The following is a 57,208-nucleotide window of genomic DNA, read 5'->3' on the forward strand; positions in this document are numbered from 1 at the left end:
GCAGGAGGCGCGGGCCGGGCAGGGTGCGTGGGGTGCGGACGGTGCGTGCGCAGGAGGCGCGGGTCGGGCTGGGTGCGCGGCGTGCGGACGGTGCGTGCGCAGGAGGCGCGGGCCGGGCTGGGTGCGCGGGGTGCGGACGGCAGGCGGTCGGCTTGCATCCCGCCACGAGGTAAACACGCCGCCACGCGATCTCGTGGCGGCGTGTGTACCTCGTGGCGGGGTGGGGCGGGCCACGACGCCAGGAAGTGGTCACCGCGCCAGGACTAGTCCTGGCGCGGTGACCACCTCCTGGCGTCGTACGCGGGCGGCGCGGCTGCCGGCCCGCCGCCTACCGCCAGCGGCGCAGCGCGACGCGCTGCACCACGTTCAGCACGGTGTCGCTCAGCGTCCCGAGCAGCGCCAGCAGCACGATGGCGAGGAAGATCCGGTCGACGCGTCCGTTCGACTGCGACTCGGTCAGCAGGAAGCCGAGGCCCATCGACGACGCGATCAGCTCGGCCGCGACCAAGAACAGCCACGCCTGCGCCAGCGCCAGCCGCAGCCCGGACACGAGCGACGGCAGCACGGCCGGCAGCTGCACCCGGGTGAAGAGCGACACCCGCCGCAGGCCGTAGGCGCGTCCGGCCTCGACGAGCTGCGGGTCGACGTGCCGCAGCGACCCCGCGACCGTGGTGAACACCGGGAAGGCCGCACCGATCGCGATCAACGTCACCTTGCTGTCCTCGCCGATGCCGAGGTACAGGATCAGCAACGGCACCCAGGCCAGCGACGGCACCGCACGCACCGCCGCGATCGACGGTGCGAGCAACGCCTCGCCCACCCGCGACAACCCGACGACGGCGCCGACGACCAGCCCGATCACCGATCCGACCACGAACCCGATCAGCACCCGCTGCACCGAGATGGCGACGTAGAGGCCGAGCTGACCCGTGGCGGCGAGGTCGACTCCTGCCCGCACCACGTCCGCGGGGGACGGCAGGCGGTACGAGGGCACTCCGCCGACGGTGGTGGCGAGCACCCAAGCGGCGAGCACGGCGGCCGGCACGAGCACCCCGAGCAGTGCCAGGCGGCGGGGAGGGGTCGCGCCCGGGGTGCCCGGGCGTCGCGGGGCGAGCGACCCGGACGAGGAGGCGCGGCGTCCGTTCTCGGCGACCCGCGCCTCCTGCGGTCCGGTCGAGGAGGTGCGGTGCGCGTCGGACGCGACCCGCGCCTCCTCGAGGGGGGTGCCGGTCACGGCGTCCGTGACGTCGCCGCGCCGGGCTCCGTCGACGACGGTGCCCGAGCCACGCGTCGCCTCGGAGCGGACGACCTGGCGGGCGTCCGCCTCCCGGCCGCTGAGGTTGTCGCTCACGAGGTGGACGCGGCCTTGGCGTAGCTGTCGTCGAAGAGCGAGTCGAGGGCGGCGTCGACGTCGTCCTGCGAGGGGACGTCTCCGGACTCGACGAGGATCGGGCCGACATTCTCGAGGACGGCCTGCTGGTCGGCTCCGGGCGCGGGGTCGATGTCGAGGTGGGTGCGGTCGATCACCGTGGTGGCGACGGCAGGGTCGATCGCGGCGGCCTTCGCCAGGATGGCGGCGGTCTCGTCCGGGTTCTCGAGCGCCCAGGCGCGGGCCTTCTCGTACGAGTCGACGACGACCTGCGCGACGTCGGGCGACGCCTCGAGGAACGACTCGGTGGCGTTGAGGAACCCGTAGCTGAGGAAGTCCACGTTGCGGTAGAGCAGCTTGGTGCCCGACTCGGCCTCGCTCGCGGCCATGATCGGGTCGAGCCCGGACCAGGCGTCGACGCTGCCGTTCTCGAGGGCGGCGCGTCCGTCGGCGTGCTGCAGGTTCTGGATCGTCACGTCCGAGGCGCTGAGCCCGGCCTGGTCGAGTGCCTGCAGCAGGAAGAAGTACGGGTCGGTGCCGCTGGTCGCGGCGATCGTCTTGCCCCGGAGGCCTTCGACGTCGGTGATGGTCGAGTCGCCGGGGATGACGAGGGCCGACCACTCGGGCTGCGAGTACACGTCGATCGTCTTGATGGGGGAGCCGTTCGAGCGGGCGAGCAGCGCGGCCGAGCCGGCCGTCGAGCCGACGTCGACCGCTCCGGCGCGCAGCAGCTCGTTGGCCTTGTTCGAGCCGGCCGACTGGGTCCAGTTGACGGTGACGCCGTCGCCGAGGGCGTCCTCGAGGTAGCCCTGGTCCTTCACGACGAGGCTGAGCGGGTTGTAGGTCGCGAAGTCGATGTCGAGGGTGTCGGTCGACCACTCGCCGTCGCTCGCGCCGGTGCCTGCCGCGTCGGCCGAGCCGGTGCCCGCGTCCTCACCCGCGACGCAGCCGGTGAGGAGGAGGGCGCTCGCCGCGGCGAGGGCGAGACCGCCGGCCCAGGAGGCGCGGGTGCGGGTGGTGGGGGAGGTGCGGAAGGTCATCGGTTCGTCTCCGTGCTGTCGGGGGCGGTGCGGTGGTCGGGTGCGGTCTTGGTGCCGGTGTGGTCGACGGTCTCGGTCGTAGCGCGTGCGGTCAGCGTGTTGGTGATCGAGTTGCCGGCGTGGACGCGGTGGACGCCGAGGTCGGCGAGCAGCTGGAGGCGCAGCTCGGCCAGGGCGGGGTCGTCGCGGTCGCGGGGTCGGTCGCCGGGCACGGTGACGATGCGCTGGATGCTGGGAGCGCCTCCTGCGGTGTCGGCGTGCGCCGCGCCTCCTGCGGTGGGGTCGGCCGCGCCCGTGGCGCCGGCGGGCGGTTGCTGCGAGAGGTCGGCGAGGACGACGATGCGGTCGGCGAGGTAGAGGGCTTCGTCGACGTCGTGGGTGACGAGGAGGACGGTGGTGGGTTCGGCCCGGTGGACGTCGAGCAGCAGGTCGTGCATGCGGAGGCGGGTGAGGGCGTCGAGGGCTCCGAACGGTTCGTCGAGCAGCAGCACCTTGGGGGCCCGGGCGAGGGCGCGGGCGAGGGAGGTGCGTTGAGCCATGCCTCCGGACACCTGGCGGGGGCGGAGGCCGGCCGAGCTGCCGAGTCCGACGAGGTCGAGCAGTTCGGTGATGCGGGCCCGGCCGGCGGCCTTGTCGGGTTTGCTGCCTCGCTCACCCTTCGGCAGGCCGAGTTCGACGTTCTGGCGGAGGGTGCGCCAGGGCAGGAGGCGCGGCTCCTGGAACGCGATGGCGCAGCGTTGGTCGGTGGGCCGGGTGGGGGAGTCGTCGATGTCGACGGTGCCGGAGTCGGGCTGATCGAGGCCGCCCACCTGGCGCAGCAGCGTCGACTTGCCGCAGCCGGAGGGGCCGACGATGGCGATGATCTCGCCGGCCGTCACGTCCAGGTCGAGGGCGTGGAGGACGGGGCGCTCGCCGAAGCGCCTCCCGACGCCGCGCAGACGGATCGGCAGGGCCGAGGAGGCGCGGATCGTCGAGGTGGGCATGTCACGACGGTAGGTGGGCGGGGTGCCTGCCGTCCCGTGCGCTGTAACGGGGCGAAACACTCCGTTCGGACCGCCCTGCCCTGGCTCGGTCTCAGGCACCCCCATTCATCGGCTATAGTTGTGGGGTTGCCTCGGTCGGGGCAACACCAAGACCCGGGTTGCAATTCGAACCCGGATCTCGGGCTGTGGCGCAGCTTGGTAGCGCACTTGACTGGGGGTCAAGGGGTCGCAGGTTCAAATCCTGTCAGCCCGACCAAAAGAGGTGCAGGGCCCATGGCTAACTTCCGGTTTCTATTTGGGCTGGCCGGAAACTGCGTGATTGTGTCGCTTGGCGGCGGAAATTTTTACTCCCTGCCTCAGTCTTAGGCTTGGGCGGGTGCACCACGTGTATGGACTCACGTCCCGTCCTCCTATGGCCGGACTGATCCGCATATGCCGAAACGACGCTGGGCTCCAATTCGGGCTAGTAATCTGTAGAGCTGCATGAATGACGCGAATTTACCCCTCGTGCCCAGACTGCTCAGCTCGGTACCCGATACCTACGCTTCTTGAGCCTTTATTGCGGCGTCGAGGCCAGGTCTCCCAGTTGATGACTGGTTATGCGACTTCACATCGTGTCGCAGCGGGTACTTCTTAATATCAGCGCGCGGCGGACTTACCCAGTCGAGAGCCCACGAGCAAATATGCGACTCTAAGTCGCACTGGTTTTGAATCCCGCGCGATCGAGTCCCAGCTCGTCATTGCACTCCGAAGGGCAGCAGTTCTTCTGGATCTCGCGTCGTGGACGCCATGGGGGGCTCCTGGCGCCCCATTTTATAGATCGCGGCGCTGAGCGTGGCTTGCGCTAAACCCGGAGGGGACAGCCCGGTCGAACTCGGGTTTGGGCCTACCTCGAAGTGACGGTTCAGGTGGCTAGGCTTTCCGATCATGAGCCGTGTCCCGCTAAGACCCTCCGACAAGCCAGGTAAATCCCGATCTATTAAGGTCTTAGACCTGTTCGCTGGTGCTGGGGGACTTAGTGCCGGTTTGCGGAACGCGTCAGCTCGGTATGAGACGGTCAGAGCCGTGGAGCTCGACCCTGCCGCAGCCGCTTCTTATGAGGCCAACCACGGTGAAGGGCTCGTCTACCAGGGCGCAATTCAGTCTTGGTTGGAAGAAGAACTCGTCCCGGAAGTTGACCTGGTGGTCGGCGGACCGCCTTGCCAAGGCTTTTCAACCCTCGGCAAGCAAGACGTCGAGGACGAACGCAACGACCTGTGGAGGCACTATGCCGAAACGGTCCGACGCGCCAATCCGCGATACTTTATAGTCGAAAACGTTGCTGCATTCGCCAAATCGTCTCAATTCACGGACTTTATTCATGAAACCGGACCAAACGGGGTGCTCAGTGAGTACAAATTCAAGTATCAGGTACTTAATGCGGCTGAATATGGTTCACCGCAGTCTCGCAAACGTACGGTGATACTCGGCTGGCGACGAGATCAGGTCGAGCCAAACTTCCCAATACCCTCACACGGTGCCAAAGCCGGAGCAGATCTTGTGACGGTGCGGCAAACCTTCAGGGATCACGGTGTTACCCCCAACCCCTCGCTTACGGACCTCCCCGCGCCAGGTCACCGAATGCGCCAGCGTTCCTCGATTCAAGGCCCTTTCGCATTACGAGACCTCCACTTGACTCGCAACTATTCTCAGCTTTCCCTGGATCGGTTCGAATGTATTCCCGTCGGAGGGAACCGATTTGATATTAAGGAGGACCTGCTGCCCCCGTGTTGGCGAAAACATACGTCTGGCTCGGGAGATGTGATGGGAAGGCTCCACTTGGATAAGCCAGCCGTCACCATTCGAACCGAATTTTTCAAACCCGAGAAGGGCCGCTACCTCCATCCGACGGAGAACAGGGCAATCACGCATCTCGAAGCAGGTCTTCTGCAGGGGTTCCCATCGTCGTATATGTTCTTCGGCAGTAAGACTTCGATCGCAAGGCAAATCGGCAATGCTGTGCCTTTGCAGCTGGGACGGGCGCTAGCCGTCGAAATGCTGCATCACCTTTAGCAAGTCGCCTGACAGAGAGAAAATAAGTTCAATGGGGAAATTTCGAACCAGCGCCAGGTCAGTCGACATGCTTGGTCGACAGCAGATTGCCGGTATACCCACGGCAGTCTCCGAGATCTTCAAGAACTCGTACGATGCTTATGCCCATGCAGTTCGAGGAGACGTTTTCTTTGATCAGCGGATTCTGGTCATTCGCGACGATGGCGTGGGAATGACGCCCGAGGATTTCGTATCGCGATGGCTCACGGTCGGCACAGACAGTAAAAGTCCAGGTTCATCCTTGCCTCCGGTTACACGGCCAGCCGGCATGCAGGTGCGCCGTCAGATGGGCGAGAAGGGTATCGGACGTCTGGCCATCGCGAGCACCGGACCGCAACTACTAGTAGCTAGTCGGTCTCTCGGCGCAATTGGGTCGAGCGAGGACTGTATCGTCTTCGCTCTTGTGCAGTGGACAATGTTCGAGATTCCGGGTTTAACTCTAGATGATGTCATCGTTCCAATTCGGCGGGTGGAAGCAGTGGGTGATCTCACTTCAGCTCTGCTGAAAAGCATGACTGATGAAGTTAGAGACGGGATTGAGAAACTTGCAACGCGCATCCCGTCGGCCTACCGCGAACGCATCTACGATGAGCTCGACCATTTGACCTTCGAGCCCCATCACTTCGTGACGATGAACGGACCCAGTTTATCTCGCGGATCAGGAACTGCATTCATAGTCGCCCCGGTTTCTCCCGATGTGGATAGCGTCATGGAACCAACCGAGCGAGACGACGAATTTGCAGTTAGTGAGTTCCAAAGGTTTCTCCTCGGATTTACAAATTCGATAAATATGTCGGCCGAAACCCCAGAGTTTAGTACAGAGTTTATTCGGCACTCCGCTCGTGGTATCGAAGATGTCATCGACCCGGGAACATATTTTTGGGAGGGAGAAGATTTTGACCTCACTGATCACCTAGTTGAGGGGAAGTTCGATGCCGATGGCTCATTCTCAGGCTCGCTGAGTATCTACGGAGCTGAACCAGTCGAGATAAGGGAGCCCTGGAAGGGGTCAAAGGGTCGGCCGACTGCGTGCGGGCCTTTTGGCATCAAGTTCGGTTACGTGCAGGGCCAAGCTTCAGAGTCTCGGCTTCAGCCGAGTGACTTTACCCAGATGACCCGTCGGCTGGAGAAGATCGGTGGACTGTATGTTTACCGCGATGGCATCCGAGTTCTCCCTTACGGCAATTCTGATAAGGACTACCTCGAAATTGAAAAGCGGCGCTCACTAAACGCTGCCACTTACTACTTCTCATACAGACGTATGTTCGGGGCTATTGATCTCAGTAGCGACCAGAATCGACTCCTTCAGGAGAAAGCTGGTAGAGAAGGCTTCCGCGAGAACCAGGCCTACAGAGATTTTCTCAATGTGCTACAAGGTTTTCTCATACAACTTGCAGCAAACAACTTCTCTAGCAAGGCCGCCACGGCCGAGGAGTGGCGCGCAGAACGCCAGAGAATCAAGGAACGATCGCCGGGTGTTCTAGAACGTGAGCGGAAGGAACGTGTAGCTCGGCAGAGGCTTCTCGCTACGGTCGAGGATCGACTTTCGTTCCTGGAACGCGGTCGACTCGAAGAGCAGCTTGAGCGGGTGAGAGATGAGATCAAGTCTTACAGCGTGGGTGCCGGCTCAGGGGCGTCCGACGATATAACTGAACTTGAGAGTCTTGTCCGCGATCAAGTCAAGGAGGTCCGCGATTTTTTGCTCGTCGCGAGGCCGCCCGAACTGGCGGTATCTCGGGATGAAGAAAGAACCTTATCTTCTTATGGTGTCCTGATGCAGGATGCCGCCGAGCGAATTCAGGCGTTCGCGACGGAAGTAGACGCCCTCCTCATGGACACTACTTCGACTCGCTCGAGAGGCAGCGACCGGGAGGAGCTAGCCCAAGGTCGAGTTCGTCGAGTTCAAGCGCTGGGCGAGCAGCTAGACCTCGAGATTCAAACCAGCGTGGAATCCGTCAAGGCCTCGGTCACAGCATTTGTGGACGCCATCTCGTCTGAACTTCGAGAACGCGAGGAACTGATGCGTAGGGATGTAGAACTACTACGTGGCGATTCCCAGTCTTTTTCATTCGCGGACGAGTCGACTGTGAGTGTGGAGCTAGAGGCTATCTACTATCGGCATCGGACTGCTCTCCAAGACCTCGAGTGGAGGGTGCAAGAGGCTCACCGCCAAAGCGACACTGCAATCGAGAACGTGAGCTTGAAAGAGCAGGTCATCGACCTACGTGAGCAGATTGACGCCAACGTTGAGATTCTGCAGCTTGGGCAGGCCGTTCAGGTCGTGAGTCATGAATTCGAGGCGAGTATTCGTTCCGTCCGTCAAGGACTGCAGTCTTTAGCTCCATGGGCTCGAAGCACACCCCGACTGAAACCTGTCGTCCGGGATCTCCGCGCATCGTTCGCTCATCTTGACGGATATCTGCGACTGTTCACTCCTTTGCAGCGCCGGCTATATCGAGAATCTATTGTCTTGACCGGCTCGGAGATACGCGGCTTCCTAAACGGCGTGTTCAATGAACGGCTCGCCCGGGAGGGCGTTCGTATCTCCTTTACTGATAGTTTCGATGCTTGGGCGGTGAGGGGTTTTCCTAGCACCTTTTATCCTGTCTTCGTCAATCTAATTGACAACGCCATTTATTGGGCGTCCACGGGCTCAAACCCCGATGCTCGAATTGTTGTGGATTCGGACGGAAAGAGCGCGAGCGTTTCAGATAATGGGCCGGGCGTTCCAGAACGCGACCGAGAATTCGTGTTTGAACGCGGATTTGGACGACGTCCGGGTGGTCGGGGAATTGGACTTAGTCTTGCCCGAGACTTATTAGCTCGAGATGGGTGGGACCTAGTTCTCGAAAATGATCTCGAAGGCACCACCTTCAGAATCACTGATGCCGGCGGGCTTCCTGATGTCGAGTAGAGGTCCGGCCGTGGGAGCAGCGGCGCAGTTCCTTCAGACAGTGGTGGTCGTTGACGACCGGGCATATGAGAATCTGGAGGGTTCTGTCGTCGAGGCGACTTTGGGGGACGAGGAGCCGGGCGGTCGCGCGCCCACCTTTCCCGGAGGTGACCTCGATGACACGGAGAACGATGACCTTGACGGGGACCTTGTGCTGGATCCGGAGGAGTTTGCGACTAGGACAATAGTCGATGGATTCGCGGACGTAGGGATCTCTTGTTCGGTTCTCGCGCCAAGCCCGGATGATGAGCCTCGCGATAACGACCGGTTGTTGACCTTGGCCTCTAGGAGCGACGTCGTTGTCCTCGATTGGACTATTCGTCCCTCCGTTGCCCGAACAGTAAGCAACCGTGAGAGTCAAGCCACAAATGCGACTAGCCTGAGTCTAATATTAGGAATTTTACAAGCTGATGCTGTGCTGGGCTCGCGTCTTCGACTAATTTGTGTATACACGGGTGAAAGCGACTTCGATAGAATGATGGGGGATGTTTCCGAAGGTATCGAAAAGACGTTCCCAGATGCCGCGATACAGATCAGTAATCGTAGAATTGACTTTGCAAATGCTCGAATAGTCTTTCTAAGCAAAGAGCGCCCGATTGCTATACATGGTCTTGACAGTGTCAATGCACATGACCTGCCAGTTCGCGTTGTCGACGAGTTCACAGACCTGGTGGCGACTGGGTTGCTGCCTGAATTAGCACTGAATTCTCTTTCCGCCGTACGAATGTACGCACACAGGTTGCTTGCTCGCTTTAGCCACGATTTAGATCCTGCGCTACTTTCACACCGCGCCCTGACATCGTCTGCTGATGCGCACCAATTTGCTTTGGCTCTCATCGGTGACGAGCTTGGGGCCCTTGCAGCTTCGGCGGGGGTGGGATCTGCCTTCGACATGGATCGCATCGAGCGGTACCTGGACGACAGAATGCAGGGGCGGTCTAACGCTCGTCAATGGATGGGCCTCGATAAGGGTCGTTTCAAGGAATACAGCATCGAGGACGCTAAAAGCGCACTGCTCAACGGGGTTGGTGTTGACCTGCTAATCGAGGGATCGCGGAACAAGAAGGTTGATAAGAAGGGAAGCTTGACCTCCTTCCTTTTCGACGATAACAAGGTTGATGCTTGGCAAGGTGCTCTGACCGTTGATTATTCCTTTGCCAAATTGTCGTCCATGGCGCGCGATCGCGCATATGAGGGTTCTCATAGCATTGCCCCCCAGCTCCAACTCGGAGCCATTTTGCGAGAGGGCAAATCTTTTGAGGAGGGGGAAAACTTTGTTGGGCCGAAGTATTCGCGGTATTGGATCTGTTTCCAGCCGCTCTGCGATGGAGTTCGTCTTCACGAAGCAACGGCATTTCCGTTTCTGCCGCTATCGAGTCTTAGAAAAAACCAGGTTAAGTTCGATCTCGTTGTCCACCATGAGGGGCATGACATACCGCTAGAAATTAGGCAGTCGAAGCTCGCTGCCATGGATCTCCCAAAGTTCTCGCCAACGAATAGTGGGTCTGTAGTAGCCGCGTGGACAGACCAGGACTGGGTCTTTGTGAGTCAAGATAATCGTCAATTTGCGTGGATGGGCAATGTGCGTTTGGATAAGGCGCATAAGTTGCTACACAGTATTGTGAATACGGCTGGTCGCATAGGTATCGACGAGTACGAATACTATCGTAGACAGATGTCTTAGTTGACGTTCGTGTCTGACACCTTCGAGTCTGATCCTGGCAGCAGGGCCTCTCCGCTTCTTATTACCGTTCCTGGTCGTTGATTTCATGCCTCTGTAGCCGAGGGGATTACGCGCTCGAGGGGCGCCTGTCGCGAGGTTCCCCTCCTGCAAACTCCTGACCGTGGATCGGCGACAGAGACGCCATCGCTGAACGTCATCATTGCGAGAGGCGAATGGTGAAGCTCGCTTGTATCTGGAAATAGGGAGGATGGGAGGGTGTTCGGCCGTATTGCTAACTGCGGCTCGCAAGCGAGGTTTGACGGGCAACATGTCACGCACGGCGCTGTCTTGCCTAGGGCGGGAGGGCATGCGGAGTCGTGTTACTTCGGCTGGGTTGCAGATCGTCCTAAAGTGGGAATCGTGAGCGACACTTACGTATGCTTGATGAGCCTGTAGGCAATGGCCTCCGAGATCGCGGTGTTCTTGATGTCGGCATCATCAATTCCATCTACAGGGGTGGGACCTAGATCGCGGCCAGGTTGTTGACGGTCTCGAATGCGAGCTCGATGACGCCATCTGAGGAGACGAGCACGAGGCCCACCTCGATCACGCGGTGACCGTGCTGCGGCGAGAACAGGGTGGTTTCGAAGTCGATGACGGCAAGGCCCTCGTACGCCATAGGTGCGGCTCAGTCGCTCTTTTGCCAGCGGCGGGCTCGTTCGGCCAGTTTTCTGGTGACGGACACCGACGCCGACTTCGCTCGGTCGAGGGTCTCGTCACCCAACCGCTTGGCCGCATCGACGCCGTCCTCGCCTCGGTCTAGGGCCTTGTCGCGCATCTCGACGACCGCCGTGGCCCAGCGCTTGGCTTCCTGCATGTCGTGCGAGTTCTCGATGCCGAGACCGTCCTGGAAACGGGTGATCTCGGAGCCCACGTTGTTGCTCGACCTCACGATGGCACCCGAGGCGATGGGATGCAGTAGAACCTTCGAAGTGGCGAGGCCCGCTGCGGTCTCGAGACGATCGACGAGGAGCTCGGTTCGTTGTGTGATGACCTCTAGGCGTTTGTTCCGAGCTGCCGTGAGGCCGAGTCGGTGACGATCGAGGTCGTCCGGGGACGCATCGAGGACGCGATCGAGTTCGAGCACGGAGAGGGCATCCTGCAGCTGGAAGCAGCGAGCCAGCACGGCGAACCACTCCTGCGCCTTCGACTCGACTTCTCGGGTGGCGTCCTCGAGATCGGAGATCTTCTTCTTCTCGAGTCCCTCGGCCAGGGCGTCGAGTTGACGGAGGGCGTAGACCTGCGTGCGAGCGATGGTCGTCGAGGTGGTGTGGACCTTCGACCACGTGATCTCGGACACGCGCCCTACCTCGCCGCGAACCGTCATGGCGTCGTCGATCACCAGATCGACGCCGACCATGTCGGCGAGAACCGCATCCTTCTGTGCACGGAGGACGTCATCGACCTTGGCGTCGATCTCTTCGAGATAGTCGCTGATCTCGTCCATCTGCTGCTGCATGGCGATCTGGGACATGAGGCCTGCGGCGCCGGCGAGCATGGCGGGGTTGGTCAAGGTTCCCACCCCACCGCGGCTGAACTCAATGAGGCCCTTGATTTGCCCATTCTCCGTCAGGACGCCCCGGCTCAGGCCTTTGCTGGTGCCCTTCATGACGTCGTACTTGTTCATGGCCGCAGCTGATTCCTTGGTCAACTTTACCCAGCGACCGGAGTTCTCGGCGATCTTCGCGCCGGCGTCGAGGACACCGGATGCGATGAGCGACGGCTTTATTCGACCTAGACCAAGGTCTCGTGACGACAGCCCCTCGGCGGCGAGGAACCGGTCGACGGCCTCCGGCGGTCCGACGATGGCGACGCCGTCTCCGTCGCTGATCAGCTCGATGTCGTCACTCATGGGGATACCTCCGGGGCGGGGACGTTCGCGCCCTCGGGTGGGCGGTCACGGGTCGGGTTTGAGTTGACAATAGTTCACGTGTGGCTTGCGCCAGGACCGGGCGTATTGCCATGGTCTGCCATGATCGGCGGATGACTGAGGCCACTGGTGATGCGAGCAGTGCTGGCTTGCCCGAGACGACAGACGCGATTGCCCTACCCGCCGCCTGGAACCGTTCAGAACTGGAACGACTTGGCTTCAGCGGTTTCGTGCCACTCGTCGGGATGGACCGGTCCCTCCTGCCGCGCCGGCACGGGGTGTACGTCGTGCTCTACGAAAGTGAAGAGCGTCCCGCCTTCCTAGCCTCGAACGTCATCACGAAACGGATGCCGTACGACCCCGTCCATCTCGAGGGGAAGTGGTTGATGGGCGCGTACGTCGTCTACATCGGGAAGGCCGAAGGTCGCGAAGGTCTTCACACCAGGGTCGGTGCCTTCAGCCGCCAAGCCGAGAACCACTCGGGTGGCCGCGCCTTGTGGCAACTCGACATCGCCGGCGACCTGTTGGTGGCGTGGTTGGAGACACCAGGCGAGTCGGCTCTGGCGGTCGAGAAGTCCTACCTGGAGGCTTTCAAGGCTGAGCACGGCAGCTACCCATTCGCCAACAGGCGGGGCTGACCACAGACCCTGAGGATTCAGCGTCACGCAGATGCCCACGTCTCCTGTTGTCAACGTGCGAGTTGTTCGCTGACTTCTTCGAAGGCGCGCTCTTGATGAGCGACGCGACGACGGCGCTCCTCAGGGTCAGGGTGGAAGAGTGCCTGCCTCCCCGGATGGATGGTGGCGTGAATCGAGAAGCGGTCCGCTAGATGGGGTTGGAGGGAGACGGTTCGCCGCCAGGCTTTCTCCGCATCCCGACCTTGGAGAAGGACGACCTCGACCTCCGGCGTGAGTTCAAGAAGTTCGACGAGAACGCCTGCCCCGGCCTTCGACTGCCGAGCACTGGGCGCCGCGTCGATGTACCAGGGGTAGGCATTCCGCGGCAGGACGGTCCTGACCGGAATGCCGTAGCGATCGAAGAGGTGAGCCATTCGCTCGGCAGTCGGGTCGTCGTTCTCGACACTGATGAAGCCCGAGCCGACCCCGAGCTGAGTGGCCGGGCCCGGATCGCGCAAGATGCTGATCACCCGAGCGTCGATGCCGCCGTGGTGAGGCGGGACGTAGGGCACCCAGCCACGTCCGTCGCGATCCCGGATGCTGTCCACGAAGGCGTTGATCGGGGCGATGTGGGGCGCCGTGAAGGCCCGTGCGGTCTGGTCAGCGTGGAACGCAGGATCGGCCATCTGTCGGGACATGTCGCGAACCTAGCAAGGCGACGTGCGTCACCGCGATGACCCGCGCCTCCTCGGGGTGGCTGCCTCTTCTGAAGTGACGGCAGCGAGGCTCAGGCCCGAGGCCGGTACGTCGTCGCGACGGCGCCGGAGGCGAGGGCGTGGCGGGCGGTCGGGGTGAGGCCGAGGGGACGAGGGAGGCCAGCGAGCAGGTAGGGGCCGTGGCCGGCGACCCAGGGGTGGACGGTGAACTCGTACTCGTCGACCAGGCCCCAGCCGACGACGTCGGTGGCGAAGGCGGAACCTCCGAGGCGGAGCGGGCCGCCGGGACGGCTCTTCAGCTCGAGCACCGCCTCACGCACGTCGCCGCCGAGCAGCCCGGCGTTCCAGTCGACGCCCTCGAGCGTCGCCAATGCCACGTACTTCGGGATCTCGTGGATGGTCCGGGCGAAGTGCTGCATCCAGTCGGGGAACGCGTCGGAGGCGGGCGGACGCCAGGACTGCTCCATCAGCTCGTAGGTGACCCGACCCAGCAGCAGACCGTCGGCCTGCGCGAGAGCCTCGGCGGCGAGCTGGTGGACCTCGGCATCCGGCCGGCCCTCACGGTGATCGATGCAGCCGTCGAGCGTGACGTTGACGGAGTACGTGAGCGTCCTCATGCCGGGGATGCTGGCTCTGCTGCGGAGGCGCCACCAGAGGTGCCCCCCAACCAGGGCACCGGCGGGCAGTCGACCCTGCGGATCGTGCAGAACTGAGGTATCCACGCCTATCATCAGGGGCATGGGGGTTCATTTCGACGACGCTGCCGCGTCCGCGCTGATCAGGGTCGCGCGGGCCGCAGACGACGCATTCACAGGGCAAGGGACGACTCGGCGCAGCGCCGCCGAGACGGCCATGGACGGCTTCAGCGGGGGCTACGCCGACCTCTTCCGCGTCGCGTGCGCGACCGAGTCCGAGGAGCGCGGCCGACTCGCCCACGCCATGGACGACCTCGCGCAGCAGGTCGAGAGAGCGAGACAGCAGGCCACCGCCGAGAACGCCCGCCGCGACAAACTGGCCTCGTGGCAGGCGCGCGACACCGAGCGCGACGACCGGAACCGCGCCTCCTTCTTGGGGGATCTCGTGGGCGACGTCGAGGAGTTCTTCGACCCCCGACCCACCACGCCTCCCGTCTCGCCCACGCCGATCTCGGTCGCGTTCTCGAGCACCCAGCGCACCCGGACGAGCAGCGGCAACGGGTCCGGCACCAGCAGCGCCACGACCGAGAACCTGCGGACGTTCGTCGTCCAGGCGAAGGCGTGCAACATCGTCCTGCGTCAGCAGCTCGGCCTCGTGTCCGATGCCTGGGCACGCTTCGTCGGCGGCAGCTCGTGGGTTCCGCTCGGGACCGTGTCGTTCGTCGACGGCGGGTCGCGATTGGCCGACGAGAACGACGAAGACGTCGCCTGGGTCGAGCACATCGCCACCGCCTTCGAGCAGGCCGGCAGCGGCACGCTCACCAACCGCTCGCTCGACCTCGCCGTCGCCGCCTTCCTCGAGGCCCAGGGCAACGACCCGGTCGACCTGCTCTCGCACATGGACCCCGAGGTCGCGGCCGCGTGGCTCGCCGCGAACCCGAGCGTCCTCGAGGGGCTCGTGACGTCGCCGCCCGCATGGGGCACGCCGTCCACGATCCTGCAGGCGATCGTCGCCGCCGAGCGCGCCATCGGGGCCGACCCCGTCCACTACGCCTCGGTGTTGCAGCAGCTCTACGTGACGCGGGCCGCCGAGAAGACCGGCATCGACCTGGCGACCTGGGACACCTCGCGGGGTGCCCCGGCCTTGATGGGTCAGGTGGCCGGATCGTACGAGTACTACGCCTCGCTGTACCTCGACAACCCCGACTTCACCTGGGCCGGCATGGCCAACCTCGTCGGGCCGGACTTCGCCGCCGGGTTCCTCGACCTGCACTCGTTCCGCGACCACATCGCGACGATCGCCCCGCTCCTGCCGCCGTCGATGCGGCCGCTCACCGACCAGGTGGCCCAGATGGGTGACGACGAGCTCGCCTTCTACGAGAAGACCTTCCTCGACATGCAGAAGAACATCTTCTACGACGCCTCGACGATGCACGAGGCATACCTCGCCGACGGCATGGCGGGCATCACCGAACTACAGGCCGCCGGGCTGCTCGAGGGGCCGAACCAAAGCGAGCAGCAGGCCGCCGTCTCGTCGCAGACCACCTTGCAGGCCTGGCAGGACATCGACACCGGCATCCGCACCGGCCGCACCGACCTCGTCGACTCGGGTAACGAGGCGCTGCTCTATCGTGAACAGCACGACACGATCCAGCGCAGCTACGACCAGATGCGCGACCACGAGCCGACCGGGGAGGCACTGACGACCATGCTCGGAATCGTCGGCGACGCGTCCATCCCCGACACCAAGACGCTCGGCCAGTACGAGGGCGGCTTCTCGGTTCCCCTCGACTACGTGCCGAGCCTCCCGGGGGTCCAAGGCCAGATCGAGACCTTCAACATCCCGACCACGAACATCTCGGAATTCGACGTGCGCTGGGACTACATCGAGAACGACACCCTGCCCGCCTGGCAGGAGCTCGCACACGGCGACCCCGAGCGGGCCCGCGAGCTCGTCGGCGGTTCCGTTCCCGACCGCATCGACGACCGACGTCTCGACCACCGCCTCGGCGGCCTGCTCGACGACCTGCACGACACGGAGTTCGTATGGCAGTGAGCCGCACCCGCCGCCTGGCCGTGACCCTGGTGGTCGCGACCACGGTCGGCCTGCTCGCCGGCTGCACACCCGCAGCCCAGCCGACCCCCAGCACCTCCAGCCGACCCGACGGAAGCGAGCCCGCCGTGAGCCACAACGGTCCGCAGCCCACAGCCATGACCACCGAGGACGGCGTCGAGGTCTGGGACCTCACCGTGCCGCCCAGCGCCGAGGCCTTCGGCATCGACACGAGCGACGGCTCGTCGTCACGGGTCCGGCCCGGCGCGTACAGCTCGTCGGGCGGCGGGGGACGCCCGGTGCGGTTCCTCCTGCCGGGGGGCAAGACGGTCGACGTGCGCGCCAACGAGGTGATCTTCCAGCTCAACGACTCGCCCGAGGGGGTCACCGATCCCACGTCCGGCGAGGTGCTGGTGCCCGCGGGGCGCAAGTTCTCGCTGCGCGTCGACGCGCCCGCCGCCGAAGGGGCCGAAGCAGGCGTGGCCGCCTACCAGGAGGCGCTGGCTGCGGTGGGACTGCCTGCCGACACCGTGGACGAGTTGCGACAGAAGATCGACACCGGTCCGACCGGCCGGCCGGGTGATGCCCCGCAATCGATGGGCGTCAGTGCGGACCTTCCCCGTCAGCAGGGCGTCGGGTTCGGGGTGAGCACGACGTTCCAGCCGGACTCGGACGACCTGGTGTTCTTGCTCGAGTACGACGCGGACTGGGACGTCGTCCCGATCCCGTGACGTGACCTCCGGTTGCTTCGATTTCGTCGTCTTCACGATCTCAGGACCATTCCGACTGCTCGACGACCTGCACGAGACGGAGCTCGCATGGCATCGACCCGAGGCCGCCGCCTGGCCGCCACCCTGGTGGTCGCGACCGTGGTCGGACTGCTCGCCGGGTGCACGCCCGCGGCCGAGCCTGCCCCTGGCACATCGAGTCGATCCGACGGACGCGAGCTGAGCGTGAGCCACCATGGTCCGCAGCCCACAGCCATGACGACCGAGGACGGGGTCGAGGTCTGGGACCTCACCGTGCCGCCGAGCGCCGAGGCGTTCGGCATCGACACGAGCGACGGTTCGACGTCGGGGGTGCAGGTGGGTGCGTACAGCTCGTCGGGCGGTGGGGGGCGCCCGGTGCGCTTCGTGTTGCCCGGGGGCACGTCCGTCGACGTCCGGGCGAACGAGGTCACCTTCCAGCTCAACGACTCGCCGGAGGGTGTCGACGATCCGACGACCGGCGAGGTGCTCGTGCCCGCCGGGCGGTCGTTCGGCTTGCGGGTGGACACGCCCGCCGTGGAGGGAGCCGACGCCGGTGTGGCCGGCTACCAGGAGGCGCTCGACGGTCTCGGACTGCCCTCGGACACCGTCGGCGAACTCGAACAGAAGATCGCGGCCGGTCCGACCGGCAGGCCGGGCGACGCCCCCGAGCGGACCGCCGTCAGCGCCTCCCTCCCACGCGAGCAGGGGATGCAGTTCGGGGTCGGGACGCGCTTCCGGCCGGACCAGGACATCACGGTGTTCCTGCTCGAGTACTACGCGAACTGGGACGTCGTCCCGATCCCGTGATCCGTTGCCCGTCACCCCGCGAGCCTCGCGAGTCGCCCATGCGGCCGGGGGTCGAGTGGTCGCGAATGGTCCTTCGGGCAGGGGTGGAGGACGATTCGCGACCACTCGACCACGCGTGATCGACGGGGAGAAGGTGACCCGCGCCTCCTAGGGGGCCGTCGAGCGGAAGCCCGCGAGGGGGCGCGACCAGGCGACCTCGCGGGCCAGCTGGCCCGTGGCGCGGAAGAGCTGCACCTGGTGCGTGTCGGGGAGGGCCGCGGCGAGGGCGTCGCGGTCGGCGGGGGTGAAGCCGAGCTTCTGCCAGAACGGTCCGGAGCGGCGGGAGAAGAGCCAGGCGTGGCGGGCTCCGTGCGTGGCGGCGTCGATGAGGGCGTGGCGGGCGAGACGGGAGCCCGCGCCGCGCGTGCGAGCGGCGGGGGCGACGGCGACGCTGCGGATCAGGGCGTGGGCGCCGTCGGCGCTCAGCTCGTAGCCGGTGCTGCCGACGACCGTGCCGGTGGCGTCGCGGTCGCCCCAGAGCCGGAGGCGCGGCGTGGGGGAGTCGAGACCGGCGAGGGTGAGGTCGGCGGCGGCGAGGAAGGCGCGGAGGTCGGCTCGGGCGTCGGCATCGGTCGGGTCGATGGGGACGAGGGGCATGGGGTCATTCTTCCGGGGGCTTGGTGGGCTCGTGGGGCTCGAGTGGGCAGAAATTGTCCTTCGGGGGCGGCGGAAGGACACTTTCTGCCCACTCGATGACGCCCGGGCCGGCCACGGCGCATCAGAACGGGCCGCTCGGGGGAGTCGCGCGAGCGGACGCCGACCTAGCATCGAGGGATGCTGTTCGTCGTCCCGCTCATCGTGTTCGCCGCGTGCGCCGTCGTCTTCGGGACGACGCTCGCCGCCGCCCGAGGCCGGCTCGGCGTGAACCACCTCGCCGGCATCCGGTTCCGGCACGTCATGGCGTCGCCCGAGGCGTGGCAGGCCGGGCATCGTGCGGCACTCGTGCCGGTCACGGTCGGGTGCGCGCTCGCCGTGGGATCGATCGTCGTGCCGCTCGTCGTCGGCCCGTCGGAGGAGGCGATCGCGTTCTGGGCAGCGGGGAGCATGATCGTGCTGTTGTTCGGGACGCTCGTCGGGGCATGGCGGGCGGATCAGGCGGCCACGGACGTGCTCGCCTCGTCGTAGGGCCTTCGCGCTGTCGCATCGGTCTACCCCTGGACGGGGGCTGTCCTTCCGCGGGGATCGACCAGATGCTGTGGATGCCTCACGAACGGATCGTCAGGTGTCGGGGGGAACGACGATGACGTTGTGGTGGAACAGGCTCACGAACACGGGCCGGGTGTTGATCGCGTGTGGCTTCATGGCCTTCTTGCTGGTCGTCGGAGGTGCGGCGAACGCGGCCGCCATCGGTGCCTTCTCCGGGGCAGGCGAGGCCGCCGGCCCGGACGGTGCGGCGCAGCCCTTCGTCGCCGTCGACGCCACGACGAGCCCGACCCCCACTCCGACTCCCACCCCGGTCGTCAGTGTCACCCGCGTCGACGAGAGCGAGAGCGTCCCGTTCGAGTCGGTCTCGGTCGACGACCCGAACCGCGACGTCGGCACCAGCGCCGTGACGACCACCGGACAGGCAGGCACGAAGGTCCACACCTACGAGGTGACGACCACCGACGGAGTCGAGACCGCCCGCACCCTCGTCAGCGAGACCGTCACGGTCCCCCCGGTGTCGCAGGTCACGAGCGTCGGAACCCGCGTGCCCTACGTCGCCCCGGCACCCGTCGCTGCACCGGCGCCGGCTCCGGCTGCGGGTGGGTGCGACTCGAACTACTCCGGGGCGTGCGTCCCCGTCGCCTCGGACGTCGACTGCGCCGGAGGCAGCGGCAACGGCCCCGCGTACGTCCAGGGGCCGGTCACCGTCGTCGGCTCGGACGTCTACGACCTCGACCGTGACGGCGACGGGATCGCCTGCGACCGGTAGGCGCTCGCCGAAAGTGCCTCCGGACGAGGGTCGAGTGGTCAGAAAGTGTCCTTCGCCCGCGGCGGAAGGACGTTTTCTGACCACTCGATCGCGCCTGCCTAGCCGGGGGCCATCTGGCCTCCCAACGGGGGCTCGTCTGCACGTCACGTGTCGCCCTACCGTGTGGGCAGGGGGAATCATGTCGCCCGTTCGGTAATCCGGTACGTACCGGATCACCGTCCGAACGACGACACCAACCGCACGGCCATCGCGGTTACGGCCGCGACGCCCGCCGCGACGAGCGCGAAGGCCGACCACACGGCGAGGTCGGCCTGTTGCAGTCGCAGACCCGCGAGCAGGGCGACGAGAGCGCCCGCGGCGACCGCCGTCCAGAACACGAGGGCCCGGGTGCCCCACTGGCGGAGGTCCGTCCGGGTACCTCGGGGCGCCCAGCGCACGACGGCCAGAACGGCCGCGGTGAGCAGGGCCGGGACGAGCGCGACGAGGTTGATCATGGACGACCCGATCAGGAGGCGCGGCTCCGGCGCCTCGGGACGGCCCACCGCACCAGCACGACCAGTGCGAGCACGAGGGCCGTCGCCAGGGCGGCGAGTCCGAAGGTCCCGAGCACGGCGGCCGTGGTTCGACGGATGGTCAGCCAGTCGACGGGTGGCTCCGTCGAGTACCGGACGCTGCCCGTCGGGCCGAACGGCGTCCAGACGAGCAGCACGGCCACGCCGTAGGCCACGGCACCGACGATCGCGGCGACGACGGCCAGGCGGCCGAGGCGGGGAGTGGGCGGGGTGGCCATGCGCACAGACTAGGGCGCGGCACGGAGCCGGACGGAGTCCTGCTTCGAGGGTCACCCCGGTCACCCCGGTCACCTCGGTGACCTCGGTCACGCCGGTCGTCCGGCGCGGTCGAGGACACCGAGTGGGCAGAAGATGCTGCTCGGGGGCTCGGGACGAGCACCTTCTGCCCACTCGCGCGAGCACCGGGGTGACGGGCGCGGGCGAACCGACCCGCGCCTCCTTCTCAGACGTCGATGCCGAAGAGGCGGGCCGCGTTGCCGCCGGCGAAGGCGTCACGGTCGGCGTCCGTCGCGAACTCGGCGAGGAAGGCCTGCACCTCGTCGCCCGTCGGGTGCTGGAAGGGGTAGTCGGTCGAGAAGAGCAACCGGTCGATCGTCGTCACCTCGAGCGCGTGCCGCAGCAGTGCCGGCTCGAACATGCCCGACGCCGTGATGTGCACGTTCTGCCGCACGTACTCGCTCACCGTGCGATCGAGGCCCGCCAGCCCCGACAGCCCGTCGGCACGGCTGAGCCAGAACAGCAGCAGCTCTCCCCAGTGCCCCAGCACTATCTGCAGCTCGGGGTGCCGGTCGAACGCCCCGCTCGCGATCAACCGCAACGCCGCCGTCGCCGCCTCGAGGTGCCAGCCCCACGCGAACGTCGACAGGGCCAGCCCCGTCAGGTCGCCGAGGCCTCCGTACTGGGCCGCGCGCACCTCCCGCGTCGGGATCTGCGGGTGGATGAAGAGCGGCCTGCCGAGCCGAGCCGCCGTCGCCAACAGGTCGTCGTACCGAGCATCGTCGAGGGGCACGTCACCGGTCCGGCCGTAGACCATCGCCCCCACGAAACCGGCCGCGGACGCCCTCTCGAACTCTCCCGACACCGCCTGCGGGTCGGCCATCGGCAGGGTCGCCAACGCCCGGAGGCGCGTGGGATGCCGCGCCACGGCCTCCGCCGCGAGGTCGTTCAGGTCTCGAGCGAGCCGACGCGCGTCGGCCGGCGGCAACGGCCCGGTCGCCGGGGGAGCCACCGACAACACCTGCACGTCGATGCCCTGCTCGTCCATCGCGGCGATCCGCCCGTCTCCGACGTCCTCGAGCCGGGCCAGGTGGTCACCCCGCTCGTTGAACGCGAGGCTGTCGTCCCGCAGCTCGGGTGGCAGCGACTCCAGCGCGGCCTTCAGCTCGGGGGTGGTCCAGTGCTCTTCGATGCCGATCAGGGGCATGGGTGGCTCCGTTCGCGAGGACGGTTCGGTGGGTTGGCCGTCGCGAGCGCCAGTCAACGCCCGGGCGGGCCGGGGTGCCCCGGCGGGCCGATCGAGTGGTCACAAAACGTCCTTCGTCGGGCGGGGAAGGACGTTTTCAGACCACTCGACCGAGACGAGCGCGCGAACCCGAGGAGGTGCGGGTCGCGTCGGCGAGGCGTCCTCGTGTAACGAGTGGGTGAAGACTGCAGCCCGTGCACGCTGCGGTACGAGCACGCCCGCATCGGCGGCGGGGCGCGGAAAACCGGGGATGCGGGGAGTCGCCGACCCGCGCCTCCGGGGCTCCGGCGAACTGGCCGCCGCCGCACATCTCCCTTATCGTTCACCCGAACGATAAACGGAAGGCCATCCCCGCATGACACCGATCGTCCCCGAACACCGACACGCGCTCAGCCCGGCGCGAGGTGCCGACGGCAGCGCAGGCCCGAGCCGCGCGGACCGCAGCGCCGACCGCGGCGCAGGCCCGAGCCGCCGCACCGTCCTCGCCGGCGCCGCAGGACTCGCCGGCCTCGGTCTGCTGACCCTCGCCGGCTGCACCCCCGCGCGCAGCACCCCGACCATCCCCGAGGCCGCCGCCACCGGCACCCCGCGCCGCGGCGGACGCCTGCGCATCGCGCGCCCGGCCGCCTCCGCCGCCGAGACCCTCGACTCCGCCAGCTCGCTCTCGGCCTACGAGTACCTCGGCGCCCTCTACAACCGGCTCGTCAAGCTCGACGACGCCGGCGTCACCGTGCCCGACCTCGCCGACGACTGGTCCGTGAACGCCGACGGCACGAGCTGGACCTTCCGCCTCCGCGAAGGCGTCCGCTTCCACGACGGCCGCCGCTTCACCGCCGCCGACGCCATCTACTCGATCGAGCACATCCTCGACCCCGACACCGCCTCACCCCAGGGCGAGGTGCTCGCCGCGATGATCGGCCCCGGCGGCATGACCGCCGTCGACCCGCTCACCCTGCGCTTCGACCTGCTGACGCCGAACGCCGAGTTCCCCTCGCTGCTGACCGCGTACCAGTGCTACATCGTGCCCGAGGGCAGCGCCGACCCCAGCCAGGGCGGCGGCATCGGACGCACGGGCATCGGCACCGGCCCGTTCCGCCTGTCGAGCTTCGAGCCCGCGGGCACCGGCAGCGTCGAGGCGTTCGAGGACCACTTCGCCGGCCGCCCGGTGCTCGACGGCATCGACTTCTTCTCGATCCAGGACACCACCGCCCGCGTCAACGCCCTGCTCGCCGGCCAGATCGACCTGATCAGCCAGACCAACCTCGACTTCGCCACCGCCCAGGTCGTCAGCGCCTCGGCCGGCGCCACCGTCGCCCGCGCACCCGACGCCCAGTGGTACACGATCCCGATGCTCGCCACGAGCGCCGAGTTCAGCGACCCGCTCGTCCGCCAGGCCATGAAGCTCGCCTACGACCCGCAGGCCATCGTCGCCACCGCACTGCAGGGCACCGGCTCGCCCGGCTGGGACAACCCCGTCCCTCCGTCGCAGGCCGTCTGGCTCGACGACCAACGCGCCTACGACCCCGACCAGGCCCGGGCCCTGCTCAAGCAGGCCGGCCGCGAGGGGCTCAAGACCGAGATCTACACGTCGAGCTACGAGTCGGTCTTCACCCCGATGGCGGTCGCCTACCGTGACGCCGTGCGCGACGCGGGCATCGACCTGACCGTGCGCAACGCGTCGTCCGACTCGTACTACACGCAGATCTGGATGCAGAAGCCCCTCATGGTCAGCTACTGGTTCACCGGCCGCCCGATCGACCAGCTGCTCAACCAGATCTTCCGCACCGGCTCGTCGTACAACGAGAGCGCCTGGTCGAACCCGACCTTCGACGGTCTGCTCGACGACGCCCGCGCCGAGATGGACGACACCCGCCGCATGACGCTCTACCAGGACGCCCAGCGCATCGTCGTCGAGGACTCCGCCGACATGACCCCCATGTTCGGCGACCGCCTCGTCGGCCTGTCACGCGACGTCCTCAACTACCGCGAGTTCGGCTTCGAGTTCGACTACCTGCAGATCGGACTCCGCGCATGAGCCCCACACCGACCGCCGGCGGCACGAACGGCCGCGGCACGAACGACCCCGCCGTCACCCGACCCACCCCGCCGAGCGCCACCTCCGCCGAGGCCCGAGGGCGGGCGGCCACGCGCGCCCTCGAGAAGGAACTCTCCGACGGAGAGCCGACCCGCGCCTCCTCGTCCGGCGGCCCGGGCGCCACGAGTCCGATCGCCGCGACCCTGATCGTCGTCGCCCGCCGCGTCGGCACCGCCCTGCTCACCGTGCTGCTCGCCTCGTTCTTCGTCTTCTTCGCCGTGCAGGCCCTGCCCGGCGACGTCGCGCAGCAGCTGCTCGGCCAGGACGCCACCCCCGACGCCGTCGCCGCCCTCCGCGAGACGCTCGGCCTCGACCAGAACGTGTGGGTCCGCTACGGCCAGTGGCTGGCCGGCGCCGCGCACGGCGACTTCGGCGTCTCGCTGGTCAGCGGCCTGCCGGTCGGCCCCGACCTGCTGATCGCCTTCCGCAACAGCATGCTGATCGCGCTGCCCGCCATGATCGTCGGCGTCACCCTGTCGCTGACCCTCGGCGTCATCGCCGGCGTGCGCCGCGGACGCCCGAGCGACCACGCGATCTCGCTGATCAGCCTGGTCGTCATGAGCGTGCCCGAGTTCATGGTCGCCACGGTGCTCGTGCTGCTGTTCGCCATCGCGCTGCCGATCTTCCCGGCCGTCGTGCTGCGCGGTCAGGACGCCACGATCGCCGAACTGCTGCCGAGCATCTGGCTGCCCGTCATCGTGCTGACCCTCGCCATGGCCGCGTACATCGTGCGGACGGCCCGCTCGTCGACGATCGACGTCATGGCGAGCGAGTTCGTCACGACGGCCGAGCTCAAGGGCCTGTCGACACGCCAGGTCGTCTGGCGTCACGCCGTGCCGAGCGCCCTGCTGCCGACGCTCAACGTCGTCGCGCTGAACGTCGCGTGGCTGCTCGGCGGCGTCGTGGTCGTCGAGAACGTCTTCAACTACCCGGGCATGGGCAAGCTCATGCTCGAGTCCGTCTTCAACCGCGACCTGCCGACGATCCAGGCGATCGCGGTGGTCAGCGCCCTCGTCTACGTGGTGTGCAACCTCGCCGCCGACCTCATCGCGCTCGCCCTCGACCCGAGGCTGCGCACCCGACGGAAGGCCCGCTCATGAGCCCCGCACGCGACAGGACCGAGCACGGCAGCACCGAGCACGGCGGCACCGGCCACGGCACCGCCGAGGAGGCGCGGGTCGCCACGACCGCGAAACCCGCCACCCCGAACGCGCAGGTCGCCGGCCCCGCATCGGCCGGCCCCCAGGCCGCGGGCGGGTGGCCGAGGCGACTGCGCACCAGCGCGACGTCCCTGACCAGCAGCCTCAGCGCCTCCTCGGCCCTGAGCATCGGGCTGGCCCTCATCGCGCTGCACGTGGTGCTGGCGCTGCTCGCCCCGGTGCTGACGGGCCACGACCCGGTCGCCACCGACTCGGGAGCCGCCCTGACCGGCACGAGCTGGGCGCACTGGCTCGGCACCGACCAGTACGGCCGCGACATCCTGTCGCGCACGCTCAACGGCGGCCGGTACGCCCTCGTCGTCACGTTCCTCGCGACGACGATCGCGGTCGGCATCGGCACGGTGCTCGGCTGCGTCACCGCCTACGCCGACAACTGGTTCGACGAGGTCGTCATGCGCATCGTCGACGCCCTGCTGAGCGTGCCGTCGATCCTGGCGCTGCTCGTCGTCGTCACGGTGTTCGACTCGGGCCTCTGGGTGATCGTGCTCGCCGTCACCGTGATCTACGCGCCGGCCGTGACCCGCGTCGTCCGCGGCGCCGCCCGCACCGTCATCACGCAGGACTACGTGACCGCCGCCCGCGCCCGCGGCGAGAAGCCGTTGAGCATCGTGTTCCGCGAGATCGTGCCCAACGTCACCGACGTGGTGCTCGTCGAGTACGCGATGCGCGCCTCCTGGATCGTGCTGCTCATCTCGACCCTGTCGTTCCTCGGATTCGGGGCCAACCCGCCGACACCCGACTGGGGACTCATGGTGCAGGAGAACCGCACCGCTCTCACCGTCGTCCCGTGGGGCACGCTCGCCCCCGTCGTCGCCCTCGCCACGCTCGTCATCGGGCTCAACCTCAGCGCGGACGGGCTCAGCAAGTCGCTGGGCGTCGACCGCGCGCAGAAAGGGGCGGTCTCGTGACCGAGTCCCTCAGCAGCAGCAGCAGCAGCGCCACCTCCACCACCACCGCAGGAGGCGCGGGTCGCGTCCTCGACGCCGCCACCGACCCCGTCGTCCGCGTCGACGACCTCTCCATCTCGTACGCCGCCGGTCGCCGCGAGGTGCCGGTCGTGCGGGGCGTGAGCTTCGAGGTCGGCGCCGGACGAGCCCTCGGCCTCGTCGGCGAGAGCGGCAGCGGCAAGTCGACCGTCGCCCGGACCCTGCTCGCGCACCTGCGGCGGGGCTCACGGGTCGTGTCGGGCAGCGTGAGCGTCGCCGGAGACGACGTGTTCGCCCTCGATGAGCGGGCGCGCCGTGCCCTGCGGGGCGGCACGGCGGCCCTCGTCGCCCAGAACGCCGGCCAGGCGCTCACCCCGTCGATGCGCGTCGGACGCCAGCTGCGCGAGGCGCTCGAGAGCCACGGCCTGCCCGGCGGCGACGACCGCGTGCTCGAACTCGTGCGACACGTGCGCCTGCCCGACCCCGAGACCATCGTGCGGCGCTACCCGCACCAGCTGTCGGGCGGACAGCAGCAGCGCGTCGCGATCGCCATGGCCATCGCGGCCCGACCGAAGCTGCTCGTGCTCGACGAGCCGACCACCGCCCTGGACGTCGTGACGCAGTCGGCCGTGCTCGAGCTGATCCGCGACCTGGCGGTCGAGCTCGGCATGGCGATCGTGCTGGTCAGCCACGACCTCGGCGTCGTGTCGACCATGGCCGACGAGATCGCCGTCATGCACGAGGGCCGGATCGTCGAGCACGCGCCGACCGCCTCACTCTTCGCGGACCCGCAGCACGAGTACACCCGCGAGCTGCTCGCGAGCATCCCGCGCGTGCACGCCGCCGCCACCGCACCGCATTCCGTGCACGGCACCGCGACTAGTCCGGGTGTGCAGCACGAAACGCGGCGCGACGCGCGGGACGCACCCGCAGGAGGCGCGGCGCAGGACCCGGGGACTGCACCCGGCGCCGCGCCCGGCGACGGGGTCACGGCCGCTACCGCACCGCGTTCCGTGCACGGCACCGCGACTAGTCCGGGTGTGCAGCACGAAACGCGGCGCGACGAGCGCGACGCACCCGCAGCACCCGCCGCACCCGCCGCACCCGCCGTGCACGCCGCACCCGCTGCACCCGCAGGAGGCGCGGCGCAGGACCCGGGGACGGCACCCGGCACCGCGCCCGGCCAGGGGGTCACGGCCGCCACCGCACCGCGTTCCGTGCACGGCACCGCGACTAGTCCGGGTGCGCTGCACGAAACGCGGCGTGACGAGCGGGACGCACCCGCCGCAACCGCGGGAGGCGCGGCGCAGGACCCGGGGACCGCACCCGCCGCGGGGCCGGTCGTCACGGCGAGCGACCTGGTCGTCCGGTACGGGCGCGGCCTGCCCGCCGCGGTCGACGGTGTCTCGTTCACCATCGGCCGCCGCGAGACCCTCGCCGTCGTGGGGGAGTCCGGCAGCGGCAAGTCGACGCTCGCCACGGCCCTCGCCGGGCTGATCCCCACCGAGTCGGGCCGGTTCGCCTTCCACGGCGCCGACGGGGTCGAGAGCGACCTCACGCGACCCGTCGCCGGGCGCACGGCGACGCTGCGCCGGTCGATCCAGCTGATCTTCCAGAACGCCGACACCTCGCTCAACCCCCGCCGCACCGTCGGCGCCGCCATCGCCCGACCGCTCAAGCTCTTCACCGGCGAGTCGAGTCCCGAGCGCGTCGCCGAACTGCTCGTCGAGGTCGGCCTGCCGCCCGAGTTCGCCTCGCGCCTGCCCGCCCAGCTCTCGGGCGGCCAACGCCAGCGCGTCGGCATCGCCCGGGCGCTCGCCGCCGGGCCCGAGCTGATCATCGCCGACGAGATCACGACGGCTCTCGACGTCCGCGTGCAGGCCGGCGTGCTCGACCTGCTCGCCGGACTGCGTGACGAGAAGGGGCTCAGCTGCCTCTTCATCAGCCACGACCTCGCGGTCGTCCGCGGCGTCGCCGACCGGGTCGCCGTGATGACCGGCGGCCGCATCGTCGAGGTCGGCCCGACCGAGCGCGTCTTCCGAGGCCCGAACCACCCGTACACGCGCACCCTGCTCGACGCCACGCTCGACCCGGGCACGACCGAGCTGCCCGACGTCGGCGACGCGCGCCCGCGCTGGCGGGACGCCGACGGCTGGGACGACCACGGCGACGGACACCACGTGAAGCGCTGGGAGGCGATGTGAGCACGAGCGGCACGACCGGCATCGCACCCGGGGGAGACGAGCGGTGGGACGGCGAGCGCGACCCGCGCCTCCTCGGCGACCCGCGCCTCCTGCAGGAGCCGGCCTGGGCCGGTGCGGGCCGCACCCTGGGTGCCCCGCGGCCCGACCTCGCCGAGACCCGGCGGCCGGTGTCCGACCGTCCCCGGGGCAGCGGCCCGCTCGAGGTGCAGGTGCGCGACGAGTGGGTGCCGCTGCCCGACGGGACGCGGCTGCACGCCCGCATCTGGGCACCCCTGGTCGACGAGCCGGTGCCGGTGTTGCTCGAGTACCTGCCCTACCGGCTCGACGACTGGACGGCCCCGCGCGACAGCGAACGCCACCCCTGGTACGCCGCGCACGGCTACGCGTCGGTGCGGGTCGACATCCGCGGCACGGGGTCGAGCGACGGCCTGTTCGACGACGAGTACTCCGAGCAGGAGCTCGACGACGGCATCGCGCTGATCGAGTGGCTCGCTGCGCAACCCTGGTCGACCGGCGCGGTCGGCGCGTTCGGCATCTCGTGGGGCGGCTTCAACGCGCTGCAGCTGGCCGGGCGGGCTCCGGCGGCGCTCAAGGCGATCGTCACCGTCTGCTCGACCGACGACCGGTACGACAACGACGTGCACTACATGGGCGGTGCCGTGCTCGGCATCGACATGGCGTCTTGGGGCGGCACGATGTTCGCCTTCAACTCGCGGCCACCGCGGCCCGAGGTCGTGGGCTCCGACTGGGTGGCCCGCTGGCGGGAACGCCTCGAGCACAACCGTCCGATGACGACGACGTGGCTCTCGCACCAGGAACGCGACGACTACTGGCGGCACGGCAGCGTCTGCGAGGACTACTCGTCGATCACGGCCGCCGTCCTCGCCGTGGGCGGCTGGGCCGACCCGTACCGCGACGCCGTGCTGCGACTGGTCGAGAACGTCGACGCGCCGGTCAAGGGCATCATCGGACCGTGGTCGCACCAGTACCCCGACCGCGGCTTCGCCCCCGGCCCGGGCATCGGCTTCTTGCAGGAGACCCTCCGCTGGTGGGACCGCTGGCTGCTCGACTGCCCCAACGGCGCCGACGCCGAGCCCGCGCTGCGCGCCTGGATCAACGACTCCGAGCCGCCGGCGACCTACTACGCCGAGCGGACCGGGCGGTGGGTCGCGGCGTCCTCGTGGCCGGCTCACGAGACCGAGGCGCGTACCGTGCCTCTGGACTCGCTGCGCGGCGGGGCGGACGGCCCTGTCGTCGTGCGCTCGCCGCAGAGCACCGGGCTCGACGCCGGGCGGTTCTTCCCCTTCGGCAACGCGACCGACCTCCCGCCCGACCAGCGCGCCGAGGACGGCCGCTCGGTCTGCTTCGACCTGCCGGTCGACTCCACGCTCGACGTGCTGGGCAGCGTCGTGGCGGACCTCGCCGTGACGAGCGACGTGCCCGACGGCACCGTGATCGTGCGCCTGTGCGACGTCGCCCCCGACGGTTCGTCGACGCTCGTGACCCGCGGCGTGCTCAACCTCAACAAACGGAACGGGCGCGACCGCGCCGACGACCCGATGGAGGCGCGGGTCGAGCAGGTCGTGCGCGTCGCCCTGGTCTCGACCGGGCACTCCTTCCCGGCCGGCCACCGCCTCCGGATCGCCCTGTCGAGCGCCTACTGGCCGTGGGTCTGGCCGCACCCGGTCGAGGCGACCCTCACGGTCGACCCGGCGCGCAGCAGCGTGACGCTGCCGGTGTGGACGCGCGGGCCCGGCGACGGGACGGCGGAACATCCGGTCGACGACGGCGTCGCGTTCGAGGCACCCGAGCGGGCCGAGCCCCTGGCGATCCGCGCCCTGCCCTCGGCGTCGGACCTGCCGCAGCGCAGCGTGTCGCACGACGTCGGCACCGGCGAGTGGGTGCTCGACGTCGACCCCGGCTACGGCGGCGGGCGTGAGTACCCCGACGGGCTGGTGTTCACCGAGGACAGCCGCGAGACCTACCGCATCGTCGACGGCGACCCCCTGTCGGCGTCGGCCGAGTCGCGCTGGGCGATCGGACTCGAGAAACCGACCTGGAAGGCGTGGCTCGAGACCACGTCGCGCGTCACGGCCTCGGCCGAGGCGTTCCGCGTCGAGAACACCGTGCGCGCCTGGGCCCGGGACGGCGGACCCGACGCCGAAACGGTGCTCGTCGCCGACCGGACCTTCGACGAGCTCGTGCCGCGGACGTCCGCATGAGCGGCGTGAGCCGCGCTGGCGGCGTGAGCGGCGCTGGCGGCCTGGGCGGCACGGGAGTGCGACAGAAGCCGGTCGTCCGGCGGGCGTCGATCGTCGAGGCGGCCCGCGAGGTGATCGTCCGCGAGGGCATGGGTGCCACCCGCCTGCGCGACATCGCCGCCGCGGCCGGGGTCTCGATCGGCACCGTGACGTACCACTTCGACGGCGTCGCCGAGATCCTGAACGAGGTCGTCGTCCTCGAGACGGCGCGGTTCTACTCGTCGATCATCGAGGCGGTGGACGCCGAGTCCGACCCGGTGGTCGGGGTGCGGATGCTCGTCGAGCCCCTGTTCGCCGACACCGACGCGACCGACGAGCACTGGCGGCTCTGGTCGGACTACTGGACCGCCGTGGCACGCAAACCCGCGGTCGCCGCCGAGTACGTCGAGCGCATCCGCGTCTGGGAGGCCTGCCTCACCCGCACCCTGCGGCGCGGGGTCGAGCAGGGACGCTTCGCGCCGGAGGACCCGTCGGCGCTCGCCCTCAAGCTCGCGGCCTACAGCGACGGCCTCGCGACCCAGCTCGCCCAGAAGGCCCCCGGCCTCACGCCCTCGCTCGCGCTCGACTGGATGTGGACGCTGCTGGAGCACGAGACCGGGGCGTCCTTCCGGGGCTGAGCCGCGCCTCCTCGTCGTCACTCGTAGCGGAGCGACTCCACCGGGTCGGCCTTCGCGGCGCGGGCGGCGGGCAGCGTGCCGGCCAGGAACGCGATCACCATCACCACGACGATGATCAGGGCGATCGACACGGGGTCGAACGCGATCAGCGTCAGCCCGGGCAGGTTCGACAGCAACGACCCTGCCAGGGCCGCGCTGGCGAGGCTGCCCGCGATCATCGCGATGCCCACGCCGATCGCGCTGCCGAGGAACCCGATGAACGCGGCCTCGAGGCTGAACAGGCCGAACACCTTGCCGCTGCCCATGCCCATGGCCTTCATCAGGCCGATCTCGCGGGTGCGCTCCTGCACGCTCATCAGCAGCGTGTTGACGATGCCGAAGCTCGCCGCGAGCAGGGCGATGATCGCGAATGCGTTGAGCACCAGCACGATGCCGTCGATCACCGTCGTGAAGGTGCCCAGCTGGTCGGCGACGGTGGTGCCGGTGTAGCCGGCGGCCGTCAGACGATCCTTGAGGTCGGTGACCTGCTGGTCGGACGCGTCCGCGGCGAACCGCACCGTGGCCTGCGCGTAGCGGTCGACCTGGTCGGCGGGCAGCCCGACGTTCTGCGCGTCGAACAGGGCCGTGCCGAGAGCGGCGTTCGGGGTGACCGACGCGCCGGCGGGCGACGCGATGCTCTCCTCCGCGACGCCGACGACGGTCGCGGTGACCGTGTGCTGCGTGCGCGTGGCGTCGGTCACGGCCAGCGTGACCGGCTGACCGACGGCCGCTGCGTCGTCGCGGTACCCCAGCGGCCCGACGTAGGACGTGGGGATCGCCACCTGCAGGTCGGCGTCGTCGTCGTCGGGCTGGGCACCCGCGGTCAGGGTGAGCTGCTGCCCGGGGACGAGCGCGCTCGCCGACACGACGTACTTCGTGCCGCTCTCGCCCTCGACGTAGTCGGTCGAGAGCGACTGGGTCGGCTGCACGTCCAGCACGCCGTCGACGCCCTCGAGGGTCGTCACGTCGTCCGGGGTCAGGGCGACGACGGTCGACCCCGGGGCACCGAACCCGCCGGCGGCGACGGTGTCGGGGTCGTACTCGGTCGGGCCCGAGCCGCCCACGCTCAGACCCTGCGCGTCGTCGGAGGCCTTCGTGACCGTCATGGTGTCGGACGAGCCGACGGCCGAGACCGTGTCGTCGATGTAGGCGTTGATGCCGGTGCCCAGCCCGCTCGTCAGCGTCAGCGTGAACGCGCCGACGAAGATCGCCAGGATGGTCAGGATCGTCCGCGTCTTCGACCGGAACGTGTTCGAGACGGCGGTCGACAGCAGGTCGGTCGTCTTCATGCGGCCACCTCGGCCTCGTCGTCGACGATCAGCCCGTCGCGGATCACGATGCGCCGGTCGCAGCGCGCCGCGAGCTCCTCGTCGTGGGTCACCACGATCAGCGTGATGCCGTTCTCGCGGTTCAACGAGAACAGGATGTCCTCGACGACCGCCCCGGTCGCCGTGTCGAGGTTGCCCGTGGGCTCGTCGGCGAAGATGATGCGCGGATCGTTCACCAACGCCCGCGCGATCACCGTGCGCTGCTTCTGACCACCCGACAGGTTCAGGGCCTTGTTCTTCGCCTTGTCGGCGAGCTCGAGCTGCTCGAGGGCCGCCAGCCCCCGGCGACGGCGCTCGCCGCGGGGCACTCCCGCGATCTTCATCGGCAGCACGACGTTCTCGAGCACCGACGCGCTCGACGTCAGGAAGAACTGCTGGAACACGAAGCCGAACGTCTTGTTGCGCGTCCGGTTCAGGCGCCCGCCCTTGAGCGTGCTCGTGTCGACGCCCTCGAGCTCGACGGTGCCGGTCGTCGGGGCGTCGAGCAGGGCGAGCACGTGCATCAGGGTCGACTTGCCCGAGCCGCTCTTGCCGACGATCGCCACGCTCTCTCCCTCGGCGATGTCGAAGCTCACCCCCTTGAGTGCCTCGAACCGGTTCGGGCCGCGCCCGTACGAACGGTGGACGTCTCGGACCGAGATGATCGGCGCCATGGTGCTCCTGTCGCTGACGGCCCGGTGTCTCCGGGGCCGAGACCCACCCTCGTGGGCCGCGCCGCCCGGGGCGTCCCCCCACCGCGGACACCTGCCCGAGCGCCCGTACCGCGACCGCGGTACGCGACGTCGGACCACAGGGGGACTCGGCCGCCGGCGTTCCAGGGCACGATGGGGTCATGACGACGACGGACGGCAGGAGGCGCGAGCCGGCCTACCCGCGACCTCGCGTCCCCTGGTGGCTGGGCGACACGCTCGCCGCGCTGCTCGTCGTCGGTGCGGCCTTCGCCCCCTTCCCCGTCGCGGAGTTCCGGCCGACCGGGGGACTGGCCGTCGCCGTCGTCCTCGCCCCCGTCTTCCTGCTCCCGTTCCGGCGTCGCAGTCCGATCCCGGTGCTCGCCGCGATCGTCGTGCTCTTCGGTGCCGGCACCCTGCTCGGCACGCTCGCACCCGGCGTCGTGCTCGCCACCGGCATCGCCGTGTTCGCCGTCGCCGCACGCACACCGCGGCGCCGCACGATCGTCGTGACGGTCGGCACCGCCCTGGCCGTCCTGCTGCTCGGCTTGCCGGCGGTGGGCGGACGCGTCTTCGACCTGCCCGTGGTCCAGTTCACCCTGCTCATCGCCTTCGCGGCCGCCGCGGGCGACGCCAGCCGCTCGCGGCGCGAGTACATCGAGGCCGTCACCGAGCGGGCCGAACGGGCCGAGCGCACCCGTGAGGCCGAGGCCTCGCGCCGGGTGGCCGAGGAGCGGCTGCGCATCGCCCGCGACCTGCACGACGCCGTCGCCCACCAGATCTCGGTGATCAGCCTCAACGCCGGGGTCGCGTCGTCGGCGATCGAGACGCGACCCGAGAAGGCGGTGACGGCCCTCGCGACCATCCGCCGCGCCTCCCGGACCGTCCTCGGCGAGATCGGCGACCTGCTCGAGGTGCTGCGCGCCGGTGACTCGGACCGCGCCCCGTCACCCCAGCCGGGTCTTGCGCGACTGGACGAACTCGTGGCCGGTTTCGCCGACGCCGGGCTCGTCGTGGGCACCCGGGTCGAGGGGCCGCTCGCCTCGGTGACGGGCGCGGCCGACCTCGTCGCGTACCGGGTCGTGCAGGAGGGGCTGACGAACGCCAGCAAGCACGGTGCCGAGCACCGCGCGCACGTGCTCGTCGCGGTGGACGAGCACGAGGTGTCGATCGTCGTGACGAACCCCGTGCCGGTGGTGCGGGCCGAGCCCGACCCGGACGACGTGCGGGGTGGGCACGGACTGCTCGGGCTGCGCGAACGTGTCGCGTCGGTGCGCGGGGTGGTCGAGACCGGGCCCACGCCGGGCGGCTTCCGGTTGGCGGCCGTGCTGCCGGTCACCCGTGCGGCCGACGGGGCAGGCTCGTCGGGCTCGTCCGGCTCGTCCGGTGGGACCGGGGGGCTCTCGTGACCACCGTGCTCGTCGTCGACGACCAGCCGCTCATCCGTCAGGCCGTCACCGACATCCTCGACGGCGAGGACGGGGTCGAGGTCGTGGGCGACGCCGTCGACGGTCGTCAGGCGGTCAGGCGGGCCTCGGCGCTGAAGCCGGACGTGGTCGTGATGGACATCCGCATGCCCGAGCTCGACGGCATCGGCGCGACGGCCGAGATCTGCGCCGACCCGCTGCTCGCCGAGACGAAGGTGCTGATCCTCACGACGTTCGAGGAGGACGAGTACCTCGTCGCCGCCCTGCGCGCCGGGGCGAGCGGGTTCATCGGCAAGGGGGCGGAGCCCGACGAGATCGTCCGGGCGGTGCGGGCCGTGCACGCGGGGGAGTCGTTGCTGTCGCCGGTCGCCACGCGCAGCCTGATCGAGCGGTACGTGCTGCCGGGTGGGGGCCGGGACGGTGTCGGCGCGGGTGGCGGCGGCGGGTCGGGTTCGGCCTCGGGGGAGTCGTCGTCGGGGGCTGCGCCGTCGCAGGCCGGGCCGCCCGAACTCGCGCACCTGACCGACCGCGAGCGCGAGGTGCTGCTGCTCGTCGCGCGGGGTCGCGCGAACGCCGAGATCGCCACCGACCTGGTCATCTCGCCGCACACCGCGAAGACCCACGTCAACCGCATCATGACCAAGCTCGACGCCCACGACCGGGCGCAACTGGTGATCCTCGCCTACGAGACGGGCTTCCTCGCGCCGGGGTCCTGACCGGGGGCGCACAGCACGCGGCGCAGGTGCTCGGCGGCCTCGTGTCCGACGCGGGCCATGGCCTCGCGGGTCTGGCCTCCGACGTGCGGGGTGAGCACGACGTCGGATCGGCCGCGCAGGGGGTGGTCGGCGGGCAACGGCTCGACCGTGGTGACGTCGAGACCGGCCCCCGCGAGGTGACCGGCGTCGAGCGAGGCGACCAGCGCCTCCTCGTCCACGACGCCGCCACGCGAGGTGTTGACGACCACCGCGCCCGGGCGCAACAGGTCGAGCTCGCGCGCGCCGATCAGGCCGACGGTGGTGGGCGTCAGGGGCACGTGGACGCTCAGCGCGTCCGACGCCGCGAGCAGGGCGTCGAGGTCGGCGGGCTCGGCTCCGGCCGCTCGGACGGCGTCGTTTGAGAGGTGCGGGTCGTGGGCGACGACGCGCATGCCGAGGCCGTCACGGGCCGCGTCGGCCACGAGTCGCGCGATCCGCCCGAAGCCCAGCAGCCCGAGCGTCGCGCCGTGCAGTTCGCGCCCCACGAAGGAGGCGCGGGTCGGCACGGTCCCGGAGCCGTCGGCACCCGGGTCCCCGACCCGCGCACCGCCGCCCGACCACGCCGCGCCGAGTCCGCGCCTGGTCACCATCAGCAACGTCACGGCGAGCTCGGCGACCGACCGGCTGTTCGCGGCCGGGGTCGTGGTGACGGTGATGCCGAGCTCGGCCGCGGTGTCGACGTCGACCGTGTCGAGGCCGACGCCGTGCCGCGCCACGATGCGGAGCCGCGTTGCCTCGCGCATCATCGCACCGTCGACCCGGGCCGTGCGCAGCAGCACGCCCTCCACTTCGGCCGCGACGTCGGACCAGCCCGCGGCGTCGTCTCCCCAGCCGAGCCGCACGTCGGCCCAGGCGCGCAAGGACGCGACCACGTCGTCGTCGATCGGCCGCGGCACCCAGACGACGGGCGTGCGGCCCGTCGGGTCCTTCGAGCCACCCGAGCCCCCTGAGCCCGCCGAGCCCGGCGACCCCGCGTCAGTCACGCGGCACCAGCTTCCGGTTCGCCGCTCGACGGTCGCCTTCTCCGCGCAGCAGTTCGTGCGTCGCCGCCACGACCTCGTCGACCCGGGCAGCCGGAACGATCGCCACCCCGTCGTCGTCCCCGAGCACCCAGTCGCCCGGCGACACCGCCACGCCGCCGACCGCGATCGTCTCGCCGGTGCGGAACGGCCCGGTCTTCCACGGCCCCGCCGGCGTCACGGACCGCGCGAACACCGGCACGCCGACGCGCTCGAGCTCGACCACGTCGCGGGCCGCGGCGTCGAGCACGATGCCGCCGACGCCGAGTGCCTTGGCCTTCTCGGCCACCAGCTCGCCGATCAGGGCGCGGGTCTCGTCACCGCCACCGTTCACCACGAGGATCTCGCCCCGACGGATGCGCTCGAACGCGGCGTGCAGGCCGGCGTTGTCGCCCGGCCGGGTCCACACGGTGAACGCCGGGCCCGACAGGGCGGCACCACGCCAGAGCGGGCGGACGCCGTCCGCGACGCCGAAGCGCTCCATGGCGTCCGAGACCGTGGCGACGGGGAGTTCACCGGCGGCGGGCAGCACCGGTCGGAGGGGCCGCGAGGCCGGGGAGGTCGAGGTCGTGCTCATGGTGCTCCTGTCGTTCGGGGGTGCGGGGTCTCTCGGTCGGTGTCGATGGCGGTGGCGGTGGCGCGGTGCCGGTGCGGGTGCGGTCGGTCAGTCGAGGGCGGGTGGCAGCCCGGTGCGGGCGAGGTCCGAGGAGGCGCGGCGCAGCTCGTCCGCGAACCGCGGGACCGCGTCGTCGGTGAAGCGACTCGTCGGCCCGCCCAGGGCGAGGGCGACGGGTCGGCCCGGCGGGCGTCCCGGGACGAGGACGGCGACGCCCGAGTTGCCCGGCTCCCGCGTGCCGTGCGACACCGACCAGCCCTCGTGGCGGGCCCGCTCGACCCGTGCCCGCACGGCGTCACGATCGGCGGGCAGCACCGGCACCGGGGAGAACGGCGTGGTCGGGCTCGAGCCGCGCATGCCCGGTTCCGCCGTGGCGTCGACGTCGTCGAGGGTGGCGTCGAGCGCCTCGGCGGGCTCACCGCTCAGCAACACGGCGCCCGCGGCGCCGATCCACAGCGGCAGTTCGTCGCCCACCTGGACGACGTGACGGAGGCTGTGCGGGCTGGGCGACTGCGCCACGACGACTCGGGCCACGCCGCTGCGGACGTAGAGGCTGACGGTCTCGCCCGTCACCGCGGCGAGCGCGGCCATGCGGTCGGCGGTGGCGGCGGGCACGGCCCAGGCGCGGGCGGCGAAGGCTCCCCAGTGGATCATCCGCGTGCCCACGCCGACCCGCCCGTCGGGCCCGTGCTTCAACATGCCCTCGGCGACGAGGGTGTCCACCAGACGGAGGACGGTCGTGCGGGGCAGGCCGGAGGCGCGCACGAGTTCGGAGAGGGTCTGCGTGCTGCGCTCGGGCGTGAACGCCTGCAGGACGGCCAGGGCCCGGCTGACGGCGCGGACGCCGCTCGCGTCGCCGCGGCCCGCGACCGCAGGGGTCGGTGTCGTGGGGGGCGGTGTCGCCTCAGCTGGTGTCATCGTCTCGACCTCTCGCCGGGGAAGCGCGGGGCCCGGGCGGGGCCGCCCTTGCGGGGACTTCCACGGCGAAGCTACCATCAGGCGGACACAGACATCCACCAGGTGGACACCCTTCGGGGTGGGATCGCCGGTGCGAACCGCTGCAACCATCACAAGGGAGTGATCGTGTGGGCAATCTGATCGACAGGAACAGGCGCAAGGTCGTCACGGGGGCCGTCGGCATCGTCGCGACCGCGGTGCTCGTCGGCTTCGCGGCCGTCGACGCCGGCGACGGCACGGCGGGCGCCGACCCCCGGGCCAAGTTGACGATGATGGCGCCCGCGGCGCCCGGTGGCGGGTGGGACCTCGCGGCCCGTGAGGCGCAACAGGCCCTCCGCGCGGCGTCGATCGTCAACAACGTGCAGGTGGTCAACGTGCCCGGCGCCGGCGGCACCATCGGCCTGAGCCAGTTCGTCGGCCTGGGCGCCGATCCCACGAACCTGATGATGACCGGCACGGTCATGGAGGGGGCGATCACGGTCAACGGGTCGGACGTCGACCTCTCGGACACGACGCCCATCGCCAAGCTGGCCGAGGACTACGAGGTCTTCATCGTCCCCGCGGACTCGCCCTACGAGACGATCGACGACTTCGTCGCGGCGTGGAGCGAGGCCCCGCAGAGCCACCCGATCGGCGGCGGCGGGCTCGGCGGGACCGACCACCTGCTCGCCGGCCTGTTCGCCCGCGAGGTCGGCGTCGACCCCGGTGAGATCAACTACGTCTCGTACGCGGGTGGTGGCGAGGTGCTGACCGCCCTGCTCTCGGGCACGGTCGAGATCGGCGTCAGCGGCTACAACGAGTTCAGCGACCAGATCGAGGCCGGCAACCTGCGGGCCCTCGCGCTCTCGGCCGAGGAACCCGTCGACGGCATCGACGCCCCGACCTTCATCGAGCAGGGCATCGACGTGCACCTGCCGAACTGGCGCGGTCTCGTGGCCCCGAAGGACATCACCGACGCCGAGCGCGACGAACTCGTCGCGATCATCGACGAGATGGTCGCCTCCGACGAGTGGCAGGACACCCTGAAGCGCAACTCCTGGGCCCCGGCGGTGGTCACCGGAGAGGACTTCGCCGACTTCATCGCCGAGGACCAGGCCCGCGTGAACACGATCATCGAGGAGCTGGGCCTGTGAGCGGCGTCATCCGGACCGTCTCGGTCACCCGTCGGGCCGTGGTCGTCGCGGACGGGTTCTGGCGCCGACGCACGGGCCTGATCGTGCCGGCGCTCATGCTGGTCATCGGGCTGGCCCTCGTGGTCGGCACGGTGACGATGCGCGTGCCCGACACCGCCACCTCGCCCGGGCCCCAGGTCTTCCCGGCGATCGTGGCGGCCCTCGTGCTGATCGTGGCCGTGCTGCTCGCGATCGACGTGCTGCGCAAGCCCGAGGCCGCCACGGTCGAGATCGCCCAGCCCGCCGCCCCCGGCGACGTGGACGACCTCGACCTCGACGGCGAACCCGTCGAGCGCCGCCCGACCAGCAACCACCGGGCCCTGCTCGGCGCCCTCGGCACGGTCGTGGTGTTCATCGCCGCCCTCACGCCGCTCGGCTGGCTGCTGGCCGGCGCCGTCCTGTTCTGGGGCATCGCCCGCGCGCTCGGCAGCCAGCGGCCCGTCTTCGACATCTTCCTGGCACTGGCGATCTCGTCGATCGTGCAGCTCGCCTTCTCGGCCGGACTCGGCCTCAACCTGCCTCCCGGCATCCTCGAGGGGATCTTCTGATGGAATCGCTCGCCAACCTCGGGGACGGGTTCCTCACCGTCCTGACCCCGATCAACATGCTCTGGGTGCTGATCGGAGCCGTGCTCGGCACGGCCGTCGGCGTCCTGCCCGGCCTCGGCTCGGCCATGGCCGTCGCCCTGCTGCTGCCCGTGACCTTCTCGCTCGACCCGATCGGCGCGTTCATCATGTTCGCCGGCGTGCTCTTCGGCGGTCTGTTCGGTGACTCGATCTCGGGCATCCTGATGAACACTCCGGGCAACAGCACGGCCATCGCCGGCACGATCGAGGGCCACAAGATGGCCACGAGCGGTCGGGCCGCCCAGGCCCTCGCGACCTCGGCGATCGGTGCCTTCATCGGCGGCATCATCGCGTCGGTGCTGGTCGTGTTCTTCGCTCCACGGCTGGCGGAGCTCGCGACGCTGTTCGGCCCGGCCGAGTACCTCGCCCTGGCGGTGTTCGCCTTCGTGGCGATCTCGGCGGTCGTCACCGAGTCGGTGTTGCGCGGCCTCGCCGCCCTCGGCATCGGCCTGGCGATCTCGGTCGTCGGCATCGACGGCATCTCGGGCGCCTCGCGATTCACGGCCGGCGTGCCCGAGCTGTTCGACGGCATCGACATCGTCGTGATCACCGTCGGCCTGCTGGCGCTCGGCGAGGTCTTCAGCGTCGCGGCGAAGCGCGGCACCCCCGACGAGACGGCACTCGTGCCCTCGCGTGGTCGACTCTGGCTGTCCCGTCGTGAGTTCCGCCTGGCGGCGCCGGCCTGGCTGCGCGGCACGGCGATCGGCATCCCGTTCGGCATCATCCCGGTGGGCGGCGCCGAGGTGCCGACCTTCCTCGCCTACGGCACCGAGCGCCGACTCGACGCCCGCCGCAAGGACTCGATGTTCGGCCGCGGTGCCATCCAGGGCGTCGCCGGCCCCGAGGCCGCCGGCAACGCCACGGCCGGCACGGCGATGGGCGCGCTGCTCGCGCTCGGACTGCCGACCTCCGCCACGGCGGCGATCCTGCTCGCCGCGTTCCGCCAGTACGGCCTGCAGCCCGGGCCCCTGCTGTTCGAGCGCGCGCCAGACCTCGTCTGGGCACTGCTCGCCAGCTTCTTCGTCGGCATGGTGGTGCTGCTGATCCTCAACCTGCCGTTCGCGCCGCTCTGGGCCAAACTGCTCAAGGTGCCGCGCCACTACCTGTACGCGGGCATCTCGGTCTTCGCGATGCTCGGCGTCTACGCGACGAGCGCGAAGATCCTCGATCTCGTGCTCGTCACGGTGATCGGGCTGATCGGGTTCCTCATGCGCCGCTACGGCCTGCCGGTCGCGCCGATGCTCATCGCGATCATCCTCGGCCCCCTCGCCGAGACCGAGTTCCGGCGCGCGATGGCCGTCAACGAGAGCGACCCCGCCATCCTCGTGTCGAGCCCGATCTCGGTGACCCTCTACGTCGTGCTCCTGCTCGCCGTCGCCGGCGCCGCCTTCCAGAAGATCCGCAGCCGGAGGACCGTCGCCCAGGCGATCGCCGACCGCCAGAGAGAGACCGTGTGACCCAGCCCCCCGACCCCACCCCGGCCCACGACCCCGCTCGGCCCCACGAGCCGGCCGGGGACCACGACCGGCCCCGACCGCTCGACGGCGTCCGCGTCCTCGACATGACCAACGTCCTCGCGGGGCCCTACGCGGCGTACCAACTCGCCCTGCTCGGGGCCGACGTGATCAAGGTCGAGACGCCGCACGGGGGCGACCTCGCCCGCCAACTGGGGGCGTCCGCCGAACTGAACCAGCGCCTCCTCGGCATCTCGTTCCTGGCGCAGAACGCCCAGAAGCGGTCGCTGACGGTCGACCTGAAGAAGCCGGGCGGGACCGAGGTGCTGCGGCGGGCGGTGGCCGAGGCCGACGTCCTGCTCGAGAACTTCCGGCCCGGGGTGCTCGAGCGGCTCGGCTTCGGCTGGGACGTGCTGCGGGGGATCAACCCGCGGCTCGTCTACGCGGCGATCTCGGGCTTCGGGCAGACCGGCCCGCTGCGCGGCAAGCCCGCGTACGACCAGATCATCCAGGGCAGCTCGGGCATGATGAGCGTCACCGGCACGCCCGAGACGGCCCCGCTGCGGGCCGGCTACCCGATCGCCGACACGCTCGGCGGGCTGGCGGCAGCGTTCGCGATCTCGTCGGCGCTTCTCGGTCGCGAGCGGACCGGGGTGGGCTCGGTCATCGACGTGTCCATGCTCGAGACCGCGGCGACCGCCATGGGCTGGGTCGTCTCGAACCACCTCGTCGCCGGCACCGAGCCGCGGCCGCTCGGCAACGACAACGGCACGGCGGCCCCCTCGGGCACGTTCGCGACCGGCGACGGAGCCCTCAACATCGCGGCCAACAAGCAGGAGCAGTTCGAGTCGCTCTGCACCCTGATCGGGCGTGCCGACCTCGCCGTCGACGTCCGCTTCGCCGCGCGCGAGGACCGTAAGACCCACCGCGCCGCGCTCACCCACGAGATCGAGGCGGCGCTGGCCACCCGCGCCGCCGCCGAGTGGGAGGCGCTGCTGAGCGACGCCGGCGTGCCCGCCGCGGCGGTGCTGACCGTGGCCGAGATGCTCGACAGCCCGCAGGTGCGCGACCGCGAACTCGTGCACGAGCTGCCCTTCCCGGGTGGGGCGCAAGGCGACGACCCGTTGCGCGTGATGGGGCACGGCATCCGCGTCGACGGCGTGCCCGGGGCGCCGACCCTGCCGCCACCGCTGCTCGGGCAGCACACCGACGAGATCCTCGCCGAGCTCGGCTTCGACGCCGACGAGATCCACGACCTCAGGGAAGGAGGCGCGGTGTGAGCGCCGACGAGAGAGCCGACCTCGAGGCCCGCCTCGCCGCGGCCCAGGCCGAGACCGCCCGGCTCGAGGCGCGGATCGCCTCGACCACCGCCTGGTGGTCGACCGGCATCACCAAGATCGAGCCCGGCGTCATCGAGCTGCGCGGCTACCCCGTGCAGCAGCTGATCGGCAACCTCGGCTTCGTCGAGACGGTCTGGCTGATGACGCGCGGCGAACGGCCCGATCCGGCGCAGGCCGCGCTGCTCGAGGCCGCGCTCGTCGCGAGCGTCGACCACGGCCCGCAGGCGCCGTCGATCGCCAGCGCACGCATGGCTGTCACCTGCGGCGTCGGCCTCAACTCGGCCGTCGCGAACGGCGTCAACGTGCTGGGCGACACCCACGGAGGCGCGGGTCAGCAGTGCGTCCAGCTGCTGAACCGTCTGGTCGCCTCGCACCGCGACACCGGTGCGCCGCTCGACGCGCTGGCCGCCGCCGAGGTCGCGGCCCACAAGGTTCGGGGCGAGTTCGTGCCCGGGTTCGGACACCGCTTCCACCCGCGCGACCCGCGCCGCGACCCGCTGCTGGCGCTCGTGGAGCGGGCGCGCGACGACGGCGTGGTCGAGGGGCGTCACCTCGACGCGGCCCTCGCCGTCGAAGGCGTGTTGGCGTCTCGGAACGTGCCGATGAACATCGACGGGGTGTCGGCCGTGGTCTACGGCGAACTCGGCATCGAACCCGAACTGGCCCGCGGGCTGTTCGTGCTGTCGCGGTCGGTGGGCATCCTCGCCCACGCCTGGGAGGAGCGCGGCTCGGGCCAGCGCATCAAGGGTCCGCTGCCCAAGGGCTTCCTGGCCGACTACACGGGCCCCGCCACCCGCGACCTCTGAGTCCCGGCCGCGGGTGCCTCCGTCTCACTCCGCCCACCCCGCACGCCGAGTGGGCTCAAGATGTCCTTCGTCCGCGTGCGGAGGGCATCTTCTGCCCACTCGAGCGGAGGGAGGAGGGGGCGTACGGGGCGGGCGGGGAGGCGCGGGTCAGGCGAGCGCGGCGGGGTCGAGGCCGTGCTGCTCGACCTGGATCGCCTGGCGGATCGTCAGCGGGTAGATGCGCGACAGCTCGGGGTTCGACGGGTCGCTCGAGATGTACGCCACGCTCTCGACGTGCTGTTCGAACGCGTTGACCTTGTCGCGCGGTGCGCCCACCACGAGCTGGAAGCCCAGCGAGGTCAGCGCCGCCAGGGCCCGGCCGGTGTACTCGGCATCCGCCTTGACGAAGCCCTCGTCGAGCACGATCGGAGCGTAGGTCGGCACCCGGTCGGTGCCGTCGCCCAACCGGAACCGCAGCGCGGCCCCGAGCACGAACGCGATGAGCTCCTGCCCCTCGCCGCCCGACTTGCCGGCGACGCCCTCGTGCACGATCTGCGTGCCGTCGGCGCGGGTCTCGATCGCCCGGAACTGGTAGTGCTCGCGGGCGTCCAGCACCCGGCGGCGCCAGGCGTCGCCGACCTTCGACTTCTCCTCGAGGTGGGCGAGGTCGCGGCGGAGCCTCAGGAACCGGCGCTCGACCTCGGACGCATCCCGCGCCTCCGGGGTCTGCGCCTGTGAGGACCGTCCGTCCGAGGACCGTGCCTCGGACGTGGCATCGGCCCCGCCGGTGTGCTCTCGCAGGGTGCGCTTGAACTCGAGCAGGTCGCCGTTCGACACCGGCCGCGGCTCGATGTCGAGCGTCGAACCCTGACGGAACTCGATCGACCGCAACGCCTGCGAGATCGGGCGGACGCCACGACGGATGACGTGGCCGTCCTCCTCGATCTGGACGAGCAGCGCCCGCAGGCTGTCGCCCACGTCGCTGCCGGCTCTCTCGAGCCACCGCTGCTTCGCGTGCGGCAGGTCGTCCTCGACGAGCTGCCGGTGGATCGCCCGGACCGCCGGCAGGCTCTCGATCGTGGCATCGATGCCCGCGGTGCGGTCGAGCTCGAGGTAGCGCTCGAAGACGACGACGAGCGTCGACTCGGCGTTCGCCCGGTCGCGGTCGTGCGCGTCGACCTGGGCCCGCAGCTGCGACGCGGCGTCCCGGTGGAGCCGGGCGACGTCGGTCGCCTCACGCGGTGCGGCGAACGGCAGCGGGGCGAGCAGCGCCCGCTCGTCGTCGCTCAGGGGCTCGGCGTCGGCGGCGTCCGCGAACTCGTCCTCGATGTCGACGAGCGTCGCGTGCTTCTCGTCGAGCTGCGCGAGGACCTGGTCGATCTCGGCCAGGCGGCGGGTCGCGGCGGAGCGGTCGTCGTCGTGCTGCGTGGCCTCGGCCTGCAACGTCGCGAGCTCGGGACGCTCGACGGCGATGCGGTCGAGCTGCGCGCGCAGGTCGTCGAGCCTCGCCTGCGCGGGGGCGGTGTCGAGCTCGTCCCAGGTGAACTCCTTCGCCCGGGCGACGGCGTCGGCGACACGGCGGCGGTCGGCCGCCTCGGCCTCGATCGCGTCGTACTCGCCGCGGACCCGGGCCAGCACGGCCTCGAGGTCGACGATCTCGTCGCCGAGCTCGGCGATGCGCGCCGCGTTGTCGAGGCCGATCCACGAGCGGGTCGACCGGTCGTCCTTGATCACACGGTCGCGCGACCCGGTGCGGAGGCCCCGTCGGGTGACGGCACCGCGGGTGCCGGCCGGCCGCGGGTCGTCGAGGTCGTCGGGCCCCTCGACGCAGAGCACGCTGCGGTCGGCGACGAGTTCGTCGTGCAGCCAGCCGCGGAACGGGCTGGCCGGGTCGAGTCGCACCATCGCGGGCACGGTGTGGTCGACGGGCGAGAGCGTCGGCTCGGCCCCGGCGGTCGCCGGTACGAGCGTGACGCGTCCGCGCACGTCGTTCTCGTCCACCCAGCGGCGCACGGCGTCGAAGTGCGCACGGTCGACGATGAGGTGCGTGGCGAGATCGCCGAGCACGCGCTCGATCGCGACGGCCCACCCGGTGTGCTCGGGCGCGACCTCGAACAGCTCGCCGGCGTAGGGCAGGCTCGACACCGGCACGCCCGCCCCCTCGGCGATGCGGCGACGTCGCTCGATCGCGTCGTCGGGCACGTTGCTGCGGCGCTGCTCGAACGAGCGCTTCTGCTTCTCGAGAGCGGCCAGGGCCCGCTTCGTCTCACCGATGCGGGCGGCGAGGTCACTGCGGGCGTCGGCGGTCGCGGCGCGGGCCGCGGCGTCGTCGGCCGCGAGGCGGTCGGCGCGCTGTCCGAGGGCGACGAGTTGCTCGTCGTTCCGGGGGAGGGACTCGCCGGTCGCCTCCAGGGCGGTGGCGAGCCGGCCGCGGGTGCGCTCGACGGCGGCGAGTTCGGCCTCGGCAGCGGCCACGTGCTCGCGGAGCGACTGCGTGGGATCGCCCCCGAGCTCGCTGATCCGCGCGAGGGCCTGTTCACGGGATCGGAACGCGAGCTGCTCGTCCGCCTGGGCGCGCCTCCGGCGTTCGCCCTGCTCGCGTTTCTCGGTCGTGACGCGGTCGACCTCGCCGCTGACCCAGCTGCCGACGCGTTCGGCCAGCCAGACGCGCAGACGGCTGGGCCCGTCCGCGTCCGCGAGCAGGCGGCGCTTGGCCGATCCGTCGCGGCCGGCGAGCTCGTAGCGGTCGGCGAGCGTCGGCACGCCCTCGAGCACGTCGAGCTTCTTGCGGGTCGTCTCGAACACGTCGTAGAGCGCGGACGCCTCGCGGTAGGTGGCGAGCGTGGTCTCCCACCGGCTGAGCGCCTGCGGCTGGACGAGGACGAACTGCTTGAAGAGGTCGTCGATCGAGAACACGCCCTTGGACGCCTGAGCCCGCCGCAGCAGGGTCAGGGCCTTGAGCTGCGACTCGTCGCTGCCGCCGATGCCGAGCTGACCGCAGAGCTGCACCCGCAGCTCGGGCTGCGACGAGGTCGCGAGATCGTGGGCGGGGTCGAGCAGCCGGGCGAGCGAGCCGCGGGTCAGCGGGTTCTGGCTCGTGCCCTCGCGGGTCACCTCGGAGAGGCGGCTGAGGTCGAACCGGCCCTGCACGAGCAGGTAGACGCTCGCCTGGGTGACGTCGTCCTGGCTCGCGGTGTCCTCGCCGATCCAGGCGACGCGGACGGCCGTGACGGTCTGGCCGAGCTCGGTCGACCAGGTGATCGCGGCACCGCTCGGGAACGCCTGGCCGAGCGGTCGCAGGAACCGCGTCGTCGTGCGGTCGGAGGCGGCGTCGCGCACCTCGTCGGTCTTGCCGCGGGCGTAGCTGTAGACCGTGCGCTCGGACCGCTGGCGGCTGTCGTCGCGGGCGGCCCGGTTGAACTCTTGCGGGTTGGGCATGATGACCGCGGCCATCGCGTCGAGCACGGTCGACTTGCCGCGGCCGGTGGGGCCGAGGATGGCGATGCCGCCGCGCCCCACGGGCATGCGGTGCAGGCCGGCGTAGCTGCCCCAGTTGAGCAGCTGCACCTGCTCGATGCGGTACTGGCCCGAGTGGAACATGCCGAGGTCGGGCGAAGTGTCGGCGATGCTCATGCCTGGGGTGCTTCCGGGTCGGTGGCGGTGTCGGCGTCGTGCGGCGGCTCGAGGTCGAGGTCGAGCGGCACGGCGGTCGGGTCGGGTTCGGTCTCGAGGGCGTCGTCGCCCCGGGCGTCGGGGCCGTCGTCGTCCCCGACGGGGTCGGGTTCGACCTCGGGTTCGACGGCGATGTCGTCGGCGTCGTCCGCCGCGTCGGCCTCGGCGCGCGCGTCGCCCGGTGCGTCGACCTCGACCTCGCCCTCGCCGGTCACGTCGCCCTCGACCCCCGCCGCCTCGAGGTACACCCGCTCGAGGTGTGCCAGCCGGTCGGCGGTCATCAGCGGCACGATCGCCGGCGAGACGACGAACAGCTCGGGATCGTCGGGCTCGGCCGTGAGCAGGTCGCGGGCGACGAGCGCGGCGATCGCGGCGTCGACCCGGCGACGGGCCCGCACCTCGTCGGAGCCCGAGTCGTCGTGGTACCGCCCGAGGAACTCGGCGACGGAGTCCTTCGAGATGACGACGGCCTCGTCGAGACCGTCGGTGAAGGCGTGCTCGCGGCGGGCGAAGACCATCAGCAGCGAGGCGTCCCGCGACAGGGGCTTCTCACGGCGCAGCAGCACGGGCACGTCGTCCTCGCCGCTCTGCCGCTTGAAGGCGACCTCGTGGTCGTGGTCGACGACGAGCACGAGGAACATCTCCTCGAGCCGCGCCCGGATCTCGGGTTCGTGGGCGAGCAGGCCGGCCCAGGCCTCCTGCTGCCGGGCGCGGGACACGAACCGGTGGGTCAGCAGCGTGACCAGGGCCTTGCGTCCGGCCAGTGGCAGCGCGTCGGTGCCGCCACCCGCCGCGACGGCGTCGTCGTCACCGTCGTCGAAGGCGTCGCGGGAGGCGCGCGTCGACTCGTCGACGGAGGGCGCGGTCGCCTCGGCGAAGGAGGCGCGGGTCGCCTCGTCGACGCCGGTCTCGTCCGAGGGGGCTGCGGGGCTCATGCGGGGTCCTTCGTGGAGGTCGTGCTGGTCATGAGGTCGGGCTCGGCGTCGGGCGGGCCCGCGGCATCGCGCCGGAAGACGAGGCGGGGCAGCGTGACCTGCCGACCCGCGCCTCCCGGGTTCGTGCCTTCTTGGCCCGCGTCCGACGACGCACCGGGGCCGGTGGGATCGCCGGCGAGCTCGACGGTCTCGGTGTCGTCGCCGACGACGCCGCGTTCGAGCGCCAGGTCGAGCATGCTGAGGACGAGCCCGAGACGGCGGAACTCGGGCTCGGTGGCGCGGTACACGTCGACGCTCGTGACCTCGTCGCGGTCGGCGAGCAGCCGGTCGATCGTCGCCGAGACGGCCGCCGTGCTCGTGCCCGAGGTGAGGCGGAGGGCGGCCCGGTCGGCCTCGGGCAGGGTCGCGTCGCCGATCGTCACCTGCACGTCGACCGTCGGCCGCGCGCGGTCGGTGTGCAGTTGCACCTGGCTGACGTCGCGGACGTCGAGCGCCCCGAGGCCCAGCCCGTCGCCGTGCTCGGCCGGCAGCACGGCGTGGCCCGGCCGGCGCTCGGCCCAGACGCCACCCGCGTGCAGCGCCCGGTCGGCGAGGGTGAGCAGACGCTGCTGCTGGTCGGAGCCCGACCGGCTCAGGAAGCGCCGCAGCGAGGACGTCCAGCGACCGTAGGTCTCTTGCACGCTCTGCTCTTCGGCGAGCAGCGACGAGATGAGCGACTCGAGCTGCGTGCGCTGCCGCTCGGTGAGCTGTTCGGCGGCGTCGGGTTGAGCGAGGACCTTCTCGATGTCGGCCCGCATCACGTCGATGCCGCGCGACGACAACATCTGGGCGAAGCCGCGGTAGGCGCGTCCCTCGGGGGTCTGCTCGAGCAGGTCGTTGTCGCGCAGGTACTGGTCGACGAGCGCGCCCTTGCCGACGTGTTCGGACGACGCCCGGCGCGCGACCTCTCGGTGTCGCTGCTCGACCATGGCGCCGAGCTGCCGGAAGTCCTCGGGCAGCGACGCGGTGAGGCGGACCACCTCGCGGACCTGTCGGCGCAGCACGTCGGGAGCGGTGGGTTCGGTGCCGTGCCGCTCGATCTCGGCCTTGCGGCGCTCGAGCTCGGCGATCTGCTCGTCGAGGCGCGCGAGCTGCGACTCGCGGCTGGGGTCGGCGAGGCCCGCGAGCTGCCCGACGGCGTGGGCGATGCTGCCGAGGCGGGCCTCGCTGACGGCGTTGTCGCGCTCGACGAGGTCGCGCACGAGACGCAGCGCCTTGAGCGCGTGCGGCGACAGGCGGTACTCGGCGCGGGCGTCCGGTCCGGAGGCGCGGGTGCGGACGAGCCAGCGGCTCTCGACCCAGCTGCGGCAGTACTCGGCCGGGGTGGTCTTCTGCTCGGTGGGGGCCGGGATGGCGACGGGCGTCGGGGACGCGGGCCGCGCCTCCTCGGGGTCCCGCTCGGTCGTCGCCGGCTCGGTGGCGGCCTGCTCGGGTGACCCCGGCTCGGACGCCGCCTGCTCGGACGCGGCCTGCTCGGCGGCGTTCTGCTCGAGGGCGTCGGCGACCTGCCGGTGGAACCAGTCGGCCGACACCGGACCCTCGGCGTGCTCGAGGTGGCGGGAGAAGAGCGGCAGCATCCACCGGGCGTTGTAGCCGCGGAGCAGGGCCCAGGTGGGGTCGTCTTCGTACGCCGCGCGCACGTCGTCGCGGCTCAGGGCGTCGTCGTGCCCCGGCGGGTGGTTCACCAAGCAAGACCTCCGGCAATCGTCGGACGACGATACCAACTGGCGACGCTCCGCTCGGCGACGGTGTCGCTCGTCGTCCGCAGAGGCCAGGATGTCGGGATGGGGATCAGGTCGAGGCGAGGCGTCGTGGCGACCGTCGTCGTGGCCGTCCTCGTGCTCGGCGCCGGGTGCGCGAGCTCTCAGGACCTGCTCGACCGGTTCGAGTCCCGCATGGAAGGTGTCGACGGCGTCGTCGAGATCGAGACGGCCGGGACCGACTCTCCCCTCGGCGTCGCTGAGGCCCAGGCCACGGTCGTGGTCGAGGACGACCTCTCCGACGACGACCTCGAAGCCGTCGCGGAGCGCATCAGGCCGTTCGTGGTCCGCAACGTGGGCGACTCCTCCGGCTGGCAGTTCGTGGACGTCCGGCGAGGCACCGTCTCGTTCGAGGTGCTCGCCGACGAGGGCGACACGGCGGCACAGCTCGACCTCGCCCGTCGCGTCGCGAACGACCCGGTCTTCGCCGAGATGTCCCTCACCACGCACGCGTTCGGCGAGGGCCGGGCGATCGGAACCGACTCGCCTCGGCAGGGGTTCGGGATCACGGTGGTGCCCTCGGACTCGTCGGACGTCGTCTCGGCCTGGAAGCGGGCCCGCTCCCTGCGGCACGCCGCGGCTCAGCTGACCGACGTCGACGTGACGGCCTGGAGCCCGGACTCCCGCCGGTTCGTCACCGAGAACGTCAGCGGGTTCCCCGCGGTCCTCGACGACCCCGCGACGTCCGACGTCGTCCTCGACGCCGCCGACCAGGGGCGTCTGCTCGATGCCGTCGGGGCCACCGACCTCGGGCCCGGGCGGGTCGACGTCCTGCCGGAAGGCATCAGGGTCGATCTCGACACACCGACCGTCACGGGGTACCACTCGCCGGACGAGGTGGCGGAGGCGTCCCCTCGAGCCGCCCGGATCGCCGGCGCCCTCGTCGCGATGTCGGAGGTGCCCGGCACGTCGATCGGCTTCGTCGACTCACCGGACGAACGGCGGGAGCTCGACGGCGACCTGTCCGCCGCCGAGTCGTTGGTGGACGTCGTGGCGCCCGGCACGGTCACCTACTCGGCGATCAGCGCCCGGTCGGTCGAGGTACGGACGTCGGGACTCGACGGCGTCGTGCCCGCGATGCAGGCCATCGGGGGTTCCGCGGCCGTGTCCGGGATGGACGAGATCCGCGTCTCGCCCGGTGGAGCCGACCGCAGGGGTCTCGCGTTCTCGGGCCGCCCCGAGGCGCTCGCCCTGCTCACCGCCGTCGCGGGCGCGATCGTGGCCTCTCCCCGGATCGAGGGCCTGGCCGTGACAGCCACGGCGGGTCGAGTCGGCATCGAGCTCGGTGACACCGTCACCGACGCAGCTCTCGCGGACGTCGTCACGGCTGTGAGGACGGCACCGGCCGGGACCGTCGTGTCGTTCCGACGAGACGTCCGAGCGGCGGCCGACCTCGCCACCGAGACGGTCGGGCAGGGGGCGACGAGCGACTGCTCGGCGCTCGACGCCGATGACGCGGCATCGTGCGAGATCGTCCGGTCCGCATGGGGTGCGTGATGGCCGGTGCGGTGCCCGGAACCCTCGCCGTGAGACGCGGCCCCGCGGCGGCCGTCCTGGCCCTGGCGGTCTCGCTGGCCGTGACGGGGTGCGCGGCCGGGGCGAGGGCGCCGGGCAAGACGGCCTGGACGTGGACGACGCCAAGACGGAGACGATGGCGATCGAGAGGTCGGTCGTGGACTCCTTCCCGGCGGCCGAGGTGGTGTCGGTCGATCAGGCACCCACTGGCGTGCTGCTGAGCTGTTCGGATGACACGTACCAGTGGACGGGCCGGGTCACGGTGCAGATGGACGGTGCCTCGGAGAGGGCTGCCGTCCTCGACGTCATCGCGGGCGCCTTCGACGACCGGGAGGGGTACGACTCCGCGATCGACGAGCAGACCGGTGACCCTCGCCTCCTCGTGACGGGCCCAGGCGGTGCGGCCTACGTGGGTCGCTTCGACGAGGCCTCCCACCTCGTGACCCTCGCCTCGGCCTCTCGGCGCTTCGCGCTGCACGAGGGCGAGAACTCGTACGACACGTACTGATCGTCATGCTCGTAGGGGTACGAGCCACGAGCCACGTTCCTGGGATCGACGTCACCACCACCGTCGCGAGACACGGCGTCACCATCCGTCACGAAACGTCACGTCGTTCGTGTGGCGCAAGCCCCGGGCCGAGGATGACGGGACGCGGGGTCGCCGCTCGCCGGCGCCCCGCACCGATCCGTCGTCGAGGGCAGGGGAGTCGTTGTGACCAGCAGGAACACCCGTCCGACCGCGGCCTCTCGCCGGACGCCGAGCGGCCTCTCGTTGACGCTGCTGCACACCGCGGGCGCGTCGTGAGCGGCGTCGGCGACACGGCCCTCGACCCGGGGGGCTCGAGCGAGGTCGGTTCGACCCCGACCGTCGAGGTGCGCGGCACCGTCGTCGTCCTGCTCGGGGCCGGCGAGCGAGCGGACGACTTCGCGAGGCTCACCGACCGTCTCGTCTTCGACGGGTACCGGGTCGAGCTGTTCGACGACGTCTCCACCGACGTCCGCGCCGTGCGGGCGGGTGTCGAGCGGCTCGTGCGCGACCGGGCACTGCCGAGACCCGTCGTGCTGCTCGGCTCCGACGTCGGGGCGACCCTCGCGGCATCCGTCGCGGCCGACTCGGTCGCGGCCGTGGACGCGGTCGTGCTGACCGGCGTGCTCACCCCGGCCTCGCGACGAGGCCTCGGGTCCGACCGGCGCGACGACCGGACCCGGAGGGCCCTGCCGACGGGGTTGTCCCTGCCGGCCGCACGGTCGGTGGTGCAGCCCACCCTGGTCTTCCACGGCGACGGGGACCGGGTCACCGAGGTCGCGGACGCCGTCGCCTGGGCGGCCCAGCTGCCGCGGGGTTCGGTCCGCCTCGTCGGCCAGGGCGGGCACGATGTCTTACGGGGCCCCGGCCACCGCACGGTGACGGCCTCGATCGTGCTGTTCCTCGAACGGCAGCGCAGTGACGACCCCGTGCTCGTCGACGCGTTCGCGGCGCGCACGCCCCGGCCGACGTGACGCGACGTGTTCGCGGCGCGCACGCCCCCGTCGACGTGACGCGTCGTGTCCGCGTGTGTCGGCCGGGCTGGCACCCCGGGCCCGAACGGTGCACGATCGAACGATGACCTCGCCGATCGACCACGCCGACCCGACACCCGTCGTGCACGTGCTGCACGACAACGACGAGTGGCTGCCGCCGCTCGTCGCCGCGCTCGACGCCGCGGGGGTGCCCCACCGCGAGCACCTGCTCGACGGAACGTCCTTCGACCTCGCCGCCGCGCCTCCTGAAGGGGTGTTCTGGTCGCGGTTGAGCGGCTCGGCCCACACGCGCGGTCGGGGAACCGCCAAGGAGGTCGCCCGCGCGACCCTGCGCTGGGCGGAACGGCACGGACGCCGGACGATCAACGGCAGCGATGTCGTCGAACTCGAGGTGAGCAAGGTCGCGCAGTACCTGGCGCTGGCATCGGCCGGGTTCGACGTGCCCGCGACGACCGCCGTGTTCGGCACCGCCGACCTCAAGGCGCGGGCCCGCGAGCAGACGTTGCCGTTCATCACGAAGCACAACCAGGGCGGCAAGGGCCTCGGGGTGCGCCGCTTCGACGACCTCGACTCCTTCGACGCGTACGTCGACGGGCCCGACTTCGAGGTGCCGGTCGACGGGATCACCCTGCTGCAGGAGTTCCTGCAGGCCGAGGAGCCCTTCAACACGCGCGTCGAGTTCGTCGGCGGGCGGTTCGTCTACGCCGTGCGGGTCGACACCTCGGCCGGCAGCTTCGAGTTGTGCCCCGCCGACGCGTGCGTCGTGCCCGACGGCGCCGACCCGGCCACGTTCGCCCCGTTCGCCGTGCGGCCGTCGGTCACCGCCGAGCACCCGCTCGTCCGGCGGCTCGAGGCCTTCGTCGCCGAGCACGGCATCGAGGTCGCCGGCATCGAGTTCATCGAGACCGTCGACGGTCGCTTGGTGCCGTACGACGTCAACACGAACACCAACTACAACCCCGACGTCGAGCGGTCGTCGTCGGTGTCGGCCGCGGCGACGCTCGCTGCCTGGCTGGGCGAGGTGCTGGCGGCGGAGTACGCCGCGACACCCGCCTGACGCCGTTCACGGCGACGCCCGCCTAGCCGTTCACGCGGACATCTGCCTGGCGTCGTTCACGGCGACACCGCCGAGTGGACACGGCACCCCGTCGTGCCGCGGTGCCTCGTCCTCTCGGCGGTGTCACCGGCCGGGGGCGTCAGGGGCCGGCGATCAGGACGACCAGGGCCCAGGCGGCGGGCAGCAGGGCCACGGCCATGATCACGTCGGCCACGAGGAGCGCGGTCACGCGGGCCTCGCGTCCGGCAGGGGTCGGCGACCCGTCCGGTGTCGCCGTTTCACGGGCGGGCGTCGACGGGCGAAGCGCGCGCAGGCAGACCACGGCGCCGATCACACCGGCCACAGGCACGATCGCGACGGGGACCCAGCGGACGGCGTCGTCGGCGCCCCACGGGACGGCTACGGCGACCACGGTCGAGATCAGCCCCACGGCCAGGGTGACGACGGCCGTGCGGGTGGCCCGGTCAGCCCGGTCGACCGCGCGCTCAGAACGGATTGCACACCCCCGTGCTGAAGACGAGCTTGATCGCCGCGGCGACGGCACGCTCGTTCGACTTCATCTGCCCGGAGAACCGATCGATCTCGGCCTTGAGCTGAGCGTCGCAGGCACAACTGAAGTAGCCACGGTCGCCGTAGCACTTGTCGTGCCGCTCGCAGAGGCGGTCGAGTGTGTCGACCGCCGTCCCGCCGCCGTGGCCGGGTCCGCACCAGTTGCCCCACACCGGGAAACCTGCCGCGACCCGCGCACCGTCGGAGGGCTGGCTGGCCGAACGGATACTCACCATGTCGTTGAAGGCTTCTCCGGCGAGGAGCGTCTCAGGAGAGGCCCCGGCCTGGGTCGCCGCGTCGACGTCGAAGGTCGAGGTGCCGGTCGCGTCGGTGACGATGAACGGCTCGGTGGCCTGCACGACGGTGTCCACAGCGTTGGGTGCGGCGGTCTCCGCCGCCGACGCCGAGGTCGCCCCGCCGATCAGTGGGGCGAGCAACCCGATCGATGCGGCGATGACCACGGCGGTGCCCGCCAGTCGTCGCATCGGGGAAAGGACAGGAGACCTCGTCGTCGATGTCATGATTCGACCGTACAGACCTGTCCGGTCATCTACCACCCTTATGGGGGGTTCTCCTCCTCGCGGGGGAGGCAAGGACGAGCCCCTCCCGAAGCGCTGCGTCAGCGGCGTTCAGAAGGCGCGGGTGGTGCCGGCGAGGTCGCGAACGCCACGGCCGCGAGGCCGGTCAGCACGACCGCACCGATCGTCACGGGTGCGAGCGGCCCGGCGAACGCCCCGGCGAGCCCGACGGGTGTGCCGAGGCCGACGACGAGCTGGCCGATCACCAGGAGCACGAGGCCGAAGCCGGAGCCGAGCAGGCTCACCCGGGCCAGGTCGTGCAGTCGTCGGGCGTCGTCGGCCAGACGACGGGTTCCTGTCGGCTCGGACGAGAGTCGGCGTCGCATCCGCACGAAGAGCACCGACGCGACGATCGACAGCAGCAGCGGGATCGCACTGCCGATCGTGAGGGCGGTCTGCACGACGCCGAACAGGGCGTCGGTGCCACCGGGGGAGGGTGGGGTGCTCATCGGGCTCCGTTCGAGCGGGGTGGTGGGTTCACGGGCGACGTCGTCCCCGAGGGGCGCCTCCGACGGGTCGGGGACCACGACGTCGCCCGTCCGCGACCGTCACGGGCCGACTCGCCGCCGAGCCGACCGGACACGACGACGCCGACCAGGCGGGAGGCGAGGTCGGCGTCGTGGGCCGTGCGGCCGGGTGTCTAGTAGCGAGGCTTGCGGGCGGGCCGCTCGCCACCCTGCGACCGGTCGGGGCGGTCGTCGCGGCGGGGCGCGCCTCCTCGGCGGTCGGGCTTGATCTCGATGAGCTTGCCGCTGATGCGGGTGTCGCTCAGGCGGTCGAGCATGTCGGTCGAGACGTCCGAGGCGAGTTCGACGACCGAGAAGTCGGGACGGATCTGGATCGCCCCGAAGTCGTCGCGGCTCAGGCCGCCCTCGTTCGCCAAGGCGCCCACGATCTGACGCGGCTCGACACGGTGACGACGACCGACCTCGATGCGGTACGCCGTCATCGGCTTCGACGTGCGCGGTCCGCGCTCGCGGCGCTCGCCCCGGTCGTCGTCGCGGCCGCCGCGCGGGGCACGGTCGTCGCGCTCGCGCAGCGGACGCTCGTCGCGCTGCGGTCGCTCGTCCTTCGGGTCGAGCAGCAGGGGCGTCTCGCCCTGGGCGACCACGGCGAGAGCGGCGGCGACGTCGGCCTCGGGCACGTCGTGGTGCTCGACGTAGTGGCTGATGATGTCGCGGAACGCCGAGATGCGGCTGTCCTGCGACAGGGCCTCGGTGATCGCGTCGTCGAAGCGGGTGAGCCGGGTGCTGTTGACGTCCTCGACGGTCGGCAGCTGCATCTGCGTGAGCGGCTGGCGGGTGGCCTTCTCGATCGCACCCAGCAGACGACGCTCGCGCGGCGTGACGAAGCTGATCGCGGCACCGCTGCGGCCGGCACGGCCGGTGCGACCGATGCGGTGCACGTACGACTCGGTGTCGATCGGGATGTCGTAGTTGACGACGTGGCTGATGCGGTCGACGTCGAGGCCACGGGCCGCGACGTCGGTCGCCACGAGGATGTCGAGCTTGCCGCTCTTCAGCTGGTTGACCGTGCGCTCGCGCTGGGCCTGGGCGACGTCACCGCTGATGGCCGCGGCCGAGTAGCCGCGGGCGCGCAGCTTCTCGGCGAGGGTCTCGGTCTCGCTCTTGGTGCGGACGAAGATGATCATGCCCTCGAAGTTCTCGACCTCGAGGATGCGGGTCAGGGCGTCGACCTTCTGCGGGTACGACACCATCAGGTAGCGCTGGGTCGTGTTCACCGAGGTGGTGGTCTTCGCCTTGACCGTGATCTCTTCGGCGTCGTTCAGGTACTGCTTCGAGATGCGACGGATCTGCGGCGGCATCGTGGCCGAGAACAGCGCCACCTGCTTGTCGTCGGGGGTGTCGGCGAGGATCGTCTCGACGTCCTCGGCGAAGCCCATCTTGAGCATCTCGTCGGCCTCGTCGAGCACGAGGTACTTGAGCTCGCTGAGGTCGAGGGTGCCCTTGGCGAGGTGGTCCATGATGCGACCGGGCGTGCCGACGACGACGTGGACGCCGCGGCGCAGGGCGCTCAACTGCACGCCGTAGGCCTGTCCGCCGTAGACGGGCAGGACGTGGACGCCACGCATGCCGGAGGCGAACTGCTCGAACGCCTCGCAGACCTGCAACGCGAGCTCGCGCGTCGGCGACAGCACGAGCGCCTGCGGCTTCTTGGCCGAGACGTCGAGGCGCGACAGGATGGGCAGGGCGAAGGCCGCGGTCTTGCCGGTGCCGGTCTGCGCGAGGCCGACGACGTCGCGGCCGTCGAGCAGGGTGGGGATCGTGGCGGCCTGGATGGCCGAAGGGGTCTCGTAGCCGATCTCACGGATGGCCTTCAGGACCTGGTCGCTCAAGCCCAGATCGGCGAACGTCGGCGTCGTGTCGGCTTGCTCTGTGGCGTCGCTCGGGGCTTGCTCGGTGGTGTCACTCATGGTGCAACGGTAGCTTGTCCGGGGCCTCCGCCGTTGCTCCCGCCC

49 protein-coding genes and 1 tRNA gene are annotated in these 57,208 nt (G+C 70.2%); 27 read left to right on the forward strand and 23 right to left on the reverse strand.

Annotated elements, in window-relative coordinates; genetic code table 11:
* Positions 1-328: 328 nt before the first annotated feature.
* From BIV04_RS06675 to BIV04_RS06685, 3 genes are all read right to left on the reverse strand, one after another.
* Positions 329-1,234 carry an ABC transporter permease gene (locus BIV04_RS06675; protein ID WP_071255493.1) on the reverse strand — a complete coding sequence of 302 codons (906 nt, stop codon included), beginning with the start codon at positions 1,232-1,234 and terminating at the stop codon, positions 329-331.
* 113 nt (positions 1,235-1,347) lie between these two features.
* Complete coding sequence (locus tag BIV04_RS06680) at positions 1,348-2,409, reverse strand: aliphatic sulfonate ABC transporter substrate-binding protein (RefSeq protein ID WP_071255363.1); 1,062 nt, start codon at positions 2,407-2,409, stop codon at positions 1,348-1,350.
* Complete coding sequence (locus BIV04_RS06685; RefSeq protein WP_071255364.1) at positions 2,406-3,392, reverse strand: ABC transporter ATP-binding protein; 987 nt, start codon at positions 3,390-3,392, stop codon at positions 2,406-2,408. The genes BIV04_RS06680 and BIV04_RS06685 overlap by 4 nt, the downstream gene beginning before the upstream one ends.
* 179 nt (positions 3,393-3,571) lie before the next feature.
* Here BIV04_RS06685 and BIV04_RS06690 point away from each other — a divergent pair.
* The 4 genes from BIV04_RS06690 (at position 3,572) to BIV04_RS16730 (ending at position 10,120) form a co-directional block, all read left to right on the forward strand.
* Positions 3,572-3,648 (forward strand) — tRNA-Pro (locus BIV04_RS06690).
* Between the two features lie 671 nt (positions 3,649-4,319).
* Complete coding sequence (locus BIV04_RS06695) at positions 4,320-5,444, forward strand: DNA cytosine methyltransferase (RefSeq protein ID WP_071255366.1); 1,125 nt, start codon at positions 4,320-4,322, stop codon at positions 5,442-5,444.
* Between the two features lie 31 nt (positions 5,445-5,475).
* On the forward strand, positions 5,476-8,397 hold the full coding sequence (locus tag BIV04_RS16430) for an ATP-binding protein (RefSeq protein WP_083396229.1): 2,922 nt from the start codon (positions 5,476-5,478) through the stop codon (positions 8,395-8,397).
* On the forward strand, positions 8,336-10,120 hold the full coding sequence (locus tag BIV04_RS16730) for a response regulator receiver domain (protein WP_143048591.1): 1,785 nt from the start codon (positions 8,336-8,338) through the stop codon (positions 10,118-10,120). The genes BIV04_RS16430 and BIV04_RS16730 overlap by 62 nt, the downstream gene beginning before the upstream one ends.
* A 502-nt stretch (positions 10,121-10,622) precedes the next feature.
* On the opposite strand, the gene BIV04_RS17085 is transcribed toward BIV04_RS16730, so the two are convergent.
* Positions 10,623-10,778, reverse strand: coding sequence for a hypothetical protein (locus BIV04_RS17085; protein ID WP_177174781.1), 156 nt, complete (start codon positions 10,776-10,778; stop codon positions 10,623-10,625).
* A gap of 9 nt (positions 10,779-10,787) precedes the next feature.
* Positions 10,788-11,786, reverse strand: a complete 999-nt coding sequence (locus tag BIV04_RS06700) for a hypothetical protein (protein WP_255364190.1) — start codon at positions 11,784-11,786, stop codon at positions 10,788-10,790.
* Positions 11,787-12,142: 356 nt separating this feature from the next.
* Here BIV04_RS06700 and BIV04_RS06705 point away from each other — a divergent pair, with 356 nt between their 5' ends.
* Positions 12,143-12,667, forward strand: a complete 525-nt coding sequence (locus BIV04_RS06705) for a hypothetical protein (protein ID WP_143048592.1) — start codon at positions 12,143-12,145, stop codon at positions 12,665-12,667.
* Between the two features lie 50 nt (positions 12,668-12,717).
* On the opposite strand, the gene BIV04_RS06710 is transcribed toward BIV04_RS06705, so the two are convergent.
* The gene (locus tag BIV04_RS06710) at positions 12,718-13,344 is read right to left on the reverse strand and encodes a uracil-DNA glycosylase (protein WP_071255368.1); all 627 of its coding nucleotides are present in this window, start codon (positions 13,342-13,344) and stop codon (positions 12,718-12,720) included.
* 89 nt (positions 13,345-13,433) lie between these two features.
* Complete coding sequence (locus BIV04_RS06715; RefSeq protein WP_071255370.1) at positions 13,434-13,979, reverse strand: dihydrofolate reductase family protein; 546 nt, start codon at positions 13,977-13,979, stop codon at positions 13,434-13,436.
* A gap of 121 nt (positions 13,980-14,100) precedes the next feature.
* Between BIV04_RS06715 and BIV04_RS06720 the strand changes: the two genes are divergently transcribed.
* The 3 genes from BIV04_RS06720 (at position 14,101) to BIV04_RS06730 (ending at position 17,606) form a co-directional block, all read left to right on the forward strand.
* Positions 14,101-16,053: a hypothetical protein gene (locus BIV04_RS06720; protein ID WP_143048593.1), complete on the forward strand. Its 1,953-nt coding sequence runs from the start codon at positions 14,101-14,103 to the stop codon at positions 16,051-16,053.
* Positions 16,044-16,781 carry a hypothetical protein gene (locus tag BIV04_RS06725; RefSeq protein WP_218141831.1) on the forward strand — a complete coding sequence of 246 codons (738 nt, stop codon included), beginning with the start codon at positions 16,044-16,046 and terminating at the stop codon, positions 16,779-16,781. Before BIV04_RS06720 ends, BIV04_RS06725 begins: the two co-directional genes overlap by 10 nt.
* A gap of 87 nt (positions 16,782-16,868) precedes the next feature.
* Positions 16,869-17,606, forward strand: coding sequence for a hypothetical protein (locus tag BIV04_RS06730; RefSeq protein WP_071255374.1), 738 nt, complete (start codon positions 16,869-16,871; stop codon positions 17,604-17,606).
* 147 nt (positions 17,607-17,753) lie between these two features.
* On the opposite strand, the gene BIV04_RS06735 is transcribed toward BIV04_RS06730, so the two are convergent.
* Positions 17,754-18,242: a GNAT family N-acetyltransferase gene (locus BIV04_RS06735; protein WP_071255375.1), complete on the reverse strand. Its 489-nt coding sequence runs from the start codon at positions 18,240-18,242 to the stop codon at positions 17,754-17,756.
* A gap of 177 nt (positions 18,243-18,419) precedes the next feature.
* On the opposite strand from BIV04_RS06735, the gene BIV04_RS06740 reads away from it, so the two are divergent.
* Complete coding sequence (locus tag BIV04_RS06740) at positions 18,420-18,770, forward strand: SdpI family protein (RefSeq protein ID WP_071255376.1); 351 nt, start codon at positions 18,420-18,422, stop codon at positions 18,768-18,770.
* 175 nt (positions 18,771-18,945) lie between these two features.
* Entirely contained in the window at positions 18,946-19,560 is a 615-nt protein-coding gene (locus tag BIV04_RS16435) for a G5 domain-containing protein (protein WP_083396231.1), read from the forward strand.
* 212 nt (positions 19,561-19,772) lie between these two features.
* On the opposite strand, the gene BIV04_RS06750 is transcribed toward BIV04_RS16435, so the two are convergent.
* The 3 genes from BIV04_RS06750 to BIV04_RS06760 all read right to left on the reverse strand — a co-directional run bounded on the left by BIV04_RS06750 (position 19,773) and on the right by BIV04_RS06760 (position 21,555).
* Positions 19,773-20,054 (reverse strand): hypothetical protein, encoded by a 282-nt coding sequence (locus BIV04_RS06750; RefSeq protein ID WP_143048594.1) that lies wholly within the window; start codon positions 20,052-20,054, stop codon positions 19,773-19,775.
* Between the two features lie 11 nt (positions 20,055-20,065).
* Positions 20,066-20,350, reverse strand: a complete 285-nt coding sequence (locus BIV04_RS06755) for a hypothetical protein (RefSeq protein WP_071255379.1) — start codon at positions 20,348-20,350, stop codon at positions 20,066-20,068.
* A gap of 224 nt (positions 20,351-20,574) precedes the next feature.
* Complete coding sequence (locus BIV04_RS06760) at positions 20,575-21,555, reverse strand: amidohydrolase family protein (RefSeq protein WP_071255381.1); 981 nt, start codon at positions 21,553-21,555, stop codon at positions 20,575-20,577.
* A 394-nt stretch (positions 21,556-21,949) separates the two neighbouring features.
* On the opposite strand from BIV04_RS06760, the gene BIV04_RS06765 reads away from it, so the two are divergent.
* The 6 genes from BIV04_RS06765 to BIV04_RS06795 all read left to right on the forward strand — a co-directional run bounded on the left by BIV04_RS06765 (position 21,950) and on the right by BIV04_RS06795 (position 30,917).
* A complete protein-coding gene (locus tag BIV04_RS06765) occupies positions 21,950-23,629 on the forward strand; it encodes an ABC transporter substrate-binding protein (RefSeq protein WP_083396232.1) in 1,680 nt (559 codons plus the stop codon).
* Positions 23,626-24,789 (forward strand): ABC transporter permease, encoded by a 1,164-nt coding sequence (locus BIV04_RS06770; RefSeq protein WP_255364191.1) that lies wholly within the window; start codon positions 23,626-23,628, stop codon positions 24,787-24,789. Before BIV04_RS06765 ends, BIV04_RS06770 begins: the two co-directional genes overlap by 4 nt.
* The gene (locus BIV04_RS06775) at positions 24,786-25,817 is read left to right on the forward strand and encodes an ABC transporter permease (protein WP_255364192.1); all 1,032 of its coding nucleotides are present in this window, start codon (positions 24,786-24,788) and stop codon (positions 25,815-25,817) included. The genes BIV04_RS06770 and BIV04_RS06775 overlap by 4 nt, the downstream gene beginning before the upstream one ends.
* Positions 25,814-28,039: an ABC transporter ATP-binding protein gene (locus BIV04_RS17410; protein WP_255364193.1), complete on the forward strand. Its 2,226-nt coding sequence runs from the start codon at positions 25,814-25,816 to the stop codon at positions 28,037-28,039. The genes BIV04_RS06775 and BIV04_RS17410 overlap by 4 nt, the downstream gene beginning before the upstream one ends.
* 167 nt (positions 28,040-28,206) lie before the next feature.
* Positions 28,207-30,261, forward strand: a complete 2,055-nt coding sequence (locus BIV04_RS06790) for a CocE/NonD family hydrolase (protein WP_071255498.1) — start codon at positions 28,207-28,209, stop codon at positions 30,259-30,261.
* The gene (locus tag BIV04_RS06795) at positions 30,258-30,917 is read left to right on the forward strand and encodes a TetR/AcrR family transcriptional regulator (protein WP_071255383.1); all 660 of its coding nucleotides are present in this window, start codon (positions 30,258-30,260) and stop codon (positions 30,915-30,917) included. Before BIV04_RS06790 ends, BIV04_RS06795 begins: the two co-directional genes overlap by 4 nt.
* Before the next feature lie 17 nt (positions 30,918-30,934).
* Here BIV04_RS06795 and BIV04_RS06800 read toward each other — a convergent pair whose 3' ends face one another.
* Both BIV04_RS06800 and BIV04_RS06805 read right to left on the reverse strand, forming a co-directional pair.
* Entirely contained in the window at positions 30,935-32,245 is a 1,311-nt protein-coding gene (locus tag BIV04_RS06800; RefSeq protein WP_071255385.1) for an ABC transporter permease, read from the reverse strand.
* Positions 32,242-32,937, reverse strand: a complete 696-nt coding sequence (locus BIV04_RS06805; protein WP_071255386.1) for an ABC transporter ATP-binding protein — start codon at positions 32,935-32,937, stop codon at positions 32,242-32,244. The genes BIV04_RS06800 and BIV04_RS06805 overlap by 4 nt, the downstream gene beginning before the upstream one ends.
* Positions 32,938-33,116: 179 nt before the next feature.
* On the opposite strand from BIV04_RS06805, the gene BIV04_RS06810 reads away from it, so the two are divergent.
* Positions 33,117-34,361 carry a sensor histidine kinase gene (locus BIV04_RS06810; protein ID WP_083396233.1) on the forward strand — a complete coding sequence of 415 codons (1,245 nt, stop codon included), beginning with the start codon at positions 33,117-33,119 and terminating at the stop codon, positions 34,359-34,361.
* The gene (locus BIV04_RS06815; RefSeq protein ID WP_071255388.1) at positions 34,358-35,095 is read left to right on the forward strand and encodes a response regulator transcription factor; all 738 of its coding nucleotides are present in this window, start codon (positions 34,358-34,360) and stop codon (positions 35,093-35,095) included. The genes BIV04_RS06810 and BIV04_RS06815 overlap by 4 nt, the downstream gene beginning before the upstream one ends.
* Here the strand turns inward: BIV04_RS06815 and BIV04_RS06820 are convergent.
* The 3 genes from BIV04_RS06820 to BIV04_RS06830 form a co-directional block, all read right to left on the reverse strand.
* Positions 35,062-36,117 carry a hydroxyacid dehydrogenase gene (locus BIV04_RS06820; protein WP_083396234.1) on the reverse strand — a complete coding sequence of 352 codons (1,056 nt, stop codon included), beginning with the start codon at positions 36,115-36,117 and terminating at the stop codon, positions 35,062-35,064. The genes BIV04_RS06815 and BIV04_RS06820 overlap by 34 nt on opposite strands.
* Positions 36,110-36,730 (reverse strand): RraA family protein, encoded by a 621-nt coding sequence (locus BIV04_RS06825; RefSeq protein WP_071255389.1) that lies wholly within the window; start codon positions 36,728-36,730, stop codon positions 36,110-36,112. Before BIV04_RS06825 ends, BIV04_RS06820 begins: the two co-directional genes overlap by 8 nt.
* 87 nt (positions 36,731-36,817) lie before the next feature.
* On the reverse strand, positions 36,818-37,687 hold the full coding sequence (locus BIV04_RS06830) for an IclR family transcriptional regulator (protein ID WP_071255391.1): 870 nt from the start codon (positions 37,685-37,687) through the stop codon (positions 36,818-36,820).
* A gap of 167 nt (positions 37,688-37,854) precedes the next feature.
* On the opposite strand from BIV04_RS06830, the gene BIV04_RS06835 reads away from it, so the two are divergent.
* Genes BIV04_RS06835 through BIV04_RS06855 form a run of 5 tightly spaced genes read left to right on the forward strand, consistent with a single transcriptional unit; the run spans position 37,855 to position 43,124 of the window.
* Entirely contained in the window at positions 37,855-38,859 is a 1,005-nt protein-coding gene (locus BIV04_RS06835; protein ID WP_255364195.1) for a tripartite tricarboxylate transporter substrate binding protein, read from the forward strand.
* A complete protein-coding gene (locus tag BIV04_RS06840) occupies positions 38,856-39,446 on the forward strand; it encodes a tripartite tricarboxylate transporter TctB family protein (RefSeq protein WP_218141832.1) in 591 nt (196 codons plus the stop codon). The genes BIV04_RS06835 and BIV04_RS06840 overlap by 4 nt, the downstream gene beginning before the upstream one ends.
* Positions 39,446-40,981: a tripartite tricarboxylate transporter permease gene (locus BIV04_RS06845; protein WP_071255392.1), complete on the forward strand. Its 1,536-nt coding sequence runs from the start codon at positions 39,446-39,448 to the stop codon at positions 40,979-40,981. Before BIV04_RS06840 ends, BIV04_RS06845 begins: the two co-directional genes overlap by 1 nt.
* Positions 40,978-42,258, forward strand: coding sequence for a CaiB/BaiF CoA-transferase family protein (locus BIV04_RS06850; RefSeq protein ID WP_255364196.1), 1,281 nt, complete (start codon positions 40,978-40,980; stop codon positions 42,256-42,258). Before BIV04_RS06845 ends, BIV04_RS06850 begins: the two co-directional genes overlap by 4 nt.
* Complete coding sequence (locus BIV04_RS06855) at positions 42,255-43,124, forward strand: citryl-CoA lyase (RefSeq protein WP_083396235.1); 870 nt, start codon at positions 42,255-42,257, stop codon at positions 43,122-43,124. The genes BIV04_RS06850 and BIV04_RS06855 overlap by 4 nt, the downstream gene beginning before the upstream one ends.
* Positions 43,125-43,271: 147 nt before the next feature.
* On the opposite strand, the gene BIV04_RS06860 is transcribed toward BIV04_RS06855, so the two are convergent.
* Genes BIV04_RS06860 through BIV04_RS06870 form a run of 3 tightly spaced genes read right to left on the reverse strand, consistent with a single transcriptional unit; the run spans position 43,272 to position 49,434 of the window.
* Positions 43,272-46,736, reverse strand: a complete 3,465-nt coding sequence (locus tag BIV04_RS06860) for an ATP-binding protein (RefSeq protein WP_071255393.1) — start codon at positions 46,734-46,736, stop codon at positions 43,272-43,274.
* A complete protein-coding gene (locus BIV04_RS06865) occupies positions 46,733-47,710 on the reverse strand; it encodes a DUF4194 domain-containing protein (protein WP_071255394.1) in 978 nt (325 codons plus the stop codon). The genes BIV04_RS06860 and BIV04_RS06865 overlap by 4 nt, the downstream gene beginning before the upstream one ends.
* Positions 47,707-49,434 (reverse strand): DUF3375 family protein, encoded by a 1,728-nt coding sequence (locus BIV04_RS06870; protein ID WP_071255396.1) that lies wholly within the window; start codon positions 49,432-49,434, stop codon positions 47,707-47,709. The genes BIV04_RS06865 and BIV04_RS06870 overlap by 4 nt, the downstream gene beginning before the upstream one ends.
* Before the next feature lie 126 nt (positions 49,435-49,560).
* On the opposite strand from BIV04_RS06870, the gene BIV04_RS16735 reads away from it, so the two are divergent.
* The 4 genes from BIV04_RS16735 (at position 49,561) to BIV04_RS06890 (ending at position 53,602) form a co-directional block, all read left to right on the forward strand.
* The gene (locus BIV04_RS16735; RefSeq protein WP_071255397.1) at positions 49,561-51,006 is read left to right on the forward strand and encodes a hypothetical protein; all 1,446 of its coding nucleotides are present in this window, start codon (positions 49,561-49,563) and stop codon (positions 51,004-51,006) included.
* A 130-nt stretch (positions 51,007-51,136) separates the two neighbouring features.
* The gene (locus BIV04_RS06880) at positions 51,137-51,532 is read left to right on the forward strand and encodes a hypothetical protein (protein ID WP_143048597.1); all 396 of its coding nucleotides are present in this window, start codon (positions 51,137-51,139) and stop codon (positions 51,530-51,532) included.
* Between the two features lie 293 nt (positions 51,533-51,825).
* Positions 51,826-52,524, forward strand: coding sequence for an alpha/beta hydrolase (locus BIV04_RS06885; RefSeq protein WP_071255399.1), 699 nt, complete (start codon positions 51,826-51,828; stop codon positions 52,522-52,524).
* Positions 52,525-52,627: 103 nt separating this feature from the next.
* On the forward strand, positions 52,628-53,602 hold the full coding sequence (locus tag BIV04_RS06890; RefSeq protein ID WP_071255507.1) for a RimK family alpha-L-glutamate ligase: 975 nt from the start codon (positions 52,628-52,630) through the stop codon (positions 53,600-53,602).
* A gap of 139 nt (positions 53,603-53,741) precedes the next feature.
* On the opposite strand, the gene BIV04_RS06895 is transcribed toward BIV04_RS06890, so the two are convergent.
* The 4 genes from BIV04_RS06895 to BIV04_RS06910 form a co-directional block, all read right to left on the reverse strand.
* Positions 53,742-54,032, reverse strand: coding sequence for a hypothetical protein (locus BIV04_RS06895; RefSeq protein WP_071255401.1), 291 nt, complete (start codon positions 54,030-54,032; stop codon positions 53,742-53,744).
* 55 nt (positions 54,033-54,087) lie between these two features.
* Complete coding sequence (locus BIV04_RS16740; RefSeq protein WP_143048598.1) at positions 54,088-54,672, reverse strand: phospholipase A2 family protein; 585 nt, start codon at positions 54,670-54,672, stop codon at positions 54,088-54,090.
* Positions 54,673-54,770: 98 nt separating this feature from the next.
* Entirely contained in the window at positions 54,771-55,178 is a 408-nt protein-coding gene (locus tag BIV04_RS06905) for a hypothetical protein (protein ID WP_143048599.1), read from the reverse strand.
* Positions 55,179-55,369: 191 nt separating this feature from the next.
* A complete protein-coding gene (locus tag BIV04_RS06910) occupies positions 55,370-57,163 on the reverse strand; it encodes a DEAD/DEAH box helicase (RefSeq protein WP_043594821.1) in 1,794 nt (597 codons plus the stop codon).
* Positions 57,164-57,208: the final 45 nt, after the last annotated feature.

Source organism: Frigoribacterium sp. MCBA15_019 (assembly GCF_001864945.1).
GTDB lineage: Bacteria > Actinomycetota > Actinomycetes > Actinomycetales > Microbacteriaceae > Frigoribacterium.

Excerpts from the sequence above, each read along its gene's own strand:
- BIV04_RS06680 (WP_071255363.1), bottom strand. The coding sequence starts at position 2,409 with ATGACCTTCCGCACCTCCCCCACCACCCGCACCCGCGCCTCCTGGGCC.
- BIV04_RS06685 (WP_071255364.1), bottom strand. The coding sequence starts at position 3,392 with ATGCCCACCTCGACGATCCGCGCCTCCTCGGCCCTGCCGATCCGTCTG.
- BIV04_RS06695 (WP_071255366.1), top strand. The coding sequence starts at position 4,320 with ATGAGCCGTGTCCCGCTAAGACCCTCCGACAAGCCAGGTAAATCCCGA.
- BIV04_RS16430 (WP_083396229.1), top strand. The coding sequence starts at position 5,476 with ATGGGGAAATTTCGAACCAGCGCCAGGTCAGTCGACATGCTTGGTCGA.
- BIV04_RS16730 (WP_143048591.1), top strand. The coding sequence starts at position 8,336 with ATGATCTCGAAGGCACCACCTTCAGAATCACTGATGCCGGCGGGCTTC.
- BIV04_RS17085 (WP_177174781.1), bottom strand. The coding sequence starts at position 10,778 with ATGGCGTACGAGGGCCTTGCCGTCATCGACTTCGAAACCACCCTGTTC.
- BIV04_RS06700 (WP_255364190.1), bottom strand. The coding sequence starts at position 11,786 with ATGAACAAGTACGACGTCATGAAGGGCACCAGCAAAGGCCTGAGCCGG.
- BIV04_RS06705 (WP_143048592.1), top strand. The coding sequence starts at position 12,143 with ATGACTGAGGCCACTGGTGATGCGAGCAGTGCTGGCTTGCCCGAGACG.
- BIV04_RS06710 (WP_071255368.1), bottom strand. The coding sequence starts at position 13,344 with ATGTCCCGACAGATGGCCGATCCTGCGTTCCACGCTGACCAGACCGCA.
- BIV04_RS06715 (WP_071255370.1), bottom strand. The coding sequence starts at position 13,979 with ATGAGGACGCTCACGTACTCCGTCAACGTCACGCTCGACGGCTGCATC.
- BIV04_RS06720 (WP_143048593.1), top strand. The coding sequence starts at position 14,101 with ATGGGGGTTCATTTCGACGACGCTGCCGCGTCCGCGCTGATCAGGGTC.
- BIV04_RS06725 (WP_218141831.1), top strand. The coding sequence starts at position 16,044 with ATGGCAGTGAGCCGCACCCGCCGCCTGGCCGTGACCCTGGTGGTCGCG.
- BIV04_RS06730 (WP_071255374.1), top strand. The coding sequence starts at position 16,869 with ATGGCATCGACCCGAGGCCGCCGCCTGGCCGCCACCCTGGTGGTCGCG.
- BIV04_RS06735 (WP_071255375.1), bottom strand. The coding sequence starts at position 18,242 with ATGCCCCTCGTCCCCATCGACCCGACCGATGCCGACGCCCGAGCCGAC.
- BIV04_RS06740 (WP_071255376.1), top strand. The coding sequence starts at position 18,420 with ATGCTGTTCGTCGTCCCGCTCATCGTGTTCGCCGCGTGCGCCGTCGTC.
- BIV04_RS16435 (WP_083396231.1), top strand. The coding sequence starts at position 18,946 with ATGGCCTTCTTGCTGGTCGTCGGAGGTGCGGCGAACGCGGCCGCCATC.
- BIV04_RS06750 (WP_143048594.1), bottom strand. The coding sequence starts at position 20,054 with ATGATCAACCTCGTCGCGCTCGTCCCGGCCCTGCTCACCGCGGCCGTT.
- BIV04_RS06755 (WP_071255379.1), bottom strand. The coding sequence starts at position 20,350 with ATGGCCACCCCGCCCACTCCCCGCCTCGGCCGCCTGGCCGTCGTCGCC.
- BIV04_RS06760 (WP_071255381.1), bottom strand. The coding sequence starts at position 21,555 with ATGCCCCTGATCGGCATCGAAGAGCACTGGACCACCCCCGAGCTGAAG.
- BIV04_RS06765 (WP_083396232.1), top strand. The coding sequence starts at position 21,950 with ATGACACCGATCGTCCCCGAACACCGACACGCGCTCAGCCCGGCGCGA.
- BIV04_RS06770 (WP_255364191.1), top strand. The coding sequence starts at position 23,626 with ATGAGCCCCACACCGACCGCCGGCGGCACGAACGGCCGCGGCACGAAC.
- BIV04_RS06775 (WP_255364192.1), top strand. The coding sequence starts at position 24,786 with ATGAGCCCCGCACGCGACAGGACCGAGCACGGCAGCACCGAGCACGGC.
- BIV04_RS06795 (WP_071255383.1), top strand. The coding sequence starts at position 30,258 with ATGAGCGGCGTGAGCCGCGCTGGCGGCGTGAGCGGCGCTGGCGGCCTG.
- BIV04_RS06800 (WP_071255385.1), bottom strand. The coding sequence starts at position 32,245 with ATGAAGACGACCGACCTGCTGTCGACCGCCGTCTCGAACACGTTCCGG.
- BIV04_RS06805 (WP_071255386.1), bottom strand. The coding sequence starts at position 32,937 with ATGGCGCCGATCATCTCGGTCCGAGACGTCCACCGTTCGTACGGGCGC.
- BIV04_RS06810 (WP_083396233.1), top strand. The coding sequence starts at position 33,117 with ATGACGACGACGGACGGCAGGAGGCGCGAGCCGGCCTACCCGCGACCT.
- BIV04_RS06825 (WP_071255389.1), bottom strand. The coding sequence starts at position 36,730 with ATGAGCACGACCTCGACCTCCCCGGCCTCGCGGCCCCTCCGACCGGTG.
- BIV04_RS06830 (WP_071255391.1), bottom strand. The coding sequence starts at position 37,687 with ATGACACCAGCTGAGGCGACACCGCCCCCCACGACACCGACCCCTGCG.
- BIV04_RS06845 (WP_071255392.1), top strand. The coding sequence starts at position 39,446 with ATGGAATCGCTCGCCAACCTCGGGGACGGGTTCCTCACCGTCCTGACC.
- BIV04_RS06860 (WP_071255393.1), bottom strand. The coding sequence starts at position 46,736 with ATGAGCATCGCCGACACTTCGCCCGACCTCGGCATGTTCCACTCGGGC.
- BIV04_RS06865 (WP_071255394.1), bottom strand. The coding sequence starts at position 47,710 with ATGAGCCCCGCAGCCCCCTCGGACGAGACCGGCGTCGACGAGGCGACC.
- BIV04_RS06890 (WP_071255507.1), top strand. The coding sequence starts at position 52,628 with ATGACCTCGCCGATCGACCACGCCGACCCGACACCCGTCGTGCACGTG.
- BIV04_RS16740 (WP_143048598.1), bottom strand. The coding sequence starts at position 54,672 with ATGACATCGACGACGAGGTCTCCTGTCCTTTCCCCGATGCGACGACTG.
- BIV04_RS06905 (WP_143048599.1), bottom strand. The coding sequence starts at position 55,178 with ATGAGCACCCCACCCTCCCCCGGTGGCACCGACGCCCTGTTCGGCGTC.
- BIV04_RS06910 (WP_043594821.1), bottom strand. The coding sequence starts at position 57,163 with ATGAGTGACACCACCGAGCAAGCCCCGAGCGACGCCACAGAGCAAGCC.